General features: G+C 66.1%; 58 protein-coding genes (2 of these 58 only partly in view). 33 read left to right on the top strand and 25 right to left on the bottom strand.

Going from position 1 to position 56,310, the window contains the following annotated elements; all coding sequences use genetic code 11:
- Positions 1–714, top strand: partial view of an AMP-binding protein gene (locus I1A62_RS20870; protein ID WP_219459642.1) — the 3' portion only. The gene continues 1,242 nt to the left of window position 1, outside the view; only the last 714 of its 1,956 coding nucleotides appear in the window; its start codon lies beyond the left edge, outside the window; the stop codon is at positions 712–714.
- 66 nt (positions 715–780) lie between these two features.
- On the opposite strand, the gene I1A62_RS20865 is transcribed toward I1A62_RS20870, so the two are convergent.
- Positions 781–1,542, bottom strand: coding sequence for a FadR/GntR family transcriptional regulator (locus I1A62_RS20865; protein ID WP_192581936.1), 762 nt, complete (start codon positions 1,540–1,542; stop codon positions 781–783).
- Positions 1,543–1,659: 117 nt separating this feature from the next.
- Between I1A62_RS20865 and I1A62_RS20860 the strand changes: the two genes are divergently transcribed.
- The 15 genes from I1A62_RS20860 (at position 1,660) to I1A62_RS20790 (ending at position 17,355) form a co-directional block, all read left to right on the top strand.
- On the top strand, positions 1,660–2,739 hold the full coding sequence (locus tag I1A62_RS20860; RefSeq protein WP_219459641.1) for an acyl-CoA dehydrogenase family protein: 1,080 nt from the start codon (positions 1,660–1,662) through the stop codon (positions 2,737–2,739).
- 72 nt (positions 2,740–2,811) lie between these two features.
- Positions 2,812–3,978 (top strand): acyl-CoA dehydrogenase family protein, encoded by a 1,167-nt coding sequence (locus I1A62_RS20855; protein ID WP_124393355.1) that lies wholly within the window; start codon positions 2,812–2,814, stop codon positions 3,976–3,978.
- Positions 3,978–4,727 (top strand): SDR family NAD(P)-dependent oxidoreductase, encoded by a 750-nt coding sequence (locus I1A62_RS20850; RefSeq protein ID WP_219459640.1) that lies wholly within the window; start codon positions 3,978–3,980, stop codon positions 4,725–4,727. The genes I1A62_RS20855 and I1A62_RS20850 overlap by 1 nt, the downstream gene beginning before the upstream one ends.
- Positions 4,727–5,920 (top strand): thiolase family protein, encoded by a 1,194-nt coding sequence (locus tag I1A62_RS20845; protein ID WP_219459639.1) that lies wholly within the window; start codon positions 4,727–4,729, stop codon positions 5,918–5,920. Before I1A62_RS20850 ends, I1A62_RS20845 begins: the two co-directional genes overlap by 1 nt.
- Positions 5,920–7,158 carry an acetyl-CoA hydrolase/transferase family protein gene (locus I1A62_RS20840; protein ID WP_219459638.1) on the top strand — a complete coding sequence of 413 codons (1,239 nt, stop codon included), beginning with the start codon at positions 5,920–5,922 and terminating at the stop codon, positions 7,156–7,158. Before I1A62_RS20845 ends, I1A62_RS20840 begins: the two co-directional genes overlap by 1 nt.
- Before the next feature lie 19 nt (positions 7,159–7,177).
- The gene (locus I1A62_RS20835; protein ID WP_219459637.1) at positions 7,178–8,101 is read left to right on the top strand and encodes a hydroxymethylglutaryl-CoA lyase; all 924 of its coding nucleotides are present in this window, start codon (positions 7,178–7,180) and stop codon (positions 8,099–8,101) included.
- A 38-nt stretch (positions 8,102–8,139) separates the two neighbouring features.
- Complete coding sequence (locus I1A62_RS20830) at positions 8,140–8,898, top strand: SDR family NAD(P)-dependent oxidoreductase (RefSeq protein WP_219459636.1); 759 nt, start codon at positions 8,140–8,142, stop codon at positions 8,896–8,898.
- A gap of 103 nt (positions 8,899–9,001) precedes the next feature.
- On the top strand, positions 9,002–9,859 hold the full coding sequence (gene menB / locus I1A62_RS20825) for a 1,4-dihydroxy-2-naphthoyl-CoA synthase (protein WP_124393350.1): 858 nt from the start codon (positions 9,002–9,004) through the stop codon (positions 9,857–9,859).
- A 116-nt stretch (positions 9,860–9,975) separates the two neighbouring features.
- Positions 9,976–10,761 carry an enoyl-CoA hydratase-related protein gene (locus tag I1A62_RS20820; protein WP_219459635.1) on the top strand — a complete coding sequence of 262 codons (786 nt, stop codon included), beginning with the start codon at positions 9,976–9,978 and terminating at the stop codon, positions 10,759–10,761.
- A 5-nt stretch (positions 10,762–10,766) separates the two neighbouring features.
- Complete coding sequence (locus tag I1A62_RS20815) at positions 10,767–11,738, top strand: EamA family transporter (protein WP_072937106.1); 972 nt, start codon at positions 10,767–10,769, stop codon at positions 11,736–11,738.
- Positions 11,739–12,929, top strand: coding sequence for a CaiB/BaiF CoA-transferase family protein (locus tag I1A62_RS20810; protein ID WP_219459634.1), 1,191 nt, complete (start codon positions 11,739–11,741; stop codon positions 12,927–12,929).
- 90 nt (positions 12,930–13,019) lie between these two features.
- Positions 13,020–13,829, top strand: a complete 810-nt coding sequence (locus I1A62_RS20805) for an enoyl-CoA hydratase/isomerase family protein (protein ID WP_219459633.1) — start codon at positions 13,020–13,022, stop codon at positions 13,827–13,829.
- Between the two features lie 5 nt (positions 13,830–13,834).
- Positions 13,835–14,686, top strand: a complete 852-nt coding sequence (locus I1A62_RS20800; protein ID WP_219459632.1) for an enoyl-CoA hydratase/isomerase family protein — start codon at positions 13,835–13,837, stop codon at positions 14,684–14,686.
- 36 nt (positions 14,687–14,722) lie between these two features.
- On the top strand, positions 14,723–15,757 hold the full coding sequence (locus I1A62_RS20795; protein ID WP_219459631.1) for a phosphotransferase family protein: 1,035 nt from the start codon (positions 14,723–14,725) through the stop codon (positions 15,755–15,757).
- 68 nt (positions 15,758–15,825) lie between these two features.
- Positions 15,826–17,355 carry a long-chain fatty acid--CoA ligase gene (locus I1A62_RS20790; protein WP_124393344.1) on the top strand — a complete coding sequence of 510 codons (1,530 nt, stop codon included), beginning with the start codon at positions 15,826–15,828 and terminating at the stop codon, positions 17,353–17,355.
- Positions 17,356–17,373: 18 nt separating this feature from the next.
- Here the strand turns inward: I1A62_RS20790 and I1A62_RS20785 are convergent, their stop codons facing one another.
- The 4 genes from I1A62_RS20785 to I1A62_RS20770 all read right to left on the bottom strand — a co-directional run bounded on the left by I1A62_RS20785 (position 17,374) and on the right by I1A62_RS20770 (position 21,242).
- Complete coding sequence (locus I1A62_RS20785) at positions 17,374–18,183, bottom strand: PaaI family thioesterase (protein ID WP_219459630.1); 810 nt, start codon at positions 18,181–18,183, stop codon at positions 17,374–17,376.
- 100 nt (positions 18,184–18,283) lie between these two features.
- Entirely contained in the window at positions 18,284–19,180 is an 897-nt protein-coding gene (locus I1A62_RS20780) for an SDR family oxidoreductase (RefSeq protein WP_124393342.1), read from the bottom strand.
- Between the two features lie 28 nt (positions 19,181–19,208).
- Positions 19,209–20,345 carry an acyl-CoA dehydrogenase family protein gene (locus I1A62_RS20775; RefSeq protein WP_219459629.1) on the bottom strand — a complete coding sequence of 379 codons (1,137 nt, stop codon included), beginning with the start codon at positions 20,343–20,345 and terminating at the stop codon, positions 19,209–19,211.
- 90 nt (positions 20,346–20,435) lie between these two features.
- On the bottom strand, positions 20,436–21,242 hold the full coding sequence (locus I1A62_RS20770) for an enoyl-CoA hydratase-related protein (protein ID WP_124393340.1): 807 nt from the start codon (positions 21,240–21,242) through the stop codon (positions 20,436–20,438).
- Positions 21,243–21,595: 353 nt separating this feature from the next.
- Between I1A62_RS20770 and I1A62_RS20765 the strand changes: the two genes are divergently transcribed.
- The 5 genes from I1A62_RS20765 to I1A62_RS20745 all read left to right on the top strand — a co-directional run bounded on the left by I1A62_RS20765 (position 21,596) and on the right by I1A62_RS20745 (position 26,645).
- Positions 21,596–22,840: a phosphotransferase family protein gene (locus I1A62_RS20765; RefSeq protein WP_219459628.1), complete on the top strand. Its 1,245-nt coding sequence runs from the start codon at positions 21,596–21,598 to the stop codon at positions 22,838–22,840.
- Positions 22,840–23,385 (top strand): hypothetical protein, encoded by a 546-nt coding sequence (locus tag I1A62_RS20760; RefSeq protein WP_219459627.1) that lies wholly within the window; start codon positions 22,840–22,842, stop codon positions 23,383–23,385. The genes I1A62_RS20765 and I1A62_RS20760 overlap by 1 nt, the downstream gene beginning before the upstream one ends.
- 36 nt (positions 23,386–23,421) lie before the next feature.
- Positions 23,422–24,729: an MFS transporter gene (locus I1A62_RS20755; RefSeq protein WP_219459626.1), complete on the top strand. Its 1,308-nt coding sequence runs from the start codon at positions 23,422–23,424 to the stop codon at positions 24,727–24,729.
- Between the two features lie 31 nt (positions 24,730–24,760).
- A complete protein-coding gene (locus tag I1A62_RS20750; RefSeq protein WP_219459625.1) occupies positions 24,761–25,774 on the top strand; it encodes a hypothetical protein in 1,014 nt (337 codons plus the stop codon).
- Positions 25,775–25,850: 76 nt separating this feature from the next.
- Positions 25,851–26,645 carry an IclR family transcriptional regulator gene (locus tag I1A62_RS20745; RefSeq protein ID WP_219459624.1) on the top strand — a complete coding sequence of 265 codons (795 nt, stop codon included), beginning with the start codon at positions 25,851–25,853 and terminating at the stop codon, positions 26,643–26,645.
- A gap of 127 nt (positions 26,646–26,772) precedes the next feature.
- Here I1A62_RS20745 and I1A62_RS20740 read toward each other — a convergent pair whose 3' ends face one another.
- Entirely contained in the window at positions 26,773–27,294 is a 522-nt protein-coding gene (locus tag I1A62_RS20740; RefSeq protein WP_219459623.1) for a thioesterase family protein, read from the bottom strand.
- Positions 27,295–27,339: 45 nt separating this feature from the next.
- On the opposite strand from I1A62_RS20740, the gene I1A62_RS20735 reads away from it, so the two are divergent.
- Entirely contained in the window at positions 27,340–27,888 is a 549-nt protein-coding gene (locus tag I1A62_RS20735; RefSeq protein WP_072937118.1) for a TetR/AcrR family transcriptional regulator, read from the top strand.
- Positions 27,889–27,956: 68 nt separating this feature from the next.
- On the opposite strand, the gene I1A62_RS20730 is transcribed toward I1A62_RS20735, so the two are convergent.
- The 3 genes from I1A62_RS20730 to I1A62_RS20720 form a co-directional block, all read right to left on the bottom strand.
- The gene (locus I1A62_RS20730; RefSeq protein ID WP_219459622.1) at positions 27,957–28,973 is read right to left on the bottom strand and encodes a hypothetical protein; all 1,017 of its coding nucleotides are present in this window, start codon (positions 28,971–28,973) and stop codon (positions 27,957–27,959) included.
- A gap of 28 nt (positions 28,974–29,001) precedes the next feature.
- Complete coding sequence (locus tag I1A62_RS20725; RefSeq protein WP_219459621.1) at positions 29,002–30,300, bottom strand: MFS transporter; 1,299 nt, start codon at positions 30,298–30,300, stop codon at positions 29,002–29,004.
- A 129-nt stretch (positions 30,301–30,429) separates the two neighbouring features.
- Positions 30,430–31,671, bottom strand: a complete 1,242-nt coding sequence (locus I1A62_RS20720) for an acyl-CoA dehydrogenase family protein (protein ID WP_219459620.1) — start codon at positions 31,669–31,671, stop codon at positions 30,430–30,432.
- A gap of 151 nt (positions 31,672–31,822) precedes the next feature.
- On the opposite strand from I1A62_RS20720, the gene I1A62_RS20715 reads away from it, so the two are divergent.
- Together I1A62_RS20715 and I1A62_RS20710 are read left to right on the top strand one after the other, a co-directional pair.
- Entirely contained in the window at positions 31,823–32,275 is a 453-nt protein-coding gene (locus I1A62_RS20715) for a MaoC family dehydratase (protein WP_219459619.1), read from the top strand.
- A gap of 20 nt (positions 32,276–32,295) precedes the next feature.
- Positions 32,296–33,312: an NADPH:quinone oxidoreductase family protein gene (locus I1A62_RS20710; protein ID WP_219459618.1), complete on the top strand. Its 1,017-nt coding sequence runs from the start codon at positions 32,296–32,298 to the stop codon at positions 33,310–33,312.
- A 10-nt stretch (positions 33,313–33,322) separates the two neighbouring features.
- Here I1A62_RS20710 and I1A62_RS20705 read toward each other — a convergent pair whose 3' ends face one another.
- Complete coding sequence (locus I1A62_RS20705) at positions 33,323–34,363, bottom strand: phosphotransferase family protein (protein WP_219459617.1); 1,041 nt, start codon at positions 34,361–34,363, stop codon at positions 33,323–33,325.
- Positions 34,364–34,485: 122 nt separating this feature from the next.
- Between I1A62_RS20705 and I1A62_RS20700 the strand changes: the two genes are divergently transcribed.
- A complete protein-coding gene (locus tag I1A62_RS20700) occupies positions 34,486–35,283 on the top strand; it encodes an SDR family NAD(P)-dependent oxidoreductase (RefSeq protein WP_219459616.1) in 798 nt (265 codons plus the stop codon).
- A 9-nt stretch (positions 35,284–35,292) separates the two neighbouring features.
- Here the strand turns inward: I1A62_RS20700 and I1A62_RS20695 are convergent, their stop codons facing one another.
- The 4 genes from I1A62_RS20695 to I1A62_RS46425 all read right to left on the bottom strand — a co-directional run bounded on the left by I1A62_RS20695 (position 35,293) and on the right by I1A62_RS46425 (position 39,409).
- The gene (locus tag I1A62_RS20695) at positions 35,293–36,003 is read right to left on the bottom strand and encodes an SDR family NAD(P)-dependent oxidoreductase (protein WP_218267810.1); all 711 of its coding nucleotides are present in this window, start codon (positions 36,001–36,003) and stop codon (positions 35,293–35,295) included.
- Positions 36,000–37,340 (bottom strand): CdaR family transcriptional regulator, encoded by a 1,341-nt coding sequence (locus I1A62_RS20690; protein WP_219459615.1) that lies wholly within the window; start codon positions 37,338–37,340, stop codon positions 36,000–36,002. Before I1A62_RS20690 ends, I1A62_RS20695 begins: the two co-directional genes overlap by 4 nt.
- 34 nt (positions 37,341–37,374) lie before the next feature.
- Positions 37,375–38,295, bottom strand: coding sequence for an LLM class flavin-dependent oxidoreductase (locus I1A62_RS20685; protein ID WP_219459614.1), 921 nt, complete (start codon positions 38,293–38,295; stop codon positions 37,375–37,377).
- Positions 38,296–39,286: 991 nt separating this feature from the next.
- A complete protein-coding gene (locus tag I1A62_RS46425) occupies positions 39,287–39,409 on the bottom strand; it encodes a hypothetical protein (RefSeq protein WP_009476095.1) in 123 nt (40 codons plus the stop codon).
- Positions 39,410–39,728: 319 nt separating this feature from the next.
- On the opposite strand from I1A62_RS46425, the gene I1A62_RS20680 reads away from it, so the two are divergent.
- The 4 genes from I1A62_RS20680 to I1A62_RS20670 all read left to right on the top strand — a co-directional run bounded on the left by I1A62_RS20680 (position 39,729) and on the right by I1A62_RS20670 (position 42,927).
- The gene (locus I1A62_RS20680) at positions 39,729–40,106 is read left to right on the top strand and encodes a serine recombinase (RefSeq protein ID WP_219459613.1); all 378 of its coding nucleotides are present in this window, start codon (positions 39,729–39,731) and stop codon (positions 40,104–40,106) included.
- Positions 40,107–40,838: 732 nt separating this feature from the next.
- Complete coding sequence (locus I1A62_RS46420; RefSeq protein WP_257890852.1) at positions 40,839–40,967, top strand: hypothetical protein; 129 nt, start codon at positions 40,839–40,841, stop codon at positions 40,965–40,967.
- An 821-nt stretch (positions 40,968–41,788) separates the two neighbouring features.
- Positions 41,789–42,313 carry a hypothetical protein gene (locus I1A62_RS20675; protein WP_219461301.1) on the top strand — a complete coding sequence of 175 codons (525 nt, stop codon included), beginning with the start codon at positions 41,789–41,791 and terminating at the stop codon, positions 42,311–42,313.
- Positions 42,314–42,378: 65 nt separating this feature from the next.
- Positions 42,379–42,927 carry an RES family NAD+ phosphorylase gene (locus I1A62_RS20670; protein ID WP_257890850.1) on the top strand — a complete coding sequence of 183 codons (549 nt, stop codon included), beginning with the start codon at positions 42,379–42,381 and terminating at the stop codon, positions 42,925–42,927.
- Between the two features lie 153 nt (positions 42,928–43,080).
- On the opposite strand, the gene I1A62_RS20665 is transcribed toward I1A62_RS20670, so the two are convergent.
- The 9 genes from I1A62_RS20665 to I1A62_RS20625 all read right to left on the bottom strand — a co-directional run bounded on the left by I1A62_RS20665 (position 43,081) and on the right by I1A62_RS20625 (position 51,157).
- A complete protein-coding gene (locus tag I1A62_RS20665) occupies positions 43,081–43,863 on the bottom strand; it encodes an SDR family NAD(P)-dependent oxidoreductase (RefSeq protein ID WP_219459611.1) in 783 nt (260 codons plus the stop codon).
- Between the two features lie 44 nt (positions 43,864–43,907).
- Positions 43,908–44,243, bottom strand: coding sequence for a non-heme iron oxygenase ferredoxin subunit (locus I1A62_RS20660; RefSeq protein ID WP_219459610.1), 336 nt, complete (start codon positions 44,241–44,243; stop codon positions 43,908–43,910).
- 44 nt (positions 44,244–44,287) lie between these two features.
- Positions 44,288–44,791 (bottom strand): aromatic-ring-hydroxylating dioxygenase subunit beta, encoded by a 504-nt coding sequence (locus tag I1A62_RS20655; protein ID WP_219459609.1) that lies wholly within the window; start codon positions 44,789–44,791, stop codon positions 44,288–44,290.
- Positions 44,792–44,841: 50 nt separating this feature from the next.
- The gene (locus I1A62_RS20650) at positions 44,842–46,155 is read right to left on the bottom strand and encodes a Rieske 2Fe-2S domain-containing protein (RefSeq protein ID WP_124393318.1); all 1,314 of its coding nucleotides are present in this window, start codon (positions 46,153–46,155) and stop codon (positions 44,842–44,844) included.
- Positions 46,156–46,201: 46 nt separating this feature from the next.
- Complete coding sequence (locus tag I1A62_RS20645; protein WP_124393317.1) at positions 46,202–46,480, bottom strand: hypothetical protein; 279 nt, start codon at positions 46,478–46,480, stop codon at positions 46,202–46,204.
- An 11-nt stretch (positions 46,481–46,491) separates the two neighbouring features.
- Complete coding sequence (locus I1A62_RS20640; protein ID WP_219459608.1) at positions 46,492–47,688, bottom strand: NAD(P)/FAD-dependent oxidoreductase; 1,197 nt, start codon at positions 47,686–47,688, stop codon at positions 46,492–46,494.
- A gap of 94 nt (positions 47,689–47,782) precedes the next feature.
- Positions 47,783–49,030: an MFS transporter gene (locus I1A62_RS20635; protein ID WP_374710800.1), complete on the bottom strand. Its 1,248-nt coding sequence runs from the start codon at positions 49,028–49,030 to the stop codon at positions 47,783–47,785.
- A 92-nt stretch (positions 49,031–49,122) separates the two neighbouring features.
- On the bottom strand, positions 49,123–50,106 hold the full coding sequence (locus I1A62_RS20630; protein ID WP_219459606.1) for an alpha/beta fold hydrolase: 984 nt from the start codon (positions 50,104–50,106) through the stop codon (positions 49,123–49,125).
- On the bottom strand, positions 50,090–51,157 hold the full coding sequence (locus I1A62_RS20625) for an amidohydrolase family protein (RefSeq protein ID WP_219459605.1): 1,068 nt from the start codon (positions 51,155–51,157) through the stop codon (positions 50,090–50,092). The genes I1A62_RS20630 and I1A62_RS20625 overlap by 17 nt, the downstream gene beginning before the upstream one ends.
- A 164-nt stretch (positions 51,158–51,321) precedes the next feature.
- On the opposite strand from I1A62_RS20625, the gene I1A62_RS20620 reads away from it, so the two are divergent.
- The 3 genes from I1A62_RS20620 (at position 51,322) to I1A62_RS20610 (ending at position 54,668) form a co-directional block, all read left to right on the top strand.
- Entirely contained in the window at positions 51,322–52,197 is an 876-nt protein-coding gene (locus I1A62_RS20620) for an IclR family transcriptional regulator (RefSeq protein WP_257890849.1), read from the top strand.
- A 118-nt stretch (positions 52,198–52,315) separates the two neighbouring features.
- Positions 52,316–53,380 carry an extradiol ring-cleavage dioxygenase gene (locus I1A62_RS20615; RefSeq protein ID WP_219459604.1) on the top strand — a complete coding sequence of 355 codons (1,065 nt, stop codon included), beginning with the start codon at positions 52,316–52,318 and terminating at the stop codon, positions 53,378–53,380.
- A 208-nt stretch (positions 53,381–53,588) separates the two neighbouring features.
- Complete coding sequence (locus tag I1A62_RS20610) at positions 53,589–54,668, top strand: helix-turn-helix transcriptional regulator (protein ID WP_219459603.1); 1,080 nt, start codon at positions 53,589–53,591, stop codon at positions 54,666–54,668.
- A 53-nt stretch (positions 54,669–54,721) separates the two neighbouring features.
- On the opposite strand, the gene I1A62_RS46415 is transcribed toward I1A62_RS20610, so the two are convergent.
- Positions 54,722–54,964, bottom strand: coding sequence for a hypothetical protein (locus tag I1A62_RS46415; protein ID WP_257890848.1), 243 nt, complete (start codon positions 54,962–54,964; stop codon positions 54,722–54,724).
- 315 nt (positions 54,965–55,279) lie between these two features.
- Between I1A62_RS46415 and I1A62_RS46410 the strand changes: the two genes are divergently transcribed.
- Positions 55,280–55,813, top strand: coding sequence for a LuxR C-terminal-related transcriptional regulator (locus I1A62_RS46410; RefSeq protein ID WP_308340770.1), 534 nt, complete (start codon positions 55,280–55,282; stop codon positions 55,811–55,813).
- A gap of 122 nt (positions 55,814–55,935) precedes the next feature.
- Here the strand turns inward: I1A62_RS46410 and I1A62_RS20600 are convergent, their stop codons facing one another.
- A protein-coding gene (locus tag I1A62_RS20600) for an AMP-binding protein (protein ID WP_124391692.1) crosses the window boundary here: on the bottom strand, positions 55,936–56,310 show its 3' portion. It continues 1,293 nt past the right edge of the window; the window shows 375 of its 1,668 coding nt (coding positions 1,294–1,668); the start codon falls outside the window, past its right edge; its stop codon occupies positions 55,936–55,938.

The following is a 56,310-nucleotide window of genomic DNA, read 5'->3' as shown; positions in this document are numbered from 1 at the left end:
TTCTCCGGCGGCACCGAGGTCGGCGGCTCGTTCCTCGCCCCGTATCCGGTGGAGCCGATCCGCAGCTGTTCGCTGGGCGGTCCGTCCCTGGGTATGGACGTCGACGTCGTCGACGACGCGGGACGTTCCTTGCGCGGGGAACAGGGCGAACTCGTGTGCAGGCAGCCGTGGCCGTCGATGACGCGCGGGGTGTGGAAGGACGAGGAACGCTACCTGGAGGCGTATTGGTCCACGTTCCCCGGCATGTGGCGGCACGGTGATTACGCCCTCGTCGACGACGACGGTCAGTGGTACATCCGCGGCCGATCCGACGACGTCATGAACGTGGCAGGAAAGCGTCTCGCGCCGGCGGAGGTCGAGGCTGTACTGACGGCGCACCCGGCGGTGTCGGAGGCAGCGGCGGTCGGTGTCCCCGACCCTAAGAAGGGCGAGGCGGTCTGGGTGTTCTGGGTTCCCCGCGCGGACACCGACGCTACCGACATCTCGGCCGAACTCGTCGCCAGCGTTGCCGCGGAACTCGGGAAACCGTTCGCGCCGAGCGCTGTTCACCGGGTGTCGCGCCTGCCGAAGACCCGGTCGGCGAAGATCCTGCGCCGAGCGGTGCGGGCCGCTGCGCTCGACATCGATCCCGGGGACCTGTCGGGTGCCGAGAACCCGGAGGCCGTCGACGAGATCCGCGCAGTGGTGGCGGGGGCAAGCGCCGCAGCGTCGTGAGTACGACGAAGGCCCCACACCGCACGGTGTGGGGCCTTCGTCGTCGAAGCAGGAAAACGGGAAAAGCTATTCGTCGAGGGGAATGTCGGTGCGATCCTCGAAGTCCTTGATCGACTCGGCGTACGAGTGGACGTGCCTGCTCATGCGTCGTACCGCGGCCTCGGCGTCCTTCTCGCGAATTGCCCTGGTCACCGAGCGGTGCGCCTTGACGGTGATCTCGCGGACCTTGTCGTCGATGAATCCCTCGTTCTCGGTCGCGGCGTAGATGGCCCGCGAGAGCGAGATCATGAGACCCGACAGCAGTTCGTTGTGGCTGGCGCTCGCGACGGCGACGTGCCAGTCGATGTTCGCCTGAAGGAAGTCGTCGAGTTTGTCGCCTGCTCCGGCGATGTCCTCGTTGGCGGCGTCCAGGCGGGCGAGATCCTCGTCGGTGCGATGGCGGGCGGCGAGTTGTGCGCAGAACGGTTCGATCGCCTCGCGGGTCTCGAGCAGTGCGGCGAGGCGGATCTGACGGCCACGGATGAGCAGGGCCACCGTGTCGGCCATGGACTGTTCACCCGGTCGCTGAACGAAGGCGCCACCGGCCCGGCCCGCCTTGATGCGGACGAGTCCCTGTACCTCGAGGATGCGGAGGGCCTCGCGCACCGTGGTGCGGCTCATCTTCGTCTGGACGACGAGTTCGCGTTCCGGTGGCAGCGGTGTGCCCTCGACGTAGTCGCCGCTGAGAATGCGCTCGCGCAGTTCGTTGGCAAGGACGTCCGACGCCTTCGGTACCTCCATCGGTGTCAACTGAATGGAGGAACGTCCGTTCCGGGTGGTGTTCGGCACGGCTGGTGGCATGACTCCCCGCCCTCTCTGGTCTAACGGTCAGACCTAATATACCATTGGGTTCTCGCTGCACTTGTCTTGCAGCCTATTCTTCGTCTCATCGAGAGGACCAGTTGAATGCGCTGGGAACTGTCAGAAGAGCAGGAAATGTTCACCGAAGCCCTCGACGGCTGGCTCGGACGGTTCGCCGCTCCGGCGAATGTCCGCAAGTGGGGTGAATCGGGAGATCCTGCCGAATTCGAGCAGAAATTCGTCGAGGAGGGGTGGTTCTCCGCCGGTCTCGACGAGAAGATCGGTGGTCAGGGCGGTGGTCTGCTCGAACTGGCGTTGACCGCCGAGGCGCTGGGCCGGTACGCCGCGCCGTCGAGTGCCTGGACCGCGTCGGTTCTTTCGGCACCCATGCTGCCCGTCGACGTCGCCGCCGACGTGCTGGCCGGGGGTGGGTTCGCCGCGGTTGCCGTCGACGCCACCCGTCCTTTCGGTCTCGCCGACTCGGTGCGGGTCGACGAGGCCGGCGCACTGACCGGTCGTGTCGCGACGGTGCTCGGCGCCGAGCGGGCAAAGCTGCTGGTCGTCCCGGCCACGGACCCCGACGGAACCGCCGCTCTGTATCTCGTGCGCGTCGGCGACCCCGGCGTCGCGGTCGAAGCGCGGCGCCTCCTCGACCCGTCCCGTGCGGCCGCGGACGTCCGGTTCGACAACGCTGCCGGACAGCGCCTCGACGTCGACGCGTCCGCCGCGCTCGAGGACGCGGGGCTTCGCGCGGCCGTGCTCGTGGCGGCCGACTCGCTCGGGGCGATGGACCGGATGCTGCGGCTCGCGGTGGATTACAGCAAGCAGCGCCAGCAGTTCGGCGTCCCGATCGGGTCGTTCCAGGCCGTGAAGCACGCTGCGGCAGGCATTCTCGTCTCCGTCGAGGCGGGACGTTCCATCGTCTACTACGCCGCGGCCTCGGTCGATCTCGGCCTCGACGACCGTGCGATCCATGCCGCGGTCGCCAAGGCGCAGGTGCCGCGAAATGCGGTGCAGGCGGCCGACAGCGCCCTCGTGATGCACGGTGCGATCGGCTACACGTGGGAACACGATCTGCACCTCTACTACAAGCGCGCCAAGCTCGACGAGAAATTGTTCGGCGGACCGGGCGTGTGGAACGAGCGCCTGGCGCGGGATCTGCCCCTCCTGCCTGCCGCCGGATGATCGACCGTTGACTTTTTGGTCTGTCCTTTAGTAATTTAAGTCCAAACGGAACCAACGACGACGGGACGTGCTGTGGACTTTGATCTGACCGAGGATCAGGCGACGATCCGAGATGCGGTGCGAGAGCTCGCGGGCAAGTTCGACGAGCAGTACTGGGTGGAGAAGGACGGCGCGCACGAATTCCCCACCGAGTTCTACGACGCGTTCGCCAAGGGCGGCTGGCTGGGCATCACCACGCCGGAGGCCTACGGCGGGCACGGAATGGGCATCACCGAGGCCTCGATCCTGCTGGAGGAAGTTGCCGCGTCCGGCGCCGGCATGAACGGCGCGAGTTCGATGCACCTGTCGATCTTCGGGATGCACCCGGTGATCGTGCACGGCTCCGAGGAACTCAAGCAGCGCACGCTCCCGCGGATCGTCGACGGCGACCTGCACGTCTGCTTCGGTGTCACCGAGCCCGGTGCCGGCCTCGACACCACCAAGATCACCACGTTCGCGCGACGCGAGGGCGACAAGTACATCGTCAACGGGCGCAAGGTCTGGATCTCGAAGGCGATGGAGTCGGAGAAGATCCTCCTTCTCACTCGCACCACGAAGTTCGAGGACGCGAAGAAGAAGACGGACGGTCTGACACTCTTCCTCACCGACCTCGACCGTTCGAAGATCGACATCCGCCCGATCAAGAAGATGGGGCGCAACGCGGTCACGTCGAACGAACTGTTCATCGACAACCTCGAGATCCCCGTCGAGGACCGCGTCGGCGAGGAAGGCAAGGGCTTCAGGTACATCCTCGACGGCCTCAACCCGGAGCGGATGCTCGTCGCGTCGGAGGCCCTCGGCATCGGCCGGGCCGCCCTGCGCCGGGGCGTCCAGTACGCCAACGAACGTGAAGTGTTCGGCCGCCCCATCGGCATGAATCAGGGACTGCAGTTCCCGCTCGCCGATTCGCTCGCCCGACTCGACGCCGCGGAACTCGTCCTGCGCAAGGCGACGTGGCTCTACGACAACGGGAAGCCCTGCGCCCGCGAGGCCAACATGGCCAAATACCTCTGCGCCGACGCCGGTTTCCAGGCCGCGGACCGTGCCCTGCAGACCCACGGCGGCATGGGCTACTCGGAGGAGTACCACGTGGCCCGGTACTTCCGCGAAGCCCGCCTGACCAAGATCGCCCCGCTCAGCCAGGAGATGGTCCTCAACTACCTCGGCGAGCACGTCCTCGGCCTTCCCAGGAGCTACTGATGTTCGAACTCACCGGAAAATCTGCCCTCGTGACCGGTGCCGGCAGCGGCATCGGTGCCTCGGTCGCCCAGGCCTACGCGCGAGCAGGCGCTGCCGTGCTCGTCACCGACGTCGACGGCGAGGCCGCTGCGGCCGTGGCCGCGGAGATCACCGCGGCCGGCGGTTCGGCGAAGTCCGCGGCCCTCGACGTCCGCGACGGCGAGGGGGCGGCCGCGGCGGCGGAACAGGCCGCGGCTCTGAACGGCGGCACGCTCAACATTCTGGTCAACAACGCCGGCGCCATCGCACCCGCAATGTTCCCGAACCTCGAAGAAGACGACTTCCGCCGCATCGTCGACATTCACCTCGTCGGCAGTTTCGTCTGCAGCAAGGCCGTCCTCCCGTACCTGCCCACCGACGGCAGTGGGCGCATCATCAACGTGACCTCCGCGGCCGGCCTGGTGGGCACCATCGGGCAGGCCAACTACGGTGCCGCGAAGGCGGGCATCATCGGTCTCACGAAGTCGCTGGCGCGTGAACTCGCCAAGAAGCAGGTGACGGTCAACGCGATCGCGCCGCTCGCCGCCACCAAGATGACGGAGAACATCCGGAGCAATGAGAAGCTCGCCGCCAAGACGCTCGCGCGGATCCCGTTGGGCCGCTGGGCGGAACCGGACGAGATTTCGTCCAGCTTCGTGTTCTTCGCGTCCGACGGCGCGGCGTACATCACGGGCCAGGTGCTGCCCGTCGACGGCGGGACGGTGATCTGATGGCCGAGAAGCGCAACCCCTTCCAGCGTTCCGCCCGCGAGGTGATCATCGCGGAAGCAGCCCGCACCCCCATGGGCAAGTCGCACCCCGACCGCGGCTGGTTCCGCGACACCCATCCCAACGACATGCTCGGCGCGGTGTACACGGAACTGATCCGCCGCAGCGGGCTGGCTCCGGCGACGGTCGAGGACCTCGTGATCGGGTGCACCGCACCGTTCGGCGAACAGTCCCGCAACATCGGCCGCAACGCCTGGTTGCAGGCCGGTTACCCGCCGGAGGTCCCGGCCGTCGTCCTGGACCGCCGCTGCGGATCCGCCCAGACGGCTGTCGAGATGGGAGCCGCCCTGGTCGGCTCCGGCACCCACGACGTCGTCATGGCCGGCGGTGTCGAACACATGGGCCACGTGCCGATGAACTCACCGGCCAAGATCTCCGAACTGTACGGCGACCCGTGGCCGGAAGCGCTGCGCGACCGGTACGACTTCGTGAACCAGGGCGAGAGCGCCGAACTCATCGCGGACCGGTGGGAGATATCCCGGCAGGAGATGGACGAGTTCGCCGTCCGCTCCCATCGTCTGGCGACCGAGGCCATCGAGGCGGGCCGTTTCGACGCCGAGATGATCCCCCTCGATCTCGCGGGCGAGACCCGGTCCACCGACCAGACCCTCCGTCCCGGAACGAGCCTCGACAGCCTGGCCGGGCTGAAGACGGTGTTCCGGGAGAACGGCCGGATCACGGCGGGCAGTTCGTCGCCGATCTCGGACGGGGCGGCCGGTGTGCTGCTCGCTTCCCGCGAGGCCGTCGACGCGCACGGACTGCGGGCCCGGGCGCGGATCCTCGATCAGACCACCGTCGGTGTGGATCCGATCATCATGCTGACCGGTCCGATCCCGGCCACCCGGAAGTTGCTCGACCGCAACGGAATGAGCATGAACGACATCGATCTCTTCGAGGTCAACGAGGCATTCAGCTCGGTCGTGCTGGCCTGGGAGCGGGAACTGAAGCCCGACATGGACCGGGTCAACGTCAACGGCGGTGCGATCGCGCTCGGTCACCCCGTCGGCGCGACCGGTGCCCGGCTCATCGCCACCATCGTCGCGGAACTCGAGCGGCGTGACGCCGAAATCGGTCTGGTGACCATGTGCTGCGGCGGCGGCCTGGGAACGGCGACCCTGATCCAGCGGATCGACTGATGATCGACCTGACGCCGCACATCCGGCCCGGCGACGGAATCTGGTGGAGCCAGACGAGCGCGGAACCCACCCCGCTCGTCCACGCCCTGCTCGACCAGGTGTCGTCGATCGGCCCGGTCCGGGCGTTCGTGGGACTGACCTGGAATCGGCGGTTGACGAGCGAGTTGCCCGACGAACTCTCCGTCGTCTCCTACGGTGGCCTCGGCGAACTCCGCCGCCTCGCCCGCCTCGAGGTCGTGCCCTGCCACTACGGGGCACTGCCGCGGCTGTTCGCCGAACGGCGGCTGCCGTGCGACGTCGGGTTCGTACAGGTGTCACCGCCGGACTCGGCCGGGAACTGCTCGCTCGGGGTCGGTGTCGACTACATCGCGGACGCCCTCGACCACACACCGGTTCTCATTGCCGAGATCAACCGGCGCATGCCCGTCACGCTGGGCGCACCGAAGATTCCGTTGTCGCGGTTCGCCGCGGTCATGGAAACCGACCGCCCGTTGCTCGAGGCGCCGGACCGTGAGCCCGCCGCGGTGGAACAGGCGATCGCGCGGAACGTCGCCGATCTCGTGGCGGACGGAGACACGATCCAGATCGGCGTCGGGACGCTGCCGTCCGCCGTCCTCACCGCTCTCGAGGGTCACAAGGACCTCGGGATGCATTCCGGCATGATTTCCGACGCGGCGCTCCGCCTGATCGACCGGGGTGTGCTGACCGGGGCGCGCAAGGAGATCGACCCGGGCCTGCACGTGACGGGTGCCGCGCTCGGAACGGCGGCACTGTACGACCGGCTGCCGGGCCTTCCGGTGGCCTTCCGCCCGGCGAGCTACACCCATGCGCCGCACGTTCTCTCGCAGCTGCGATCGTTCGTGTCGATCAACTCGGCGATCGAGGTGGATCTGACCGGGCAGGTCGGCGCGGAACTGCGCAACACGACGTACGCCGGTGCCGTCGGGGGCCAGGTGGACTTCTCCCGGGCCGCGGCGATGACCGGCGGCCGCTCGATCATCGCGATGCGCGCGGATTCGCGAGGGGAGTCGACGATCAAGACTGCTTTGGAATACGGCGCGGTCACCACCGCCCGCGCCGACGTGGACTTCGTGGTCACCGAACACGGTGCCGCGGCACTGCGCGGATGTTCCCTGGGGGAGCGCGCGCGGCGCATGATCGCCGTGGCGGCACCCCAGCACCGCGAAAGGCTGGAATTCGATCTCGAGGAGTACGACCTTGCGTCCGCAACGGAGTGAGGGGAAAGGAGTCAACGCCATGGCACGTCCGCAGCGGGTCCAGATCCGGGAGGTCGGACCGCGTGACGGCTTCCAGAACGAACCGGAGCACATCCCGACCGACGACAAGGTGCGGTTGATAAACGCTCTGGGACGGGCGGGGTTCACCCGGATCGAGGTCGCCAGCTTCGTGCGGCCGGACGTCATCCCCCAACTGGCGGACGGGGTGGAGGTACTCGATCGCATCGAGGTACCCACCGATACCAAACTGATGGTGCTCGTCCCCAACAGCAAGGGGCTGGACAACGCACTGAAGGTGCGCGACAAGTTCCACGAGGTCGCGATCTTCGTCAGCGCGTCGGAGACCCACAACAAGAAGAACGTCAACCGCACGGTCGACGAGACGATGGCCGACAACGACGTCATGGCCAAGCGGATCGTCGCCGAGGGCCTCGACTGCGCCGCGGTGATCGCGACGTCGTTCGGCTGCCCGTTCGAGGGCAAGGTCGACCTCGGACGCGTCCTCGACCTGGCCGAACGGTTCGCCGAGGCCGGCGCCACCGAGATCGGATTCGGCGACACCACGGGCATGTGCAACCCGGCGTACGCGTCGGAATTCTTCGCCGCGGCGCTCGACCGGCTGCCCGGCGTCGAGGTGACCGCACACTTCCACAACACGCGTGGCCAGGGCCTCGCCAACGCGTACGCTGCACTCGAAGCAGGTTGCGCGAGCTTCGAATCGAGCTTCGGTGAGTTGGGCGGCTGCCCCGTTCCGGCAGGCTCGACGGGCAATATCGCCACCGAGGACCTGGTGAGCATGTTCCACGAGATGGGCGTCGAGACGGGTCTCGACCTTCCGCGCGTCATCGAGGCCGCGCGCGAAGCTCAGAGCGTGCTCGGCCGCAAACTCACCAGTCACTCGATCGTCGCGGGCCCCATCGAATGGGCCGCGAGCCCGCGCTGACCGCTTTCCACCACGAACACCACAACACGGAGAAGAACATGAGTAATCGAGTCGCATTCGTAACCGGCGGTGCACAGGGCATCGGCAAGGGCATCTCCGACGCCCTCGGGGCAGCGGGCTTCCGCGTCGCGGTGGCCGACCTCAACCTGGAGGTCGCCGAGGAGACCGCCGCCGGTATCCGCGACGCCGGCGGCCAGGCGATCGCCGTGCCCGTCGACGTCACCGACACCGCGTCCGTGCAAGCCGCGGTGAAGCAGGTCACCGAGCAGTTCGGCCCGGTCGAGATCGTCGTCAACAACGCCGGCTGGGACGACTTCATGCCGTTCCTGAAGACCGACGAGGCGTTCTGGGACCGGATCCTCGACATCAACTTCAAGGGCCAGCTGCGGGTCATCCAGGCGACCGTCCCGGGCATGGTCGAGCGCGGCTTCGGCCGGGTCATCAACATCGGTTCGGACGCCGGCCGCGTCGGATCGTCGCTCGAGGCCGTCTACTCGGGTGCCAAGGGCGGCATCATCGCCTTCACCAAGACCCTCGCCCGTGAAATCGCGACCAAGGGTGTCACCGCGAACACCGTGTGCCCCGGACCGACCGACACTCCGGCACTGCGTAAGTTCGCGGACAGCTCCGGCCAGGACGCCGACAAGGTGATCGGCGGCATGACCCGCGCCGTGCCGATGAAGCGGCTCGGCCAGGCAACCGACATCGGTGCAGCGGTGGCGTACTTCGCCTCCGACGCAGCAGAATTCGTCACCGGACAGACGCTGTCCGTCAGCGGTGGCCTGACGATGTCCTGATCCACGGCGATTCCGAAGGTGCGGCCCGTTCTCCGAGCCGCACCTTCGTCGTTTGCGGGCTCGGCCGATAACGATCGTTTGCAGGTGTGCCTATGATCGCTTCATGACGAACAACGGTGATTCAACGGATTTCGTGTCCTGGACGGCAGTGGGTGAGTTCGAGGACATCCGATACGAGCACAGCGGCGACGGGATCGCGAAGATCACGATCTGCCGGCCGGAGGTGCGCAACGCGTTCCGTCCGCAGACGCTGATGGAAATCTCCGAGGCCCTGGTCGATGCCCGCGAGGACTCCTCGGTCGGCGTCATCGTGCTGACGGGTGAGGGTCCCGACGCGTTCTGCTCGGGTGGCGATCAGCGGGTGCGCGGGGACACCGGCTATCTCACCGAACCGGGGAAGGCGGGCGGTGTCGGCCGTTTCCATGTCACCGACCTGCAGATCCAGATCCGGCGCCTGCCGAAGCCGGTAGTGGCCATGGTCGCCGGCTACGCGATCGGTGGCGGCCACATCCTGCACCTGGTCTGCGACCTGTCCATCGCCGCAGACAATGCCCGGTTCGGCCAGGTCGGCCCGAAGGTCGGGTCGTTCGACGGTGGTTACGGTGCGGGATTGCTCGCCGAACTCGTCGGGGTGAAGAAGGCCAAGGAGATCTGGTTCCTATGCCGTCAGTACGACGCACAGCAGGCGCGGGAGATGGGGCTGGTCAACACTGTCGTTCCGCTCGCCGACCTGGAGCGGGAAACCGTGCAGTGGTGCCGCGAGATGCTCCAGCTGTCGCCGTTCGCGCTGCGGCTCATGAAGGCGAGTTTCAATGCCGCCGAGGACGGGATGGCCGGCATTCAGCAGCTCGCTCACGACGCGAACCTGCTGTTCTATTCGACAGAGGAGGCGAAGGAAGGGCGCGAGGCGTATAAGGCGAAGCGGCGCCCCGAGTTCGAGAAGTTTCCGCGTCGGCCCTGATCTTCCATTTCGGTCCAACAATTAGTATGGTTGGTGCAATACCTCAGGTGAGTGGCACGGGGTGCCCGCGCGCACTTCGCCGCTCACATGGGACTGGACCGAACAGGATGGTGTGCATGTCGGAAACCGCAACGCCCGCAGTCGCGTGGAGCGACGTCGACGCCGGCGTCATGACGATCACGCTGCAACGCAGGCCGGCGAACGCGCTCGGGCTGCCGATCATCGACGGCCTGAACGCGGCGCTCGACGCAGCCGACGCCGATGGATCGGTGAAGGTGATCGTCGTCCGCTCGGACATTCCGGGCTTCTTCGCGGCCGGCGCCGACATCAAGCACATGTCGTCCGTGGACGCGGCGTCCTTCACCGCGTACGGCGATCGACTCCGTGGGGCGCTCGACCGACTCGCGTCCGCCGACCGCATCTCGATCGCCGCGGTGGACGGCCTCGCACTCGGCGGCGGCCTCGAACTGGCCATGGCCTGCACCCTGCGGGTCGGCGGGGCGGACGCGAAGTTCGGGCTGCCCGAGGTGAAGCTCGGCCTCATCCCCGGAGCCGGTGGAACGCAGCGACTTCCGCGTCTCGTGGGTCGTGGTCGCGCCCTGGACATCATGCTGAGTGCCCGGCAGGTCCTCGCCGCCGAGGCGCATGCGATCGGACTGATCGACCGACTCGTCGACGCCGGTACCGCCACCGATGCAGCGCAGGCGCTCGCGGGCGAGCTGTGCACGATGTCGCTGCCCGCGCAGCGCGCCGTCATCCGCACGGTCGACGCGTCGTTCGACACCCCGCTCGAGGAGGGCTTCCGGTTCGAGGTCGCCCAGGAGCAGGACCTGTTCGAGAACGGAGAGGCGAAGGAGGGCATCACCGCCTTCCTCGAGAAGCGCGCTCCGCGATTCTCCTGAGCGTCGTGACGTCGGGGCGTGCCGGGAGGGGTGCGATCGCGCTGGCCCTTTTCCTCGTCTATGTGATCTGGGGATCGATCTATCTCGCGATCCGCCTGGTGATCGACGAGGTCCCTCCGCTCGGCTCGATGGGTGCGCGGTTCCTCCTTGCCGCTCTGCTGATGGCCGCCTTCCTGGCCTGTCGCGGTGGCCGGCGGCGGCTGCGCCTCACCTGGCGGGAAGCGGCAGGCGCTTCGTTCCTGGGCGTGCTGCTACTCGCCTGCGGAAACGGCCTGACCTCGGTCGGCCAACTGCACGGCGTGCCCTCCGGGGTGACGGCGCTCCTCGTGGCCATGGTGCCGCTGTGGATCTGCATCTACCGCACGCTGTCCGGTGACCGTCCACGGGTTCTCGAATTGGCCGGCGTCGGTGTGGGGCTGGTCGGTCTCGCAGTCCTGGTGCTGCCGCACGGTGGTGAGCACTCGGGACTCCCGCTCGTCGGCGTGGCGGTCATCGTGTTGTCCAGTGTGTCCTGGTCGTTCGGGTCGTGGATCAAGCCCCGAATCTGGCTGCCTCGTGACGTGTATGTCAGTGCGACGTACCAGCTTCTGGCGGCCGGTGCGGCCATGACGCTCGCGTCGGTAGCGACAGGGGAACGGCTGCACGGTGACATCGGACTCCGCGCGTGGGGCGCGTTCGGCTACCTCGTGGTCTTCGGCTCGATCGTCGGCTTCACTGCGTACGCGTGGCTGCTGCATCACGCCCCGCTGTCGCTGGTCGCCACCCATACGTATGTGAATCCGGTGGTGGCCGTGGCGCTCGGGTCGGTGGTCCTGTCCGAGCCCGTCACGCCCGTCCTCGTCATCGGGGGAGCGGTCGTACTGCTTTCGGTCGTACTGGTCGTCAGTGCACACGCCGGGCCGCGGCGTCGGGGGTATTCCTCCGTGAACGATTCCAAGGTATTATTATCAGACCAAAGATCGACAGGAGGTGGGTAGATGGTGCGGGACGACTCGAAACGCTCGTTCACCGGGCCGCTGTTGGGCTTGAAGGTGATCGAAATCGGTTCGATCGGGCCGGGTCCGTTCTGCGCCATGCTCCTTGCCGATCTGGGCGCCGACGTGATTCGAGTGGATCGCGCCACGGGTTCGGGACTGGTGGGGCCGAATGCTGACTTCCGGACGGAATTGCTGCACCGCGGACGTCGCTCGCTCGCCGTCGACCTCAAGCATCCGGACGGCGCCGCGGTGGTGCTCTCTCTCGTAGCGGACGCAGACATCTTGATCGAGGGCTTCCGACCCGGGGTCGCTGAGCGACTCGGCATCGGACCGGACGACTGCGCCGCACGTAATCCCGGGCTGATCTACGGCCGCATGACCGGTTTCGGTCAGAACGGACCGCTCGCTCAGCACGTCGGCCACGACATCAATTACGTCGCGCTCAGTGGTGCCCTGTCGTTGATCGGACGCCACGGCCAACCGCCCACCCCGCCGCTCAGTCTGATCGGCGACTTCGGCGGCGGGGGAATGCTTCTCGCGATGGGCGTCCTGTCGGCGCTGTTCGAGAGGCAGCGCTCGGGACTCGGACAGGTGGTCGACGCCTCGATGGTCGAGGGGTCCGCACTCCTCGCCACACCATTCTTCGGGTTCACGCAGACCGGAACGTGGAACCCCGAACGCGGCACCAACATCGTCGACAGCGGTGCGCCCTACTACGACGCCTACGAGACCGCAGACGGAAAGTGGCTGGCCGTCGGCGCGATGGAACCGCACTTCTACGCCGACCTGGTCGCGTTGCTGGAACTGCCCGACGACCTGCCGGACCAGAACGACCGCTCGCAATGGCCGCAGATGAAGAAGGTCTTCGCCGACGCAGTGCGCGGCCGCACACTCACGGAATGGCTCGAGGCGGGAGAGGGACTCACACCCTGCATATCGCCCGTCCTCGAGGTCGACGAGGCGCCGTCGCACCCGCATCATGTCGCCCGAAAGGCATTCGTCGACGTCGACGGTCTCGTCCAACCCGCGCCGGCGCCGCGCTTCAGTCGCACTGCGGCCGCAGTAGATCGCCGTCCGCCGTTGCCGGGCGAACACACCACCGAGATTCTGACCGACTGGGGGATCGACCCCGGCCGCGCCGCCGACTGGCTGCGCTCGGGTGCGGTGCGCGAGGCCGCCGCGGAGACCTGACCTGAACTGCCGGACGGTCAGCGTCCGGACCACCACGAAAAAGTCTTGCGGCGACCACTTGGGATCGCCGAACTGAGAAGGAGTGACCTCGTGACCGAGCCCACGACATGGGAAACGTTCACGCTCGACCGGCCGGAACCCGGCATCGCCGTCGTGACGTTGAATCGCCCCGAACGAATGAACTCGATGACGAACACCATGTTCGTCGAACTGGAGAGGGTTGCGCTGCAACTGGATCACGAACACGACCTCCGCGTCGTGATCCTCACCGGTGCAGGCAAGGCGTTCTGCGGCGGATTCGACCTCGACGACGCCGAAGGTTTGTCGTCGATGACGCCGATGGGCATGCTGGACCAGCAGGAACTGGCGGCGCGCGCCCTCGCGGCGATCCGCAGCATCCGTGTCCCGGTGATTGCGGCGGTCAACGGCGCCGCCGCGGGTGGTGGACTGTCTCTGTCTCTCGCCGCCGACATCCGGATCGGTTCGCCCGCGGCACGGTTCAACGCGGCGTTCGTGCGGATCGGCCTGTCCGCGGGCGACCTGGGTGCGTCGTGGCACCTGCCCCGCCTCATCGGGCCGGCACGCGCAGCCGAATTCGCCTACACCGGCCGCTTCATCGAGGCCGTGGAGGCGGAGTCCCTCGGACTGCTCAACGCGGTCGTGCCCGCCGAATCGCTGCTCGACGAGGCGCTCACGATGGCCCGCCTGATCAGCGCGAATTCGCCTGCCGGAGTGCAGCTGTCCAAGCGTGCGCTCCACGCGAACATGGAAGTGTCCTCGTATGCGGCGGCGCTCGAACTCGAGAACCGCGGTCAGGCGCTGCTCACTCGCGGCGATGACATGCCCGAGGCGCTGGCCGCGTTCAAAGAGAAGCGCAGCCCGAAGTTCACGGGAAGGTGAGCCAGATGACGCAGACCGAAGTGCGGGAGAATACGGCGGTGCTGAGTAATTACGCGCCGCCCCGGTTGGAGACCCTCACCCTCGAGGTGCTCGACGGCAAGATCGTCGTCCTCACGATCAATCGGCCCGAGCGGATGAACTCGATGGTCGTGAAGATGTTCGAGGAATTCAACACCGTCGCATACGCCCTGCGCGACACGGACGCGCGGGCGCTGATCATCCGCGGTGCGGGCGATCGCGTGTTCTGCGCGGGCTTCGACCTGGACGAGATCAGCGTGATCACCGAAATGGGTGTGCGCGAGTTCCTCAGGTTCCAGGAGACCGCGACCGGCGGGTTGGCGGCCCTGCACCACCTGCCGTTCCCGGTTATCGCCGCGATCCACGGTGCGGCGTCCGGGGGCGGGCTGTCGCTCGCGCTCGCCTGCGACATCCGGCTCGTGGCGCCCACCGCGAAGTTCAACGCGGCGTTCGTCAAGGTCGGGCTGTCGGTCGGAGAACTCGGCACGTCGTGGCAGCTCACCCGGCTCGTCGGGCCAGGCCGGGCGGCGGAGATCGCCTACACGGCGCGTTTCGTCGGCGCCGAGGAAGCCGCCCGGATCGGATTGGCGAACCGGGTGGTGCCGAGTGAGGACCTGTTCGACGAGGCCGTCGCGGTGGCCGAGGCGATCGCATCGAATTCGCCGGGCGGCGTCCGGATGTCGAAGCGGGCGCTGCAGCGGAACCAGGAAGTGACGTCGTATGCGGCGGCCCTGGAGTTGGAGAACCGGGGACAGGCGCTGCTCACCCGGGGCGCCGACATGCCGGAGGCGCTTGCGGCGTTCAAGGAGAAGCGGGCGCCGCGCTTCACCGGCCAGTAAGGATCGACTGATGACGACATGGATGGAGGCGAGCGCATGACCTGGGAATGGACGCCCGACACACTCGGTGCGCTGGAGTCGTTCCTGCGCGATCGCGGGATCACCGAGGGTCCGCTCACGACCGCGGGGATCGGCGACGGACATTCCAACCTGACATTCCTCGTGTCCGACGGGGTCCGTCAGGTGATCGTCCGCCGCCCGCCTCCTCCGCCGATTCCACCGGGCGCCCACGACATGCTGCGGGAGGCCCGTCTCGTCGGCGGTCTCGCCGGGAGCGGCGTGCCGGTGGCGGACGTCCTCGCCGTCGGTCAGACCGGCGACGTGCTCGATGTCCCGTTCTACGTCATGGACTATGTCGCCGGGCCGGTGGTCACCACCGAGACACCGCCGGCGCTGAGCGCGCCGGCAGACCGCCGCCGGATCGGGGAAGCGTTGATCGACACGCTCGCCGCGCTGCACGCGGTGGACTGGCAGGCCGCCGGCCTGGGCGACCTGGGCCGCCCGGAGGGATTCAACGAACGTCACCTGCGCCGGATGGGCAGGCTGGTCGCGGCCGAGGACGGGACACCGCCGCCGGAGTTCGCGGGCATCGACGCGTGGCTCGGCGCCAACGTGCCCGCCGAATCCGGTGCCGCGATCATCCACAACGACTACCGCATCGGCAACGTCATCCTCGCTCCCGACTCACCGGGACGTATTGCCGCAGTGCTGGACTGGGAGCTCGCGACGATCGGCGACCCGCTGTTCGATCTCGGTTACTTCCTCGCGTCGTATCCCGTCGAGGGGGAGGAACGCACACCGACCGAGGACCTCGGTACCGCCGTGCTCGAGGAGGGATACCCGACCCGGGACGAACTGGCTCAGCGGTACGCGGCAGCCACCGGCGCCGACCTGTCGAACCTGAACTGGTACACGGCGCTGGCCCTGTGGAAGCTGGCGGTGCTGTACGAATACGGGCGGCGCCGCGCCGTCGCCGGAGTCGGCGACCAGTATTACCGCGACGAGGCCCTCGTGCGGTCCTTCCTCGACGCCGCACATCGGACGGCGGGATTGAAAACCGTCTCCGCCTGAGCCGCGGGCAACCTCGTCCACCAGCCGGCGGGAATCGCATCCGGTCTTCGATGTCGAATGGAGTATTGATGAACCCGATGGGATTGGCCACGTGGCTGCGTCGGCGCGCTGAGCGCGACGGAGATCGGTCGGCGGTGACATTCGCCGGTGAGACACTGTCGTTCGCGACGTTGCAGCGAGAGGTCGAATCCTTCGCGGATGTGTTGTACGGGTGTGAGATCCGCTCCGGTGACCGTGTCGCCTACGTGGGCTTCAACCACAGCCGTTTTCTCGTGGCGCTCTTCGCGACGGCGCGACTGGGCGCGATCTTCGTGCCACTCAACTTCCGGTTCACGGGAAGTGAACTTGCACAGAATATTCAGGACAGCGACGCTTGCCTGCTGATCGCCGACGACGCGCATACCGCCCCCGTCGACGAGGTGCGCGGCGATCTCGGCGTGCGGCGCTATCTACGAACCGGTGAAAGTACTGATGGTTGGGACGGCGTCGACGACCTTCTGGCATTTCATCACGCCCATGTCGAGGAGGCCGCCGTCGATGTGGACTCGCCGGCCCTGATTCTGTACACGTCGGGAACGACAGGACGGCCGAAGGGTGCCATACTCACCCACCGAAATGTCTGGACCAGCAACGTCAACTGGATGCTGGCGGTGAACTACAACGCCGATCACGTCGCACTCACGTCGGCGCCGCTCTTCCATTCCGGCGGCATGTGCGTCATGACTCTTCCGACCCTCATGGCAGGGGGCCACGTCGTCGTCCACCAACATTTCGACGCCGGGTCGCTACTCGACGACATCGAGCGCTACCGGGTGACCTCGCTGTTCATGGTTCCGGCCATGATGCTGTTCGCGAGCAAGCACGAGCGCTTCGACACCGCGGACTTGTCCAGCGTCCGTATCATCGTCGCCGGCGCGGCGCCCGTCCCGGAACCGATGCTGCGGTTGTACGGGGCACGCGGCATTCCCGTGAGTCAGTGCTGGGGTCTGACCGAGGCCGCGACAGGGGCGACGTTCCTGGGGACGGACCGTGCCCTGGAGAAACTCGGCTCCTGTGGCACCGCCGGCATGCTCAACGAGGTGCGGTTGATCGACTTCGAGGGACACGTTCTCACCACGCCGGGTGTTCACGGCGAACTGTGCGTGCGCGGCGACACAGTGTCCCCGGGGTACTGGAACCTGCCCGAGGCAACGGCCGCGGCGCTGGGTGCCGATGGTTGGTTCCGCACCGGCGACGTGGCCTATCAGGATGAGGACGGCTACTACTACATCGCGGACCGACTGAAGGACATGATCATCAGCGGCGGCGAGAACGTGTACCCCGCAGAAGTCGAGAGCGTGCTGTACGGCCACCCGGCCATCGCCGAGGTTGCAGTGGTCGGTGCCCGCGACGATCGCTGGGGAGAACGTGTGGTGGCGGTCGCGGTGCTCGTACAGGGAGCGCATCTCGACCTGGAGGAACTCCGGGACTTCGCCGGCGCCCAACTGGCCCGGTACAAGCTTCCTCTCGAATTACGCATCATCGACGTTCTCCCGCGTAACACGACCGGAAAGGTGCTCAAGCACGAGTTGCGCGCGATGTCCGGCGCTGGTCACTGACCGTCCATCGTCCCGACTTCATGTCCGATGGCACGTGACTGTCGCTGTGGTGCAGGTCTTTCCGGCTCGATTGCGCGCGGCGACCTGGACGACGGCGAAGCTGCGGCCACGGTAGATCACCCGGGGAGCGAAGGTGAGTGGCTCGGTGCCCGGGCAGGGGCGCACGAACGCCATGGCGATCGAGGTCGTCTGGAACTCCGCCTCCGGTGTTACCGCGGAGTTGCCGACGATCTCGGAGGCGCACAGGAGTATGCCGCCGTGGACGTTGCCGAGCGGATTGCAGTGCGATTCCGCGGCTTCCAGTTCCAGCCCCGCGGCGGCGTTGTCCCGTCGGTGGTGGGCGCCGAGCACTTCGACGATCGAGGATGCGCCCGATCCGACAGGGGGTCGGTCCTCGGGATCGGATGCCGTCGGCATCTCCGCGGCGACGAACCGGAGCCGAGCGCTGGCGATGGCCACGGCCCGCCCGGACTCGTCGACGACCCGGCCGGTTGCAAGGCCGCCATCCGCGTCGGACGTGACGACGCGGCTCTCCGCATGGAGGATCGAACCGTCGAGCGCCGGGTTTCGTGAGAAGTCGAGGTGAAGTTCCGTCGTCACGGCCCAATGCCCGGCCGGGGCGCGGGCAGCGATCGGGTATCCCGTGACGTCGTCCATCAGGACGCCGAGAGCGCCGCGGCATGGAAGGCCGCGTTCGTCGGACAACCACGGTCCGGTCTGCATCCGAGACTTGCCGTGGGTGGCGTCGCCGATCACGGGAGCCACACGGAACAGTGCTTCGGCACCCGCCGAGACGAACGGAAGTGCCTGGAGATTGTCGGTTGTCATGTCTCTTCCGGCGGATAGGGCGCGGACTGCGAGCGCACATGAGAAAGGCCTGCCGGCCGGGACGTGTCGTCACCGACTGGCAGGCCCGGTCTGTGAGGGGTCAGACTCCGCGCTGCGACTTGGCGGCTTCGCTGGCGGCCTTGCTCTTTTCCCGGGCGGTGGCCCAGTCCTCGTTGCTCATCGATGTCAGGCCGGCGAAAGTGCCGGGGCCGGCGAGCATCTGGCCGCCGTCCATGGCGATGGTCTGACCGGTGAGGTAGTCGCAGGCGTCCGACAGCAGGAAGATGGTGAGGTTGGCCAGTTCCTCCATCGTGCCCATCCGGCCCATCGGCACCTGGTCGGCCTGGGTGGCGCCGACTGCACTCTTTTCGGTCGGGTTGAGCATCTCCCACGCGTAGTCGGTCGGGATCGGTCCCGGTGCGAGCGCGTTGAGGCGGATGCCGTAGCGCGCCCATTCGACGGCGAGTGACATCGTCATCGAGTGCACGGCAGCTTTCGCCATCGCGGACGGGACGACGAACGCGGAGCCGCTCCAGACCCAGGTGGTGAGCGTCGACAGGACGACGCCCTTGGTCCCGCCTTCGATCCAGCGGCGGCCCGCGGCGTGCGTGGTGTTGAACGACCCGTTCATCACCGTGGAGGTGACGGCTTCGAAGGCACGTGGGCTGAGTGATTCGGTGGGGGCGATGAAGTTCGCGGCGGCGTTGTTGATCACGCCGGTGAGCGGACCGTGGAGCGTCCAGATCTCGTCCATTGCGGCCGACACGAGATCTGCTTTGCGCACGTCGACGGTCTGCCAGTGGACCGAACCCGGCCGGGACACGGACGCCTCCGCCGCGGCTTCCTCGAGGACGGCGGGACGGCGGCCCCACAGGTGGACTTCGGCGCCGTGGTCGACGAGATGCCGGGCGACGCCGCGGCCGAGGCCGGTGCCGCCGCCGGTGATAAGCACGCGCTTGCCCGCGAGGGCGTCGGACGCGAAGGGAGAGGTGGTCATACGATGGTCCTATGGTCGGGAACGAGGGCTACAGGCCCAGGCTCTTGCTGATGATCTCGCGCTGAATCTCGTTGGTACCGCCGTAGATCGGCGGAGCCAGGGAGCGGCGGACCTGTTCCTCCATGCCGTATTCGCGGGTGTATCCGTAGCCGCCCATCATCTGCATCGCCTCGAGTGCGGTCTTCTTCGCGATTTCGGTACATTTCAGCTTGGCCATCGACCCCTCGCGGTTGAGGTTGTCTTCCTCACCGGCATCGATCCGCTCCGCCACCTCGTACACGAACGACTTCGCGAAGGCGATCTCCGTGGCGAGATCCGCGATGCGGTGACGGATGGCCTGGAAACTGCTGATCTTGTGACCGAACTGTTCACGCTCGGTGACGAACGCGATCAGGTCGTCGAGTGAGCGTTGGGCGCCGCCCAGTGCCATCGTCGCGATGATGAGGCGCTCGACGCTCAGTCCGCGCATCAGATGTCGCCACGCCTGGTTCGGTGTGCCGACGACTGCGCTCGCCGGGACCGCAACGTCGGTGAAGTACAGGTCGTTGCAGGTCCGGGCCTCCATGGTCTTGATTTCGCGGATCTCGAGGCCCGGGGCGTCGGCAGGCACCATGAACAGGGTGAGGCCCTGGTGCTTGTTGCCGGAGGAGTCGGTCCGGGCCAGGAGAAGGATGTGCTCGGCGATGTGTGCCGCGGAGATCCACGTCTTCTGCCCGTTGATGACGTAGTGGTCGTCGACCAGTTCCGCTTTGATCCGGACGCCACCGAGGTCGGAGCCGGCGCCGGGCTCGCTGAGGGCGATCGCCTCGAGCTTGCCGGCCGCCATGTTGCCGACGATGGTGCGTTTCTGCTCCTCGGTGCCGTAGCGAAGATAGGTCTGCGCGGCGGTGAGACCGGTGGAGTAGGCGGTGATAGGTGCGAGGCCGCGGGCGGATTCCTCGAGGAAGATGCATTCCTCGACCATTCCGGCGCCGCCCCCGCCGTACTCCTCCGGCAGCGAGACGGCGAGCCAGCCGAGGCCGGCGAACTTGTCGAGGATGAGGGGGCTGTTCGCCAGTGTGCCGCCCTCGGTCAGCAGGTCGCGTTGCTGGAGGGTCTTGCATTCGGCGGCGCAGAACTCGCGGACGGCGACCGCGAACTCTCGTTGCTCTCTGGTGAAACGCATAGCGGCGGCTGCTCTCTCGCGTGAGGGGGAGGGGTTCGATCGGCGTGGCCGGCGGGAGGCGAGGCGCGTACGCCCCGCCTCCCCGATCCGTCAGGCCCCGCGGAACTTGGAGAAGTCGGGCTTGCGCTTCTCGTTGAACGCGCTGATTCCCTCGATGGCCTCGGCGGACTCACCGAACAGCTTGAGCGTCGAGTAGGCCATGTTGCCCTGTGCGATGAAGTGCTCGGTGTCGGCGTTGAGCGACTGCTTGAGCACCTTCAGCGACGTCGGCGACAGCTGCAGGATCTCGTCCGCCCAGGCCCGGACCTCCGCCCGCAACTGGTCACCCGGCACCACCTTGTTGACCAACCCCCAGTCGAGGGCTTGCTCGGCGCTGTAGCGGCGGCACAGGAACCAGATCTCACGCGCCCGCTTCTCGCCGATGGCCCGCGCCAGGTAGCCGGTGCCGAGGCCGGCGTCGAACGATCCCACGCGCGGCCCGTTCTGCCCGAAGATCGCGTGGTCGGCGGCGATGGACAGATCGCACAGCAGGTGCAGCACGTGACCGCCACCGACCGCGACACCGTTGACCGCGGCGATCACGGGCTTGGGGACGTCCCGGAGGACGCGGTGCAGTGCCTCGACCTCGAACAGGCCGCTGTCGGACGGGCCGTAGTCGCCGGTCTCCATCCGCTGCTTCTGGTCGCCACCCGAGCAGAACGCCTTCTCGCCGGCGCCGGTGAGCGCGATCGCGCCGACCTCGGAGCTGCCCCACGCCTTCTTGAACGACTTCACCAACTCGTCGACCGTCCGCGCACGGAACGCGTTGTACCGGTCGGGCCGGTTGATCGTGATCCAGGCGAGTCCGTTCTCGACCTCGTACGTCACATCCGTGAACTCACTCGTGAAGTCACTCATCGACCTGTTGGTCCTTTCGTGTTGCCCGCGGAACGTGAGCCGCCCCGCGAAGTTCTTTTGGTCTTACCTTATGACGAAGGTAGCGCTGATAACGAGCGTTTTCAAGAGCGATGGAAGAGAACGCTGTGACCTGCAGTGATGCCGGAGCGAAGGTCTGCAATATTCGTCCGAAGCCTGGTTATCGCGTCCCCATCCTCTGCACAGCAGAACCTTCTGTACGTGTGCGCCCGGTCACATTAGTGTTCGGGTCGTCGAGGTGACGACCACCCGACTCGGAAGCCCCAATCTCCCGGAGAGCCGTGCTGTAGCGCTCCGGTCACGGCGTGTCCCGCCATGAGCGTGATGAGGAAATCATGAGTGCAACCATCCAACGGGATCGGCAGATACCCGGACTGATCGCAGACTCCGATCGAGACGAGCCCACCCCGGACGTCATCGAGGGGATTCGCGCGCGGTTCCCCACCGAAACCGAATACGACCGGATGTTGACCCGCAAGATGCAGCGGCGGGCGGGGGAGGGTTATCGCAGCTTCGATCTCGACCTTCTCACCGCGGCGCTCGAGAACATGCTGAGGGACGTACTGCCGTCTTCGCGGTTCGAGGTCCGAAACGCGCGGTGGCTGACCGGTGGAGCGTCGAAGATTCAGATGGGTTTCACGCTGCGCTACGACGACTCCGTAGCCGGTGCGGTGACCGAGGATCTGGTCTTGCGCATGGAACCGCCCGAGTCCCTTAACGCCACCAGCCGGATGCGGGAATTCGAGGTGATCAACGCCCTCGCCGGAACGGTGCCCGTACCGACGGTCCGGTGGGTCGACGAGGACGGCAGGTGGTTCCCGGAGCCGGCGCTCGTCTATACGTGGGTGCACGGATCCGCGAAGCCCAGCCGCGCCCAGAGCCGGATCGCCGGCATCGGGATCAACTTCGGTCCCGAACTCCGAGAAGTCCTGGCGCCGCATTTCGTTGATCTCCTGGCGCGCATTCACACGTTCGACGTGACGGCGGCGAAGCTGGATCACTACGAGAAGCCCGCCGTTGCCGATACCGAGAGCGCACTGTGGCAGTTGAATCGGGCGAGGCGGGTGTGGGAGGAGGACCGTGGTGAAGACTTTCCGCTGCTCGATGTGGCGGCGGGTTGGCTGGAGGACAATCTGCCTGTTCTCGACCGTGTCAGTCTCGTCCACGGCGACTACCGGGGCGGAAACTTCCTGTTCGACGAGGACACCGGATCCGTCACGGCCATTCTCGACTGGGAGCGCAGCTTCCTCGGCGACCGCCACCGCGACCTGGCGTGGGCGACGCTGTACCCGTTCGGCCATCCGTCCGAGGACGGTTCCGAATTCCTCGCGACCGGACTGCTGCCGACCGCCGTTTTCTTCGAGATGTACGAGCAGGCATCCGGCCTGACGGTCGATCCGGACAAACTGACATTCTATCGGATTCTGAACGAATACCAATCCGTCGTCACCGCGCTGGGCTCGGCCTACCGCGTCTCGAAGCTGGGGAAGACCCACCAGGACGTTCTGCTGACGGGACTCGAGGCGACCGGATATCTGATGGCCCATCAACTCGGCCAGGATCTCGAGGAGGTTCTGTAATGGTGAACAAATCCGCCAACACGTTCGACGCTGCCGCCCGCTCCCTCCGCATGACGGTGACACCGGCGCTGGGCGAATCGAACTCGCTGGCAGCAGAGCAGGTCAGGGTCATCGCCGGCGTCCTCGACTTCTACCGCGACCGCGCGCACCATGAGTATCCGCGGAAGCAGTGCGAGTTCCGAACGTATCTCGCTCTCGCAGAACGGCTCAGTGGGCACGAGAAGGTCGATCACACTGCCCGGTCACTGCTCGCGGACGCACTCGACAATGCGCGCCGCACCGATCGGCTCGCCGTTCCCGAGTACGGACAACTCGACCAGGCCACGGACGAGTTGACGCGTGCGATTGCCGGGATCGTCCGAGCGGCGCGAACCACCGACCCGGCCACGGGCGCCGAAGTCAGCCGCATCGTGCTCGAACACTCACGGCCACTCGTCGAGATGCAGCGGTCGTGGTTCCTCCCTCAGGGTGTCGACCCGGACCCACATACCGTCCCGCCGCTCCGCTCTCTGCTCGGCGACGCCGCGACGCCCCATGCGCACTAGCCACTGCACCGTCTGCCTCATGGATCAGGAGAAAACATGTCATCCGAGGTGATCATCACCGCCCCCGACAGCACGGTCTCGACAGCCGTACGTCGGCGCGCGATCTCCGCCGCAAGTTTCGGAACCTTCGTCGAGTACTACGATTTCGTCATCTATGGCTACGTGGCGACCTACATCGCGCAAGCCTTCTTTCCCACCGGGAACTCCTTCGTCAGTCTGTTGCTGACCTTCGGCGCCTTTGCCGTCAGCTTCATGGCACGCCCCCTCGGTGCGGTGATCTTCGCGCCGTTGGGTGACCGGTACGGCAGGCGAACGGTCCTCTCCGTCGTCATCACCCTGATGACGCTCGCCACGGCGGGCATCGGTGTGCTGCCCACGTACTACCAGATCGGTATCGCCGCACCGGTTCTCCTGACGGTGTTGCGTCTCGTGCAAGGAGTCTCCGCGGGAGGCGAGTACGGTGGGGCGACGTCGCTCATCGCGGAGTTCGCGCCACCGGCCCGGCGGGGCTTCTTCGTCGGATTCATCTCGCTGACCGTCGGCGGGGCGATGCTGTTCGGGTCGGGAACGGCAATGGCGCTGACCCGCACTCTGTCGCCCGAGTCGATGTCGTCGTGGGGTTGGCGGTTGCCGCTGCTGTTGTCGCTGCCACTGGGGTTGATCGGCCTGTACATCCGCTACAGGCTCGAGGAGACCCCGGCGTTCACCGCCCTCTCCCGGGAGGGGCGGGTGCAGAAGTCGCCACTGCTCACGACGCTGCGACGGGACTACCGTTCGGTTCTCATCGGTATCGGCATCGCGGCGACCAACTCGTGCATGATGGCGTTGTACTTCATCTACATGCCGTCCGCGCTGAAGCAGTTCACGGACTTCTCCGCCGCCGACGCGCAATTGATCACGTTCGTCGGTCTGGTCGCGTATTGCGCGGCGGTGCTGCCCTTTGCCCGGCTGTCCGACCGAGTGGGGCGGATCCCGCAGCTGCTCGTCTCGTCGGCCACGCTGATCGTGCTGATCTATCCGTCCCTCATGATGCTGTCGAGCGGGGTGCTGCCACTGGCGGTTGCCGCGATGGTGGTCGTCACGCCCGTCGTCGCGGCGAACATCGCGGCCGTGACGCCACTGCTGTCCGAGATGTTCGAGACCGACACCCGCTACACGGGATTGTCTCTCGGATGGCAGATGTCGACGACCCTGTTCGCCGGCCCCACCCCCATCATCCTGGCGGCACTCGCCGGACTCGGCGGCTCGACCGTCCCGGCCTTCTATGCGATGGCCGTCGTGGCACTCACCGTGATCGCCGGCATTTTCGCGGCGCGCACGGTTGCACGATCCCGAGCCCACTAGACCAACCACTCAGAACTGAGGAATGAAAACAATGGCATTCGACGCCGAGCATTTCGAGTACCAGAATCCCCCCGAGGCCGACCATCTGTGGGTCGAGACGATCCTGTTTCCGATCGTCATACCGGCGGCGAATCTCTACACCCTGATTTACACGAATGTGCGCCCCAGTCTCGGGGTGATGTGGAACCAGATCATGGTCTGCGGTTCGCTCACCGACACGCGCGCGGAACTGTTGCACTACAACGAGAATCCGCATCTCCCTGCGCCGGCATCATTCACGCGGATCGAATCGCCGATCGGGCTGTCGATCGATGCCGTGGACGCACCGCGCAAGTTCCGCATCGACTACGTCGCCGACGACGGCACCGAGATCCACGTCGACTGGGTGAATCTCATGGACCCGTTCGACATTCATGATCCGCAGCACAGCCCGCAGGCCGGCGCGGCTCCCGATATCCATGCCGACCTCGAGTCGGGAGCGCACAAGTCCGTCGGGCACGGGGATGCCACCGGGCATGCGACCGGGACGATGATCGTTCGCGGCCGCGAGTACGTCGTGGACTCCATCGAGCGGATGGACCGGAGTTGGGGGCCGCGTGATCCGATGAAGGCAGGGAAGCCGAATCACATCGTCTCCGCGACCTTCGGTGAGGACCTCGCCTTCCACATGATCTGTCCTTGGAATCCCGAGGCGGCAAACCCGGACGCGTTCCAACTCTCGCACGGATACGTGATGGACAACGGTGAAGTCTACGGGCTCACCGACGAATTGGAGATGACCAGCACTCACCTGGGAATGGTGTGTACCGGCATCGACATGACGGTCACCGATGTGCGCGGGAAGAAGTTCCGGCTCCAGGCCACGCCCAACGTCGGGGCTCCCTGGATCGCGGCGCCGACCGCCTTGGTGCACAACGCCCTGATGCGGTGGACGTGCGAGGGCCGGGACGGGTACGGGGTCGTCATGAGTACTCGGCACCTGTCCGAGTTGAACAGAAACTTCGGTCGGTTCCAGGCCGACACTCGCGGACTTGTCTCCGTCTGACCGGCGTGATGTAAGCGGGGGAGCGCGTTGCCGGACATCCTTTTCGGATACTGCCGGGTCGGACTATCATCCCGGTATGAAGACGAGGCCGATCAGTAAGCCGACTTACATGATCGAGTCCGTGCACAACGCGCTTCTGCTGCTGAACGCAGTTCGCGACCACGGCAGCCTCCGGTTGAAGGACGCCGCCGAGGAGATCGGGGTGGCGGAGTCGACCGCTCACCGGTTGCTGGCCATGCTGATCTACCACGGCTTCGTCGTGCAGGACGAGTCGCGGAGGTATCTCCCGGGGCCGTCGATCGGCGTCGGGCCCACCGGGTCGTCCTGGACCCGGACGTTCCGCGATGCGTGCCTCGACTCGATGCACGCATTGGCTTCGCTGACGGGGGAGACGGTGAATCTCGTCGTTCGGACCGGCGTCGAGTCCCGGGTGATCGGAGCCGTCGAGTCGGAGAAACTGCTCAGGGTCGGTAATCGGCAGGGGCATGTTCCGCCCGCACGAACGTCGGCCGGCGGCCGGGTGCTGCTCGCGCAACTCGACGACAGTGCGCTCGCGGATCTGTATCGGTCGGAGTATGCACTCTCGGCCGACCGACTGACTCCTGCGGAATTCGCCTTGTTGCAGAAGGAGTTACGGGCTGTGTCCGAGAGGGGGTACGCGACAGCGGTGGATGCGGTGGAGGTCGGCTTGTCCTCCGTGGCGGTGTGTCTGCGCAACGGCGAGGGTGTCGCTCTGGGCGCCCTGGTCGTGGCGATGCCGACAACCAGGTTTCATGCCAGCCTGGAGTCGGGACTTGTCAGCCAGATGCGCAGAACAGCAGCGGGAATCGAGTCTCGCATTCGTGACCTGAGGTCGTCCGACGCGGCGTGAGTCGGGCCGCGGTGACGGCATCCGGCACTACCTATCCGGACACGCGCACCTTCTCGGCCGCCGTAGCGAGTGCGGGAACCGAGAAGGTGAGCGTCAATGGCTGGTGGGAGCCGTCAGTCCGACGCCGTCACCGCGCGGCCCGGGCGCGGACGCCCATCGCGCCGCACACGGGGGCGGGCCAGTCGACGTCGGTGCCTGCCCGCTCCCGGTCGACGGCGTCCGCGACGTCGGCCGCGAACGGGACCACCCGGCGGCTGGTGAGGTCGACGTGGGTCGCGGTGACCTCGAGGGTGCTCGCGAGGCGTTCGGTGGTGTCGTCGACGAGAAACGCCATCGCGTGGACGACCTTGTCCGAGCGTTCGACGATCCGCGCGTGCACCGACACGCGGTCGCCGACGTGGACCTCCGCGTAGTAGCGGATGTGATGCTCCGCGGTGAAGAATCCCTGGCCGCGGGTGGTGCGGTAGTCGTCGGTGATGCCCATCCGATCGAACACTTCCGCGATCGCCTGCGCCTCGAGGTCGAAATAGTGGCGGATGTTCATGTGGCCGTTCTCGTCCTCGTAGGCGGATGGAACGAGCAAGGGCCCGCACTCGCGGGGCAGTGCAACCACCTGGAGATATGAGGGGATTTCGGCTGGTGACGTCATCGGTCCATAATAACGATCGTTAACAACGAGTGCTAGAATGCAGCTGTGGACCGGAACAGGAAGATCCTCGACACCGCCGCAGAGCTGTTCTACGAAAAAGGCTTTCACGGCACGAGTGTCGATGAACTGGGCTCCCGTGCCGGGCTGAGCGGTCCTGCCATCTATCGTCATTTCTCAGGCAAGGACGAGATTCTGGCCACCCTGTTCGACGAGGCGATGGACGAGTTGATCGGCGCCACCGAACCGGTACACGAGGACGCGGATCTCGATCTCCAGCGGATGATCCGCCACCACGCCCTCTATGCTGCCCGGCACCGCCATCTCGTGAACGTCAGCCAGCGTGAAGACCGGTCGCTGGTCGATCCGTGGCGGAAGGCGATCAACCGCCGGCGCAAGCAGTACGTCCAGGGGTGGGAGGCCGCGGTGGCGCGGTCGATCCCCGCCGCGTCACCGGCGGAGGTTTCCGTGGCCACCCAATCCTGCCTGGGCATGATCTTCTCGATCGCGTACTGGCCCGCCAAGGTGACTCGCACCGCCGGGCTGGCCGATCACATGGTGAGGATGGCGAGCGAGGGCCTGGACGCTTTCCGGTAACAGCACACCGGTAGTAGCACTCTGCCCCTGCACCTATCGGTAGATGCAGGGGCAGAGTCAGCTTCGGGCTAGGTCGCGATGCTGGAGCGGTACGTGTAGGACGACGACCGCGACAGGGCGAACTCGAAGATTCCGTAGCCGGTCTGCCCGTTCCACTCGAACGTGCAGCACCGGTCGGTCAGGGCCGAGTCGAGGGTCGTCGGCCCGACGGATCCGTCGAGCGGATAGACGTCGAACTCCTGGAAGTCGCGGCCACGGACCTTGCCGTGGTGTCCGCCGTAGCCACCGCCCGCCATGTAGCCACCGCCGGCGGAGGCGTCCGCACCGATGCGGTAGGTCGCGCCGCCGGCCGTCACGACCTCGATCGTTCCCCCGGTGAGGTCGTTGCCCGCGGCGAACGCCAGGTCGTGCCGGACGTCGGTGATGTCGTCGAGTCGGCCGTCGTCGTGCATGACGGCGCCTTCCAGCAGAATTCGGCCACCTCGACGGTCCTCGACGAGCAAGAACCCGAACGTGCGGTCCGGGAACTGTGCCTGGTACCAGATGTGCAGGCCCTGTCCGCCGGACATGGTGCGTACCCCGCGGGAGCGGTCCCGCAGGCCGTACCACCCGCCGACGTCGGTGGTGGACCCGTCGAGGGTGAGAGTGCCTTCGTAGCGGCCGGGCTGGAAGAGATGGTCGAACGACGTGACGTTTCCGTCGGTGTTCTCCACATCCACCGATCCGAGCCAATACGGTGCCCGGGCGCGCCAGACCAGGTCCAGTTCGAGTCCGGTTTTGTTCTCACCCAGCTGGATTCGCCAGGTCGTGTTGTCCTCGAGCGTCTCCCACTTCAGCGGCCCGACGGAGGCGGCGTCGGTGGCGTCGTGCTCGGTGGAGAAGCGCAGGTTGCGCTGCTCGGTCTCCGTGGTGAGGACGACGAAACCGTCCACGACGTTCCGCGGTGGATAGACCCCGGCGCCGAGGATCACCGACGGCGCGGCGGCGCCGTCCGGATGAAGGTTGAACATGAACCGGTCGAAGAACCTCTCCGGCATGTCAGCAGTGGCCCGGGTTACCAGGGCGTCGTGGAATCCGTCGGTCATGCGTACTCCTTCTGGTCGACGGTGGGTATCAACTGGAGACCGGCGACTTCGGCGCCGATGTCTCGTCGACAGCGTCGACCTCCTTGTGATCGAGGGTAAAGCGGTAGGACCCCATCAGCAGCAGGCAGACGATCCCGACACCGACCAGCACGATGATCGGCAGCGCTCCGGCACGGTAGGAACCGGTGGCGCTGTAGACCTGTCCGAGCAGGAAGATGCCGAATGCCGACCCCTGCGCGTAGAGGAAGTAGATGAATCCCAGCACCCGGCCGTAGGAGTGCTTGGGGAAGTATCGGCTCACCATGTAGGCGGCGAGATCACCCTCGGATCCCAGGCCGAGACCGATCAGGACGGCGCCGACGAACAGCAGGCCGGTCTGCGACGACGTGATCATCAGGAAGACGCCGACCGCGCACAACGCGAAGATGATCGAGCCGATGGCGGGGGCGTAGAACCGGTCCAACAGGTAGCCGACCAGCAGGCGGGCGGAAACCGACGCCAGGCTGAGGACGGACAGGATCGAGACGGCGGTGCCCTGGCTGATGCCCTTGTCGGTGGTCATGGGCACGATCTGCGACATCAACCCGAAGGTTGCCGACGACACCAGGAAGATGGCGATGGAGAGCAGCCAGAACTGCCGGTACTTCCGGGCCACGGTGAGGAGGGACTCCCCGGCCGTCCGGCCTTGTAGGCGCGCGGCCATGCGCTCGGCCTCGTGTTCGGCCGGCATCCGGGTGACGAAGGCGTAGACGGCGGCCGGGATGACCGTGCACAGGGCGCCGATGACCAGGAACGCCAAGCGCCATCCGCCGATGCCGAGCATCCAGTTGGCTAGATACGGCATCAGTACACCGCAGGAGCCGAGGCCGGCCATGAGAATGCCCAGCGCCATGCCGCGCCGGTCCTGGAACCACGCACTCACCACGGTCGAGTGCGCGACCGGGTTCACGGCGCCCGCTCCGGCGCCGATCACCACACAGAGCAGGTAGAAGACGAGTTGATTGTTCGGCAGTGCGGACATCAGCATCAGGCCGATTCCGAACGCCAGTGACATCGGGACCGAGGGGATCTTGGGTCCGTACCGGTCGATGAGGAAGCCCAGGATGACGATGCTGATGCCCACCAGCACCGTTTCGATGGACAGGCCGTTGCTGATGACGCTGCGTTCCCAGCCGAACTCCTGGGTCATGGGCTTGCCCAGGATGTTGAACAGAACGTTGACCGCTGTCGTGCCGAACAGCAGTGTCATGAAACCGGTAACGACATACCACCAGCGGTTCAGATGCCGCGTGGGCGCCTGCAACCCAGTCGTGCCGACTGCGCTCATGGAAGCTCCTGTCGATTGATATCGGTAGTCGGGGGCGGCGATGCCGCGCAGGGGATCCACGGTGAGTGGCCTCCGTCACAGATAACACCATATGGACAGGCCAAAGTAAAGGACAGTCCAAAAGGGTGACTAGCGATGGGACGAGAAGTCGAAGATCCTGCTCGCGATCCGGCGCAGCTGCAGCTCGTCCGTGCCCTCGGTGATGCGGTAGCGGCGGTGGTGGCGGTAGATGTGCTCGAACTGCTTGTGGCGGGAGTATCCGACGCCGCCGTGGATCTGGATCGCGCGATCGGCGGCGCGGCAGGCGAGCTGGTTGCTGCGCAGGTTCACCATCGCCACCTTGTCGGTGACAGCCGTCTTCCCGAGCTCGTCCATCATTGCCGCGGTCTTGTAGATCGTGTTGCGGATCAGTTCCGCATCGGTCTGGAGTTCCACCAGTTGCCACTGGATTCCCTGGTGCTCGTGCAGCGGCTTCCCGAAGACGACCCGCTCCTGCGCGTACTTCACGCTCTGGTCGATGCAGTACTGCGCCGCACCGAGCGACGACGCCGCCTGCCGGATGCGATTCTCGTGGACGAACAGCTGCGCGCAGTCGAGGCCGCGGCCGACCTCGCCGACCACTGCGTCCGCCGGGACCCGCACGTCGTCGAGATGGACCTCCGAATGGTCGCTGGGCATGTTGAACGTCCAGTGGTTGAACGGCACGGAGAACCCGGGCGCGTCCGTCGGTACCAGGAACGAGGTGATCCCGTCCGCCTTGCCGGCCTGCCCCGACGTGCGCGCGAACACGAGGTCGACCTCGGAGCAGTCGACGAGACTGTTGAAGCGCTTCGCCCCGTTGATGATCCAGTCGTCACCGTCACGGCGGGCCGTCGTCTCCAGGTAGGTCGCGTCGCTGCCGTGCCCAGGCTCGGTGAGACCGAACGCGATCTCGATGTCGCCGCGGATCAGCGGTTCGAGGTACCGCTCCCGCTGCTCAGCGGTGCCGTATTCGTGCAACACGAGCGCGAGGGGGAGGTTCGCGACCACCGATGCCTCGTCGGCGTGCGGGAAGTGCAGACCCGAGCCCCGGGTGAGGAGGTGCTCGCGCACGACGGCCATCGCGAGGTTGCTCCCGTCGTTGCCGCCGAGCGCCCGGGGCAACGGGAACCGGAAGAACCCGCCGGCGTCGGATCGGCGCCGCGCCTCGAGCAGCAACTCACGCCACTCCTGCTTGGGGAACCCGTCCCGTTCCCAGTCGGTGCGGGCATACTCCCGGCGGTGGTCGAAGAACTGCGGGTGCTTGGCCTCGAGCGGGGTGATCTCGCGATCGATGAACGCGTCGAGGTCGGTGACGAACTGCTGCACATCGTCGGGAATGGTCCAGTCCATGGGGCGTCCTCCGCTTCGGTTTCCTGATGCATCGGACGGTAGGGAGCGGCGGCACCCACGGCCACGAGGCCACCGCGCCGCACTGTTGATTTCTCCAGTGCCGGATCGACGGTTCCGGTGGTGCGCGTGGTCGCCGTGGTTGCATGCGGCCATGCTGAAGCTGAACGGGATCGACGAGTTGGTTGCGCGGGTCGGCACCGACCTCGGCACGACGGACTGGTACGCCGTGACCCAGGACCGGATCACGGCCTTCGCGCACGGCACCGAGGACTTCGAGCGGATCCACCTCGACCCCGAGCGGGGCCGGGAGGCCGGATTCGGCGGCACGATCGCCCACGGAATGTACACACTCTCGCTCGGGCCGAAGTTTCTCTACGAGGTCTTCGAGATGACCGGGCACTCGCTGGGACTCAACTACGGGTTCGACACGGTGCGGTTCCTGAACCCGGTCCGGGTCGGTTCGCGGATTCGAATGACGGCGCGACTGCAGGATGCGCGGCCGATCGACGGCGGATATCGGTTCACGATCCGGCAGACCTTCCAGATCGAGGGTCACGACAAACCCGCCTGCGTCGCAGACGCGGTCGTGGCCTACTTCCACTGAACACGAGGAGAGTGACGTTCATGCGCGCAGTTGTCGTCGAGGAACTGACCGGCCCGGAGGCCGTGACGTTGGCAGAGGTGCCCGAACCGCACGGCGCCCACCCTCGGGCGGACGGTCAGCGACTACTCGTCGACGTGCACGCCGCCGGACTGTCGTTCATCGACCCCCTGCAGACCTGGGGGAAATACCAGAACGGCGTGCCCACACCGTATGTGTGTGGCAGCGAGTTCGCGGGTGTCGTGGCCGAGGCACCGGTCGGCACCGACTTCCGGCCGGGCGACCGGGTCGGCGGAATCGTGTGGCACGGCGCGCTCGCCGAGCGAGCTCTGGCGCTACCCGACTACACGGTGAAGATCCCGCCGTCGATGTCGTTCGTCGAAGGCGCGGCGCTCTACATGAACTACTCGACGTCCTGGTACGCGCTGCATCGGGCGCAGGTTCGGCCGGGGGAGTACGTGCTCGTCCACGGCGCGGCGGGTGGGGTGGGCACCGCTGCGCTCGACCTCGCGGACACGTTCGGGGTGAAAGCGATCGCGGTCGTGTCCAGCGACCGGAAGGAAGAGGTCGCGCGCCGGCACGGCGCGCACGCGGTAGTGCGGTCGGACGGGCCGTGGCTCGACGAGGTGCGCGACCTCACCGACGGGCGCGGCGTGCACGTGGTGATCGACCCGGTGGGCGGCGACCGGTTCACCGACTCGCTCCGTGCACTGCGCCAGGGCGGGCGACTCGTCGTCGTCGGATTCACCGGCGGCTCGATTCCCACCGTCAAGGTCAACCGCCTGCTCCACCGCAATCTCACCGTCACGGGAATCACCATGGACAACATGGAAACCGAGTATCCCGGCACGCTGCGGATGGTCCGGGACGCCGTCGAGACGCTGGCCGCCGAAGGACGGATCCGGCCGTACGTCGGGGCCACGTTCCCGCTCGACCAGACGGCGACCGCACTGCGCGCGCTGGACGATCGGGCCGCGCTCGGCAAGGTCGTCGTCGAGGTGGTACCTCGCGGTGTTACGGAGGTGGTGCCGTCGGCCTGACGGCACGAACTCAGGGAACCGCCGGGGCGCCGAGGACGGCCAGCCCTCGTTCGACGACCTCGGCGAGGCTCTCCGCGGCGACGACCAGGGCGGGGTCCGGGTCGGGGCGCCGCCGGTTGCGTTTGACGAACACCGAGATCGTCGACGCCGTCTTGTAGTGGCAGTAGGCCAGGAACCAGTCCAGGTCGGCAATCGGGCCGTCACGCTCGGCGCTATAGGCAGCCAGGAGTTCGCCGCGCGACGGCATCCCGGTTCCCGCCGCAACGTCGGCCGCCGACCGCGAGCGCCGGAACCGGTGGACCGGGTCGGTGTGCATCAGCAACCACGCCAGATCGGTGCGGGGATCGCCGACCGACCAGATCTCCCAGTCGATGATCGCGGTGAGATCCTCGCCCGCGAACAGCATGTTCGCGAGTCGGTAGTCGCCGTGCAGCAGCGTGGGAGCGACCGGTGCCGGGATCCGGTCCGCCAGCGCGGCGTGCAGTTCGGCGTGACGAGGCGCGATGTCGTCGTCGACGGTGTCGAGCAGGCGCTGCCAACGCGCGAGTTCCTCCGCGATCGGGACCACCGGTTCGTTCCCGACTCCCAGCGCGACGGGGTCGAGGTTCTGCATCCGCGCGAGCATCCCTGCGGCTCCGTGGGCGCGGACGGCAACCGTGTCAGCGGAAGGCGGGGAGCCGGCTTCGTCGAGGAGAGGTTCGTAGGACTGTCCGTCGACAAGGGTCATGCCGAAGAACGGTGGCCGTTCGGGTGTTCCGCTCTCCTCGAAGAGGATCGCCGGCACCCGGACGCCGGGTGCCGCGCCGAGGAGACGGATGATCCGCGCCTGCCGGAAGACGTCGCGGTTGCGGACCGGTTCCAGTCCGGGGGGTGCCATCTTGAGGACGATGCCCGCGTCGGGCAGGCCGGGGCGGCTGAGAACCGCTCGGTAGGTCAGGCTCGACACGCCGCCCGGCAGTGCCGAGGGCGCCGATATCGCGGCTCCCGGCCATCGGCGATCCGCGGCGGCCGTCGCCCGTGTGGTCAGCGTGTTCACGTCGAATTCCGTCACGTCTCCACGATCGGGCCGGTCGGCCGGTACCGCAAACACGCGCGTCGCTGTCACTGAAGAAATCCACAGTGCTCCCTCGGCGGTTGCTTCGGATGATCTCCGGTGCGTGGTAGAGCTTGCCTATGACATCGATCAGCGGATACCGGTACTCGAACGATGCTGGGCTGGAGCGGTTCTCGTTGCACGGTAAGGTCGTGGTGGTGACCGGGGCGTCGTCCGGTCTCGGCGTGGCCTACGCGCTCGCGCTGGCTCGCGCGGGTGCCGACGTCGTCCTCGGGGCGCGGCGTGGCGACAAACTCGCAGACACCGCGGAGCAGGTGCGGAAGTACAACCCCCGCGTGGTGGCGGTGGAGACCGACGTGACGCAGGTGGACCAGTGTGATCGCCTGGTCGAAGCCGCCGTCGAGGCATTCGGGCGGGTGGACGTCCTCGTCAACAACGCGGGCACCGGCGGCGAATACCATCACGTGACGCAGGATCCGCCCGACCATTTCCGGTCCGTCGTCGACGTCAACCTGCACGGCTCCTACTGGATGATCCAGGCGTGCGCGCGGGTGATGGGCCGGGGAAGTTCGATCGTGAACGTCTCCAGCGTCATGGCTCTCACGACGGCGAAGATGCCCGCCGCCGCGTACAGCGCGAGCAAGGCGGCCGTTCTCGGATTGACCAGGGACCTCGCCGCCCAACTCGGACCGAGCGGGACCCGTGTCAATGCCATTCTGCCGGGGGTGTTTCCGTCCGAGGCGACAGCGCACTACAGCGAGAACTACAAGCGAAAGATCATCGACGCGCGGATACCGCTCGGCCGGATCGGCGATCCCGAGGACGTCGCGGCGGTGGTGGTGTTCCTCGCGAGCGACGCATCCGGATATCTGACCGGGGTAAGTCTTCCCGTCGACGGCGGCGTGCTGGTGAACTGAGCGCTGCGATCAGCGCTGTACCACCGAGGAGGTGACCGTGCGGGTGTTGAGGCCATCGCCGCCGTCGACGGTGAGGAACTGGCCGGTGACACTGCGGGCGGTGGGGGAGGCGAAGAACGCGACGGCGTCCGCGATGTCGGCCGGGTCGACGAATCCGTTGGGCATCGACGCGAGCCACGCGTCCTGGATGTCCTGTGGCATCGACAGAATGCCGGAACTCGCGGTCATCCCGGGCAGGACCGCGTTGGCGGTGATACCGAGGGAGACGTTCTCGGCCGCTACCGTCTTGACCAGACCGAGCAGGCCGGCCTTCGTGGTGCTGTAGGAGACCTGCGCCGGCATGCCCTGCGTGCCTGCGGTGCTGGAGATGACGACGACACGCCCGTACCGTCGTTCGCGCATCCCCGGCAGGCACTGCTGAAGCACCCGGAACGTCCCGGTGAGATTGACGTCGAGATCCTTCCGCCACTTGTCGATCGACATGCTGTGTGCGGCGCCGAACATCGTCGTCAACCCGGCGTTGGCCACATAGACGTCGATGTCGTCGAGGGCCGGCAACTCGTCGGAGGCGATGTCGGCCCGGTAGGTGCACCCGGGTGCACGGTCGAGGGTGACGACGTCCATCCCGTCGGCCTCGAGTCGGGCCACGATGGCCTTGCCGATACTGCCGTCGCGTGCGGCGCCCGTCACGAGTGCCTTGCGGCGGCGCGGGTCGGTCATGCGGATCTCCGTTCGTCGGGGAGCGCGTCTGCGCGCACGGTGTTGTCGTCCCGCGCTTCGGCGCAACGGCTTTCGAGGTGGAAGGCCGGGTGATCGCGCAACCGGAGGACGAGAAGTGCGGTCTGGATGCTCAATTGATGGGACGCGTCTCCGGTGACGTCGAGTCCCGTGAGGGTGTGAACCCGCGACAACCGGAGGCGGACGGTGTTCTCGTGCACACCCAACCGGGCGGCGGTGCGGCGCATTCCGCGATTCTGCTCGAACCAGACGGCCAGCGTGCGAATCAGTTCGGTCGCCGCTGCCGCGTCGTCGTCGAGGAGTGGGCCGAGCATGTCGTCGATGAAGTGCCGGATCGCGGAGACCTCGCCGTTCGCGAGGAAGAGCCGGGCCGGTCCCAGGTCGTCGACGGCGAGAACGCGGTGCCGGGTTCCGTGGGTGAAGCGGTCGATGCAGCGCACGACCTCCCGTGCCTCCCGGTACGCCCGGGCGAAGGAATCGGGTTCGTACACCGACGACACCCCGGCGATCAGTCCGCTCGCCGGGCTCAGTTCGGCGGTCGCGGCCTCGAGGGTCGACGTGATGCGCCCGACGACCGCGGGGGACGCCGCCCCCGCGGGTGCCTCGATCAGCAGGAGGATCCCCTCGGAACCCCGGGTCGACAGCACCTCCAGGCCGAGTGCGCGCTCGGTGTACTCGGCGAGGGAACGGTCGAGATCGTCGGGGGCGCCCTCGGAATCGCGCACGTACACCAGGGCTCGGCGTGCGTAGACGTTCACGCCGAGGTACTCGGCGCCCGCCGCGAGGTCTTTCCAGGCGCCGGAACCCCGGACGAGTTGCCGGGCGAGGTTCGACCTCGCGTTCCACGCGACTCGGGTGATGCGGCGCTGGGTGAGGAACTGGGCTCCGATGCGGCGGGCGCAGCGCAACGTCACGTACTCGTCCGTGGGATGGAACGGCGTCGGTTGTTCGTCCACGACGAGCCATCCGAGGTGCTCTCCGCGCTCGACGACGGCGCTGAGGATCTTCCGGCGAGACAACCCGGTGCCGAGTTCGGCGGGCAGCAGCACCGGGTCCGCACTGGGCGGGGTCGTCGTGGTGTGCCCGCGCACGATGTCGCGCAAGGGCGGGAAGGTGGTCTGCCTGCCGGCCTCCGGGCGGGTGGACGCGACGACGTGTCCCTGGCGGTCGAACAGGGTCACCGCCTTGCCGGTGGCCTCCGCGCAGACCCGGACGATCGCGGACAGGCAGTCGACCGCGACCGCGGCGTCGTCGAGAAGTTCGTCGAACACGCTGAGCGGCAACTGCTTACGGCCGGTATTGGCGTCGGAGGTGGACATCGTGGTCCTCGCTTCCGTGTCTACCGGGCCATGGTCAGCTGTGATGGGTGAGCAGAAGTGTGCGGACTGACGCCGCATGCTCGATGGCCGCCTCCATCGATGCGGTTGCCGGTACCAGCGTGATGTTGTCCGCACCTGCCTCGACGAACGAGTTCAGCCACTCGGCCACCTGCTCGGGTGTTCCGGCGGGGGCAAGATGGCGGAACTTGTCGCGCGGCAACTGATACAACGCCTGCATCTTCTCGCCGACGAGCCGGTCCGCGACCGCGGCATCCTTGTCGAGCCCGCACCAGACGTTGACGCCGAACGAGTCGGGTGCCCGGTCTTCCTTCGCTGCCGCATCGAGAATGGCGGTACGGGTCTCGGCGAACCGGCGTGGAGTGCAGAAGATGCCGAGCCAGCCGTCGCCGTAGCGGGCGGTGCGGCGGATGGCGGATTCGCCGCGGCCACCGATCAGAATCGGCACCGCCGGCTGCGGCGCAGGCAGGATGCGTGCCCGGTCGAGGGTGAAGAACTCACCATGATGGGTCACTTCCTCGCCGGTGAGGACGGCGCGCAGCACCTCGAGCGTCTCGTCGAGGCGACGGCCGCGGGTGCTGGGGTCGACCCCGCTGTTCGAGATCTCGGAGCGGTCCTCACCACCGACGCCGGCGCCGAGGACCAACCGGCCCGGTGCGATCTGCGACAGCGTCGCGATCTGACGGGCGGCGAGCATCGGGTGCCGCAGTCCGAGCAGGTACACCCCGATGACCACCGACAACGTGTCGTGGGTCGACAGCACCGACGTCGCCGACACCATGCCGTCGAACCCGGTTCCGCCGTGGAAGCTGATGTGATCGCCGACCGTGATGTGGTCGAGACCCGCCTCCGCGGCGGAATCGAGGAGCAGTCGCCGATCAGCAGGTTTCGGGACGAGGAGTGCGTCCGTGACCGACAATCCCACTCTGATCGACACCCTGATCTCCTTTCATGCGAATGGACTGACCATAAACTTATCGGCGGGGCGATGGCAAGGGGCGGGGCAGGCCCCACCACGTCTTCTGGCCGTTGATCACCCAGCCGTCAGCGGTTCGCTCGGCGCAGCAGTTCATCGCGGCGACATCTTGTGGTGTCGGCAATCGAACGAATGAGACTGGCGGGTTCGGTTCGGTGTGCCCATATCATCGGTCCACGAGCATCGACCGGGCGCCGGCTTTGGCGGCCCAGAATTCTCGGCTGCCGCCGTCGCGGAGCGGGTCATTGTTCGGTCGATCAGGCTGCCGGCGTGGTCGGGAGTGAGTACCTCGCAGGCCGGTACCAGTTCGTTGCCGGGTACTTCCCACAGCGACAGGCAGGTGGCCGGGGGCCGACGTACGGGCGTTGCGGGCTGTCAGGTGCGCGCTGTCCATCGGGTGCGAGGCCGAACGCTATCGGGGGACTGCTGCGATCGACGATGTGTCGGAACGCCGGCAACTGTGCGTGGGGCCCGTCGTCTCCTCGGCGACAGTGAAGTCGGGCCCGGCCGAGGGGTCGCGATTCCAGGACGATTCATTTCTGTTCCATCAATTCTCGACGGGTCTGGCACTCCGGATATCGTTGTGTGAGTGGCCTTGTCTCACTCACCCTGAACTACTTCGGAAAACACGTCGTCCCGGCCACGGAGAGGCCGGGACGACGTGCCAGAGGCCGGAAGTTGGCCCCCGATCAGGTGGTCACACGCAGGGAGAACCGAAAACCCGCGGCGTGCTTCCATTGGACTCGTCACGTCTTGCGAGACTTTTCGCTGCTGTAAGAAATGGAAGTGAGTGCAGTCGGTAATATTTCCACGTTCCGAGCCGTTCTCTTCCGAAGCTGTTGCTTCTGATGTGGGCGCGGGTCAGGGATGTTGGCCGTGTTCCCGCGGCAACATCATCAATCCTCAGGCAGCGAAGAAGATGGCGGGATGCGGTGTTGACGCCAGTGTCGCGTCAGCTCTTCCGCTTTCGGATGAGTTGAGTGGACTCGAGGGCCTTCTCTCGCTTCTCCGCCCGGCGCTCCTTGAGGGCACGTGCGGACTGTTTCGAACTCTTGACGGCGGACTTGTCGGCCATTGTCGGTCCTTTCCGAATCGGCAACCGCGAACTGACGTCGACCATACCCAACAAAAGAAATAAGTCCAGTTCAGCGGACGAAATGCGAGGCGGCATCGGTGATGCCGGGTCGTGACGAGGGGTCGGGTGGTGCCTCGGCGGGCGGTTCCCCGATCCGAGATGCGCTACGCCCCCTTTTGTCCGGTCCGGTCGTCGTGAAGCACCAGTCGGGAGCTTCCGAGGTGCAAGGCGCGCAGTAAATTTCACGGGACTTGATTATTTCTTACCGATGGTTATGGTGCAGGGCAGCGTTAGTGGAATCTATTTGGAGGACTGAAATGTGAGTGCAGCTACCGATCGTCAGTGGGCGGTTCGCGACGCTGTTCTGCGTTGGCTTCTTGCGAAGACAACGGAGGGTTATCGCAGCCCGATTCTGGACGCGGATGCCATCGGAGCGGAGGTCGGGTGGGTGGCCTCGGCGCTCACCCACGACGAAGTGGTCGACGCCTCGATGTTTCTCTTCAAGGAGAACTTTGTGACAGGCGTCCCGGTAATGGGTATCGGGATTCCACGACCGATGCTGACTGTCGCCGGACGCCGGGTGGCCAAGGCAGGCAAATCGTTGAGGTCCAAGATCGACGCTCACGAAGCGAAGTTGCGCCAGCGTCTACCGGCCCCGCTCGCAGAGACATCCGCGACGACGGCGGCAGTGAGGTGAACGAGAGAATGGCTCGACCGGTCACTCGACGATGAGTTCGTGAGCCTGGGGTTGAATTCGGAACCGTTGGGGTCTGCACCGTCATCGGGCACGCTGCGCCGACACCGACGAGGTCATCCAGTCCGGTGGCGTCCCCTGAGGTAGGTGTCCGCGTACCCGCACTCTGTGCCGCGAAGGTCCGTCCACATCGGCGACGGCCGGCAGGGAACTATCAGCGAAAAATACTGAACGATAGGAGAATTCGATGATTTTCTAATGGGTGGCAAGGTGTTTCGGACGTCGTAGCGTGGGCGCTGGACGGATTGGTCGATCGCGGGCAGAGTGACTCACAGTTTCGCCGGCCCGTCGCCGTTCGCGTGGCTCGTCGATGGGCACGTTATTTGCTGGTGAGGGTGTAGCGGTCGGCGATGGTGTTGCGGTCTTCTCTCGTGGGGTGACTGCATGCCCGTCCGTGATCTGGCCGACTGCACTCGGAGCCAACCAATTGATTTCTAGACGAAGGCAGGAATCGTCCATCATGAGTGTGACATCCGACCGCAGGACATCGTCGACCCTCACGGGTGCCGGGTCGATCAGCACCGCGGAGATCAAGGCCCGACTCGCCGTGATGTTCGCTGACGACAACGCCGACACCCCTTCGCCCTCTTTGCCGCCTGCACGCGAACTGGGCTCTACCGCATCACGATCCGCACCGCCCGCCACACCCGGCCCATCCCGAGGAGGACCTGTCCCGTGAATCTCAATGTCGCTCTACTGCTCCTTGTCCTCGCCGGCGGAATCGGTGGCACCGCCCTCATCCAGGCCGCGTTGCGTCGTTCCGCCGACCGCGGTCGACGTGCGGTGTTTCACGTCGACGGCTGATCAAACCCGGTCAAGCTCGCCGGGGGTCGAGAAGGGCAGAGGTGGGCGATCCTGCGATGGGGGTGGGTCTGGTACGGGCGCTGCCGCGGATCCCGCGCCGGCCCACGAACCTATCGACCTGCGTGACAACGCCGGTCTCGGTGGCGGCTGCGACCGCGGCTCGAACGGGCACAGTCGGGATGAGGCCATGTGATTAGCGCGGAGGGCGCAAATGACGAATCCGATGCCGGGCAACTCGGACAGATCCGGCGCGACGGCCTTCACGGCTGAATCGAGTGCCTTCATGCTGGCGACCAACTCGGTATCGAGGGTGCAGATTCGTCTCGCTAGAGGACTGATCGAGGCGGCGTAGTCGGGTTTGGGATCAAGTTTGTGGTGTATGAGTCACGTTCGACTCGTGATGTTTGAAACCGCGAGTGCGCGGTGACGGTTGCTTCTAACCTGCAAGGTGAACCATCGACCCTCCAGCACGCGCCGTCAGGGGAAGTTGGCGCGTTTGCCGTCTCTGATCGTAGACGCCACCGCTGCAATCGCGACGCCGGAACGAGCCCCGCAGAGTGTGGTGCGCGGAGCGCCCCACCGGATGCGGCATCCGCAACAAGAACCTCGGTCACACGGAGGGACCGGCCGGGACCGGCTCCTCGACGACGTCGAGGGGAGCGCTCTGTCGAGGTCGATTATCGGCGGCGACGAGATCGACGTCCGCACTTGACCGTGGATCGGGGAGGTGTGATCGGGCCTACCCCTCTGGTTGACGTGGTTGACGGCATAACGCGGTATTATGGTTGACAAGGTTGACGCAAGGGGTGGGTGTAGGTGTGATGACGTCGCTGGTGGAGCAGGAGAAGCGATTGATGGAGGCGCTGTCGCAGCGTGTGCACCGCACGTTCGCTGCAGCCGCTGCGGCCGGTGTGCCCACCGACGCGTTCGCGGACGTGCAGGCGATCGCTGATGCGATGTCGGCTGCGCTTCCCACCCATCATGTCTATGACCAGGTCGTGGGCCCGTTTTACGATACGGCCGGGCTGACTCGCTGGTGGAATGTCAGTCGGCAGGCGGTGAGCAAGAGGGTCGCTACCAACGCCGTGATCGCCTGCCAACTCGAAGAGGGGCAGTGGGTCTATCCGGTGTGGCAGTTCACCAGCAGCGGCACCGTGGATCCGACGCTGGTGCAGGTGTGGCGTGTCCTGCGTGCGGGGGCGGACCCGTGGACGTGTGCGCTGTGGCTGCGGGCACCGCAGGATGCGTTCGGCGGTAAGACCGCGGCGGGCTGGTTGGCCGAGGGCGGCCGGGTCGACCCGGTCCTGGTGGCGGCCCGCGCGGACGTGCAGCGGTGGGAGGTGTGAACCGTGAGGACGTTGCTCTTCTGGCGCCCGGACCACGCGCGCTCACCGGGTTTCCTGGTTGGCGGTTGACTGGGAGGCGGCAGGTCAAGCGTGGTCACCGGGTCTCGAATGGGCCGTGGGGGTTCTCCTCTTCGGGTGGCGGACGATTCGATCTGTCCGCGCCGCGGGGTACGTGTTACGTCGCATTCGATGAGGCGACGGCGATCCGGGAGACGGTGGGGGAGGCGTTGGCATCGCTCGGGGTGATCGCCCACGACTTCGCGGCCGAGCGGGCACTGTCAACTCTCCGGGTACCGGGCACCCATGACCTCGCCGACACCTGCGCTGACGCGGCTGCCGCGTTCGGGCTCACCCGGGAGTTGTGTTCGATGACACCGTACGACGTTCCCCGGTCGTGGGCGGCGGCGTTCGATGTCGAGTTCGACGGCATCCGGTATCGGACGCGGTTCACCACGGGCCCGGCGGCGAATGCGGCCGCAGTGTTCGGTCCGGCCGGTGAGGTGTCCTGGCCTGTGGACCCGCGCCCGGAGTCTTTCATGGCGGCGGCGAAGCGTTGTGATATTGCGGTACAGCCGCTTCCGCGGTCGGTCCGGGTCCTCGATCCGCCAACCTGACGATCCAGGGCCGGCTCGGTTCGACTGACAGAGGGAGTGTCACCGCACTCCACGCCGTCACGTTCTCGGTGAATGGTGGATTGATCGAAACGCCGATGGCATTCGAGAGCACGACCTCGAGCCGGGATTCGCCGCCTCGACGTCGTGCTCCGTCTAGAGCATCGAACTGCCACCGTTCACGCTGATCACCTGACCGGTGACGTAGGACGCCTCCTCCGAGGCGACGAAGGCGACGGTGGCAGCGACTTCCTCGACGGTCCCGGGGCGGTTCATCGGAATGAGGTTGCGCATCTGGGCGCCGAAGACCGCCATGTCTTCTTTCACTTCAGGAGCTGCGGACGCCAATTTGGCTGCGGCCTCCGGTGTCTCGATCCACGCGGGGGCGACCGTGTTCACCGTGATCCCGGAATGCGCGAACTCTCGGGCCAGTCCGGTCCCGAACGCATGGACCCCACCCTTGGCGGCGTTGTAGATCGCGTGCCGGTACAGACCGTTGCGTACGGATTCGGCACCGATGTGCACGATCCGTCCGTAACCGGCGTCCACCATGTGAGGCAGCGCTTCGAGTGTGGTGTAGACGGTCGTCCACAGGTTGCGGTCGATAGTGGCCCGCAAGGTTTCCTCGGTGTGGTCGAAGGTGGGAAGGATGACGCCACCGCCCGCGCAATTCACCAGCACGTCTACAGCGCCGCGTTCGGTGACAGTCCGTCGGACGAGTTCGGCGGCGTCCTCACGTTGTGAGAGATCTCCGACGATGGTGGTCACCGACGCCGCGTTGCCGGGGCGAAGGTGCTCGGCCACCGCCTCCACCGCGTCGGCACTGATGTCTCCGAGGACGAGGTCCGCCCCCTCGTCTGCGAGTCGCACGGCGATGGCGCGGCCGATGCCGCTGCCGCCCCCGGTGACAACCGCAGTCCGGCCCTTGAATCTGTTCATGTGGGGTACTGCCTTCCGCTGGAATAAGTTGGACACGAGAGTGTTCAGTCTTCGTTCGGTGCTACGTACACCCGACCGTCGGTGACCACGGTCCGGTACTTCGTCAACGCCAGCACCGCGGGAAAACACAGGGGTGCTCCGGTACGGACATCGAAGCGGGCCATGTGAAGCGTGCAGAGTACCTCGTGCCCCTCGAGTTCGCCTTCCTCGCCGAGCGACCACTTCTCGTGGCTGCACGAGTCGGATGTCGCGAAGAACTCGCCGTCGACGCGATAGACGGCGATCCCACCCTCGGCGTCCAAGCGTAGGGTTTCGCCGTCGGCCAGATCCTCCTCGTTGCACGCGAAGATCAGTGCTTTGGTTGATATTTCCGGTGCCATGATCGGCCCTCTCGTGATGCGCGGATACGGTGCGCGGTGACGGTTCAGATGATGAAACTGATCTTGCCTTGGGGATCGAGCATGTCGTGAGCGAGAACGGCCCGCTTCCTGCGGATCAGGAAGGAGGAACCTCGAGGTGCCAGGTCGTAGTCGTAGCGGCCGACGTACGTGTCGAACTTGCCGGCTTTCGCGCGGTTGATGATGAAATTGGCTGTGACGGAAATCGACTCGTTGCTCTGCGTCAGGATTCGCACGTTCCCGATGATCCGACTGGTCTGTGAATGGGGAAATTCGGCATGCGCCTCCGGCTTCTTGAGGCGAATCACCCTCTGCTCGAGCATGGTGCGGCCGTCGTGGATGAGTGACCACGTGAGACCGGGGTCCGCGTCCGGCCGGTCCGTGGCGGGCACCTCGTACGTGCAGTCGAGTGTGAACAGGTCGAGCCACTCCTCGAGCCGCCATTGGTCGATCAGGCCCGCTTCGTGGAAGAGGAATTCCTCGACCGCGCTACGCGTCGTGATGGTGGATGTCTCTGACACGGAAGTCATAGGGGTGTCCTTCTGAGGTGACTGGCGGATGTGCGGCTTATCGAACGAGGTCAGGCGTCGGCAGCCTGCTTGTCGAAGGGAACGAACGACGTGCCTTCGGTGGGGAGTTGCTGTCCGGTGATGCGCCGGTTCCATTCCCGCCACCAGGACCGCATCTGCAGTTCGTCGTTGGCCGCCGGCACGGGCTTGCCCATTCCCTTGGACACGTCGGACCAGCCGACCTCGCCGCGTGCACCGAACCCCTTCTGCGCCTGTTCGAGGGCCTCGACGTCGTCGGGGGTTGCGAGACCCGCCGGTCCCCAGAAGGTGAGTGCATTGTTGATGCGGTATCTGACGAACTCCTCGTCGACACCCTTGGGGATGATCTGCCAGCCGGTGACGAGTGTCTCCGATGCACTCACCGGGTAGAACGTGCGCAGCGTCAAACCGAAGCTGAGATCGATCAGGATGAGGCTGGGGAAGAACACCGAATTTCGCGCCAAGCCGAACATCGCGTTGGCATAGTTCTCACCGAAGGACTGTTCAGCCTGCGACCGCAGGTCGGCGAGGGTCCGCTTGACGCTGTCGGTGGCCAGGGGTAGTCCGTTGGCCGGATACATCAATGTTGCGTGCCCGTTGGGGAATTCGGTACCCATACCGGCGGGCGCCACACCGTTGACGGTCTCCTTGCCCAGCATCGGTGGTGTGGCACCGAGCTCCATCATCATTTCGAAGTAGGTGTGGTGAACGGACTTGGCGTGATACCCGTCGATACTGTTCTCGACGAGGAGCTTCCAGTTGGCTTTGAGCGAGTACTTGTGGGTTCCCTCCAGGATCGCGACGCCTTCGGGGGACTGATCGGCTGCCAGATCGATGAAATAGCGGGCGTCGCCGAGGTACGTCAGCAGATCAGGCGCGTCGGGATCGAAGTTCACGAAGTAGAGCCCCCGGTAGGAGTCCACCTGCGCCGGAGACTGCAAACCTTTGTACACGGCAGCCGGCTCGCTCTTGTAGTCCTCGTTGCCGGGCACATTGACCAACTCGCCCGAGTTCCGGTACGCCCAGCCGTGGTAGAAGCAGGTGAAGATCTTCGCATTGCCGGAGCTGTGCCGGCAGACGGAGGATCCGCGGTGCAGGCAGGTGTTGAGCAGAACCCGGACGTCACCGTGGCGGTCGCGGTTGAAGATCACCGGTCGGCCGCCGACGTCCCGGGTCTGGAAGTCGTTCTTGCCGGGTATTTCGGACTCGTGTCCTACGTACAGCCACGTCTTGTCGAAGATCTCTTTGCGCTCGCGCTGCAACACGTCCTCGGAAGTGAAGGCTTCACGGTTGACCCGGAAAAGGTTGTTCTCACGGTCGTCGATGATGAAGTGCTCTGCGGTCATGGGGCTGATCCGTTCTGGTGAGTGAGGGCCGCGCCGGCGGCGTGAGTCAGTGGTGGTCGGCGACGCTGGGATCGGTGGTGGTGAGGTCCCGGAAGAGCCAACTGTCGGGATCAGAGCCGGTGGCCGGGACGACCAGCACGGCGGTGGGGCCGATTGCCATCCAGTTCCGTCCGTCGTCGTCCGGTTCGGCGGGCAGGATTTCCACGGTGGTGAAGACTTCGTTGCTGAGGTCGTGGGTCCCGATGATCACGTTGACCTTGCAACCCTCGGTTTCGATGTGGAGGATCTTGTCCGGACCACCCTTGAAATGCTGGATCTGACGCATGGGTGCCTTCCTTATCGGGCCGGTGTCTGTTCGCCGACGAGGTCCGCGAGACTCCCGCCGCGACGGTGGTTCTTGCGGAACGCAGCGACTGCTCTGGGGTCGTTGACGCTGACCTGGGCGATCGGGTTGTGGTCGGCGTCGGTGTAGACGGCACGGAAGCGGCCCTCCGCGATCGCCCCCTCGCGATGGGCGAGTTCACCGAGCGAGGGCCTCCCGACTATCTGGATCCGGGAGCCGTACTGGTCCGACCACACGTACGGAAGCTGCGGTGCAGGGGGTTCGGCACCGGTCACGATCGCGGCGACCGCGTCGGCCTGTTCGCCGGCGTTGGTCCAGTGTTCGATGCGCGCCCGGACTCCCAGCAGCGGATGTCGACGCAGGGCGAGGTCTCCGATGGCGAAGATCGACGGGAATCCCTCCACCTCGAAGGCGTCGCTGCAGTGCACCCCGCCGTCGATGGGAAGCCCACTGTCCTCGAGCCACTGAGTGTTGGGTACTGCGCCGACGCCGACGACGACGAGATCCGCCGGTACTTCGCTTCCGTCGGCAAGGACGGCGCCCTCGACGTGCTCACTGCCCCGGAAACACTCCACCCGCGCTCCGGTGATGAGCTGGGCACCGCCGAATGTGTGAATCGACGCGATCTCGCGTCCGACCTCGTCGCCGAGAACCTGACTCATCGGGATCTCGAGTGCCTCGATCAGGGTGACGTCGAGGCCGCGCCCCCGCGCCGCGGACGCGAATTCGGCGCCGATGAAGCCTGCGCCAACCACGGCCACCCGCGGTCTGCCGGTGAGCGCTTCTCGCAGAGCCGTAGCGTCGTCGAGCGTTCGCAGCGTGTGAACCCCCGCCGGCACGGCGGGAACGGGGAGAGTGCGTGCGTGAGCACCGGTGGCGATCACCAACTGCTCGTACGCGAACTGCTCACCGGTGTGGGTGACTACCACCCTCCGTACCGGGTCCAGAGCGGTGGCTCGCACGCCCAGCCGGACGTCGAGGGCGAACTCCGCTGCGAGCTCGGGTGTGAGGAGCCGCGGAACATCCGTGGCGTGTCCCTCGGCCAGGAGGTCCTTGGACAGAGGGGGTTTGTCGTACGGCCAGTGCTCCTCGCTCTCCAGGAGCACGATGCGCCCGGCGAACCCGCGCTGCCGCAATGCGATTGCTGTTCTGGTGCCTGCAACCGAGGCGCCGACGATCAGGAAGGACATAGTCGAAACGTAGCCACGTATCACGCCCGGGTGGTGTGCAGTTCCGGCCGCTGGAACCGGAACTTGGTGACGAGTCGGCGAGCATGGAGCCCGGCTAGCGTCGACTGACGCGCGTCCGCGACAGGATCCGCAGAATGACGGCACCTGCGACGTTTGCGGCGACGGCTGCCGACGCCACGCCCAGCAACGTTGCAGGCGTGCCGATCGCATGGGAACTGTGCAGCCAAGCGATCGCCGTCGGTAGTCCGAACCCCAGGTAACCCAGGCAGTAGACCCGGCCGGTCATCGTCCCCAGCCGGCCGGGCGGGGCCAATCGCTCGCAGTCACGCAAGCACCCGACCAACGTCAATCCGTATCCGATGCCCAGCACGGATGCCGCGACCACGACCAGCCAGATCGACGCGGTTGCGGCGGCAACGGCGGCGGCGAGCGTGCCGGCCACGAAGAGTGTCAGTCCGATCCTGCGGGCCGGGCCCGATCGTCCCGCCGTGCGCCCGACGAGTCGCTGCGCGACGAAGCCCAGTCCCAAACTCAGTAGACACAGCAGTCCGGAGAACGCCGTGTCGAAGCCTTTCAGCTGAGGCGCCACGATGGGCGGGAGCACCGCGTAGGCGATGCCGAGGGCGCCGAAGATCCACGGTGCCGCGGGTATCACCAGGAGGTGGAATGCGCGGGGAGGTGGTATTCGATTCCTCTCCAACGGTTCTGGCCGAGCCTGCACCGTGCTGTTCGTCGGCGATCGCGTGATCAGCACGGCTCCTGTTGCGCAGAGCACCCCGTGCAGCAGAAAAGGCGCGGTGGCCGGTGTGGGAGCCCACTGGGCGAGGGCGCCCGCGGCACCTGCACCCATCGCGAAGCCGCTCGTCAGGCTCATGGCCGACGCTCGTGGAGCGCGGCCGGGTGTCGTGGTCAGCGAGTCGAGCGCCAGCCCGCCGACCACCATTCCGATCCCCAGAGCCATGCCGGTCGACATTCGCCCGGCGAACATCAGTGCGGGGTCGTGTGACCCGGCCGCGACCAGGATCGAACCCAGCGCGCTGACGGATACGGCGAGAACGAGGGGAGTCCGGGTGCCCCAGCGGGCGGCCAGCCGATGCGCGAGGAGGAGCGAGGGGATCAGGCCGATGACATACGCGAACAGCAGTGTGTTCACGGCGAGTTCGCTGAACCCGCGTTCCGCCCGGTACATGGTCAGTAGCGGAGTGAACTGATTGCCGCCCCACGCGACCACGAACATTGCCGCACAGAGTGAAAACCAGTTCCGGTCGCGATGCCCGGCTCGCAGCGATCTTGCCGGAGCAGGTGGTGATATTTCAGCCGGTACGGACTGCGGTCGGGGCATCGGACTCTTCCTGGATTCGCGGAGGCGGAAACAACCGATGGCCGACGCCGGATCGTGGATTCCGGCGTCGGCCATCGGTTGTCATCGGAGAATCAAGCAGAGACCAGGGAGCGATCGATCAGTGGCAGTTCGGGTCGGCGATCGGAGACGCCGGCGGCGTCGGCGAGATCTCCGGAAACCTTCCCGTCGCGGAAGAATTCGAGGAAGACCGGGTTGAACAGGTCCGGTCGGTCGGTCTGGCCCTGGTGGCCACACTCGTCGGGATAGAAGAACTGAACGTTGGGCAGGTGGTCTTCCTGGACGTACCCCCACTCGACCGGTGTCAGGATGTCCTGGCGGCCGTAGAGGTAGAGCCCCGGAGTGCTCAACCGGTCGAGGCGCCCCTTGGTGACCAGACGGGCGGCGCGATTCTCGTCCGTCCAGTCCGTGATCCGCCGGTACTGCAGGAGAGTGGGCCAGAACTTCGCGTGCGCGTCCATCCGGTCTCTCGCGGAGAGGTAACGCATGTCGATCAGATCTTCACTGATGGCCTCACCGCGATGGATGATCGCCGCCATCATCGTGCGCATTCCCTCGCGTGTGCCGTCGTAGGCGGTGAGGCGGAACTCGCCCGCCGGCGGGGTCAAGTGCTCCGGGACCACGTCGCCGACATCTCCCGCGATCAGAATGAAGCTCGTGACCTTGTCCGGGTGTGCAACCGTGTAGTTGACCGTGTTCATGCAGCCCATGGAGTTACCTGCGAGGTGGAATTCGTCGAGGCACAGAGCGGTGGCGAACTGGTCGATGAAGTCGACGAAGGACTCCATGCCGTCCGGCCAATACTCCTCACGAGTATCGGACAGGCCGAATCCGGGCATGTCGGGGCAATAGACGCGGAAACCGTTCTCGCCGAGGTATGGGGCCATGAATCGCCATCCCGCGAGGCCGGATGAGCCGGGCAGTCCGCCGTGGAGCAGGATGACGGCGGGGCCCGACGTGCCGGCGGTCATATAGTGGGCGCGGGCGCCGTTGGCCAGTCGGACCCAACGGCTGGCCAAGCCGGGAACGTCGACGAGATTTTCAGCAGTGAGTGCCATGATGATCTTCCTTTATCGGTGAGAAGTGGTCGGTGACGAGTGCGCCGGATGCCAGTCCGAGAAATTCGAGCGCATTCTCGCGGAGGATTCTCGGCACGGTGCCGGGCGGCAAATGCTCTGCCGCAGAGTTCAAGTCCGCCAGTCCATCTCCAGGTTGGCCCGGGATGAAGGGGTGGTCGCTGCCGAGCAGGATCTGGTTCGGGCCGAAGCGGTGTACCAACGCAGGCAGGAGCCCCGGGTCGAAGACCAATGTGTCTGCGTAGAGGCGTGATACGAGGCGATCCAGATCGTCTGGGACGTGTGTGGCGGCCAAGTGGGCGCCGAGGCGAAGTCTCGGGTATGCCCAGGGGAAGGTGCCGCACCCGTGGACCATGGCTATGCGTAGTCGTCGATGACGGTCCAGCACCCCGCCGAAGACAAGCGCGGTAGCCGCCAACGCGGTATCCGAGGGCATCCCCAGTCCGAAGTCGTAAGTGAACCCCGAACGGCGTACCGCGCCACCGCCGCCGTCAACGGGATGGACCATTACGGCGAGTCCGAGACCGTCGACCGCATCGAAGAAGTACTCGAGTGCCGGGTCGTCCAATTCCATCCCGTTGATCCGGGTGCCGATCTCGATCGCACGCAGTCCCAGAACTGCGGACAGGTAGTGAAGTTCGGATAGGCAGTCCCGAGGAGACAAGAGGGGAACTGTTCCGATTCCGATCAGCCTGCCATCGCTGTCTTCCACTGCGCGGGCGATGGACTCGTTGATCCACCGGCAGTACGCGGCGAAGGGTGCCGGCGCGGCGCCGTACTCCAGGGTGACCGGAACAGGGGAAATCGCCTGAACCCCGACGCCCGCGCGATCCATGTCCTCCAGGCGCGCCGGCACATCCCAGAGGGCGCGCCGGACGGCGCGGAAGTCTTCGGATCCGCGGACGAGCCGTCCCTCCGCGGGAGAATCGAGCACCATTCGGGGTGCTTCTGGAAAACCTGCGATGACGTCGGCAGGAGGTGCGTCCTGGGGGAAGTAGTGCGCATGCACATCGATGGTGCCGGGTGGAACCACAAGGGTCTCCTTTCGCGCGCATCCGTGGCTTGTTCCGTCCGGCCTGCCCGCGTCGTCGGGCAAGCCGGACGGAGGGAACGTTAGGGGCTCGGTGCGGCTGCGGCCGCTGTTGTTCCGGGGGCTGGAACCGATCGGCGGGCACGTACCCTGAATATCACCGCGCTGTGACCGCCGTTACAGTAGTTTTCCGCGGGGTCGGCGGAGCGAAGATTGCGGAGGCCCGGATGATGCAGATGGAACAAGACAAGCAGGACGACTGCGGTGCGGGGAGTTCCCCGCCCTCGATACTGGCGAAGGCATTCTCGATCATCGATGCGTTCAACGAGCGCGATCGGGTTCTGACGCTGACGCAGATCAGCAGGAAGACAGGCCTGCCCAAGTCGACGGTGCACAGATTGCTGCAGCGGTTGGGCGAGCTGGCGGTGATAGAGGAACACGGTGCCGGGTACCGGCTCGGTATCCGGCTGTTGCGGCTGGTTTCTTCCATGCCGGTGGACGGAATGCGCGAGGTTGCGCTGCCGCACTTGGCGCAGTTGCAGGCCTGGTCGAAGGAATCCGTGCACTTCGGCGTCCTCAGGGGCAACGAAGTCGTCGTGCTGCAGGCGCTGTTCGCGGTGAACCACGCGCGACCGATAGGGGAGGTCGGCACCCGGATCCCTGCGCACCTGTCCGCGATGGGCCGGGCGATGATGGCGCATCTGCGGGAAGAGGAACTCACCGAACTGCTGGCCGGACCTCTGGTGGGACTGACGCCGAAGTCGATCACGGATCCGGTCCGAATTCGCCACGAGTTGAAGCACGTTCGAGTGTCGGGAGTTGCCGTGCAGAAGGATGGCGTGGTTCTGGGCTTGGGCAACATCGCCGCTCCCGTGCTGATCAAGGGCCGGCCGATGGGTGCCGTCGCCGTTCAGTTCGACTCGGCGAGGGAGGTCTCGGAGTCGGTGATCAACGCCGTCAAACTGACTGCTCACCGCATCTGCCGTGACACCACCCAGATGCTCGCCCAGGGTAGGGCCGATCTCTTTCCGTTCGACGACTGACGCCGCGTTCCGGGCACTGGAACTTGCTGTGCGTGTGGCGCGCGCACGTCACACGATGGGGAGCGATACCCCCGGCGCGTGTGACGGCGCCGAGGCGCCACCTCAGAAAGGACGGCCAATGGGAGACTTCCTCGCTCTCGGCATGACCCACTACCCGCTGTTGGCGGGAACCGACGAGCACATGGCAGGTCTGCTGCGATGGACTCTTACCGACCCGGACATCCCCGTCGAGGAGAAGGACCCGGCCCACTGGCCGGACCGTATGCGTCGCGAGTGGTCCGACGACGGTGGAACCGCTGCCGCAGCGGCGCATCGTGCGGAGTTGGTGGCGAATCTGGCTCGGGTGCGTGACGCGCTCGACGAGTTCGCGCCCGACGTCCTCGTGGTGTGGGGCGACGACCAGTACGAGAATTTTCGCGAGGAGGTGGTGCCGCCGTTCTGCGTGCTCGCCTACGGAGACCTCGAGGTGCCCGCCTTCGAGGTGATGAACGAGCGAGGCAGTCCGAACTTCTGGGGGAAGCCGGACGATTTCGAGATCGTGATGCACGGTGACGCGTCGGAGGCCAGGAAACTCGCCGACGGCCTGATCGAGCGCGGATTCGACATGGCCTACTCGTACAAGAAGCGCACCGCCGCACATTTTCCGCACGCGATCCTCAACACGCAATTGTTCCTCGACTACGCCAACGCCGGCGCCGAAATGTCGTATCCCTTCATCCCGATGACGGTCAATTGCTATGGGCAGCACGCTATCGCGCGTAAAGGTGGACTGGCTAGATTCGCCGACATCGAATCGGAGGTTCTCGACCCCTCGGGTCCGACGCCGGCACGGTGCTTCCAAGTCGGCCGGGCGGTCGCGCAACATTTCCGCGACCGCGATCTCAGGGTGGCGTTCGTCGCCTCCTCGAGTTGGTCGCACGCCTTCCTGGCCGACAAGCTGTGGCACATGCGTCCCGATACCGAAGCCGACCTGCGTATATACAAGGCGCTGCGCGAGGACGACTTCGCGCTGATGCGCAACTACACCAGCACAGAAGTCGTCGACGCCGGCCAGCACGAAATTCTCAACTGGTTCTGCATGCTCGGTGCGGTCGAGGAGCTCGGCCTGCGCCGTGACTGGTCGGACCTCGTGGTGACCGACGTCTTCAACTCCAACAAGGCATTTGCCGTGTACTCGGGGTAGATCAGCGTACACGCGATCAGCTGATCGGTCATACCATTGGACGATAGCCGGGTGATCGGGCTACACTTCAGAGTGATGCCAGTCACAACAAACATATCGAGTGGTGCGCCGATGCGGCCGGAGGTGTGACGAGAAGGTGAGCCGGACGAAGACGTCAAAGGATCCTGATCGAGCGGATCTCGTGCACCAAGCAGCGGACTGTATCGGTATGGCCAGGAAGCTATTGGTCGACCACCAGCACAACCCCGACGTCGACTCTCCCACGTTGTCGGTGTCTCTTACAGCGGCACGAGGTCGCCTCGTCGAAGCGCTGACCGAGGGGCGGCTCGCCGAGACCGATATCGGAGACGCTTGCCGGGTTCTCGTCGACATCGAACGTGTTCAGGAGCAGCTGGCGAGAACCGAGGCGATTCGCCGGATCGCGGAGCTGGGCGAGGTGCACGACGCTGCGGTGACGCTTCGGGGACTTTCCCCGCGACAGATCATCGAGGCCGCACCGGAGGTGGTGTGTACACAATTACCCTTCGCGCGCTCGATGGTCTCAGCTGTGTCCGGCTCTCTGTGGCAGCCTCGCCGTCTCTATCTGCGGCCCGAGCTCGACGGCTCGCCTCTCGATTTCTCCGACTACGTCGACTCTGCGGTGTTGTCCCTGGCCGAAGCGCCTCTGGAAACCGAGCTGGTCCGACGCCGGGTTCCCGCGCTGGTCGCCGCCCCGGCCGACGACGACCGCACACACAAGGAGATCGTCAGCCGATCCCGGTCGTCGGCATACGTCGCGGCGCCGGTCATGTCCGCAGGCAAGGTCATCGGACTGCTCCACGCCGACCGGCCAGGGTCGGAGCATGTTCTCGATCCCGACGACCGGGATCGGCTGGACACCTTTGCGACCATTCTGGCTATCGTGTATGAGCAAGCGGTGCTGAAGCATCGAATTCAACTGCAGCGGGCCCGGGTGGAGGAGTCGTTCGACGCAACCCAGACGATGCTGGACCGGATCTCGAAGGCGGATGCGATTCTCTCGCATCAGGCCGCCGCGCCGGTCGAGAATTCCACCGATGATCCCGGGGAGCACCGGGTGCTCGAGATCAACAGCGTGCTGACCGTCCGGGAGCGCGAGATCCTGTCCCACCTGGCAACCGGGGCCACCAACAATCAGATTGCACAGGCACTGGTCATCTCCGAGGGCACCGTGAAGTCGCATGTGAAATCCGTGCTCAAGAAACTGCACGCACCGACTCGTGCCGCGGCGACGGCCCTCTACTCGAGTCAGGCCCGACGAGCGCGATGACAGGGAAGACGGAGGGGCGAGCGACCGTCAGGTCGACGACCGACCGCGAGTTGTCACACGCGGTCATCGTTCTCCTCGATCGGCTGCGCGACGAGTACGGCGTCGGCCCCCGCTCCCACGAGATCCGCATTGTCTCGCTCGGTACTCAGATGGCGCTCCTCGACGAGGCCACCGAATCGGCACTTGCGACATTCCCAGAGCTCGGCCCCGAGCAGCAGCGAGCGCTCGGTCGCCTCATCGTCGACCTCCAGGACGCGCGCAGCCGGATTCGCACAGTGCGCGAGGGCCCGGGTCACGTGGTGCAACCCGCCGAGTTCGCCAGCGCGATCCGGCGGCTGCGGGGCTCGGAGTCCGTTGCCGGTCTTCGCAAACGAATCTGCTTAGAGGCTGCGAACGCAGCGCGACTCGACCGAATACTCCTGTCCGAGGTGCACAACGGCTCGTGGACGGCGCTCGAGCTCCACAGCTCGACGAGGTCGGACGAGGTCCTGAGTTCCTTGCAGGCGTTACCCCTCGGCTTCGAATCAGCCGAGAGCCAGGCGTGTAAGACCAGATCCGCGGTACTCGCCGGGCCGAACGCCGACGTTCGGCCGAGTGCCGAGGTCGCGCAGATGCTCGCCGCCGACTCCTATGTGGTTGCCCCCATTACCGTGTCGACCGGTGTCATCGGTCTCGTGCACGGCAGTCGACCTTCCGGGGACCCGGTGAACGTTGTGGTCCGGGACATGCTCGGGGCGTATGCCCGCGGTTTCGGGACGTTGTTCGAACGGGCGATGCTGGCCGACCGCCTCAGCGAACAGAAGAATGTGATCGTCCAACGCCTGCAACAGGAAGCCCGCGAAGCCGAGCTTCTCGAACACGCGGATGTCAGTTTTCTCGACGAGACCTCGGCCGAGCAGGTCTCGGCGTTGCCCGGTACGCCCCACGACGATCTGAATCCCGCTGCGCTGGAATCGCTGACGACGCGTGAGCGGGAGGTGTTCACGTTGCTGGTCCGGGGCGCATCGAACGCCGAGATCGCGAACGAGCTCGTGATCAGCATCTTCACGGTGAAGACGCACGTCAAGAAGATACTTCGCAAGCTGGGCGCGATGAACCGGTCCGAGGCGATCTACCGCTACCTGGCGATGACCGGCCAACGGTGAACAGGTGCCGAAAGTCTGGCGCGCGCAGGCGGACCGTCTCGGCGGGTGACAGACTCACCGCGTACACGAATACCGCCCCCTTCGCCTCGGCGAAGGGGGCGGCCCTGTGTCCAGGTCGGGATCTAGGCGCCGGCAACCGCTTCGGCCGCTTGCTTTCGGAGAAGAAACTTCTGGATCTTCCCAGTCGCGGTGGTGGGGAGTTGATCGACGACTACTAGCTTCTCGGGAATCTTCTGCACCATGGCCTTGCGCTCGATGCGCAGGAAGTCGGCAATTTCGTCGAGAGTTGGTGCGGGACCGTTGGCAACGACGAAGGCGCATACCTTCTCGCCTAGACGCGCGTCGGGCATCGACACCGCTGCTGCCGCGGTGATGCGCGGGTGCGCCAGGAGGTGCTCCTCCACCTCCCGCGCCGAGATGTTCATGCCGCCGCGGATGATGAGGTCCTTGATTCGTCCCGTGACTCGCAGATAGCCGTCTTCGTCGACGCGGCCGAG

The organism is Rhodococcus sp. USK10 (assembly GCF_019378875.1).
Lineage (GTDB): Bacteria > Actinomycetota > Actinomycetes > Mycobacteriales > Mycobacteriaceae > Rhodococcus_F > Rhodococcus_F pseudokoreensis.
The sequence above is the reverse complement of the archived record's forward strand: the minus strand, read 5'-3'. Positions and strand labels throughout refer to the sequence as shown.

Coding starts and splice junctions, on each gene's coding strand:
- I1A62_RS20860 (WP_219459641.1), top strand. CDS start 1,660: ATGCGCTGGGAACTGTCAGAAGAGCAGGAAATGTTCACCGAAGCCCTC.
- I1A62_RS20850 (WP_219459640.1), top strand. CDS start 3,978: ATGTTCGAACTCACCGGAAAATCTGCCCTCGTGACCGGTGCCGGCAGC.
- I1A62_RS20845 (WP_219459639.1), top strand. CDS start 4,727: ATGGCCGAGAAGCGCAACCCCTTCCAGCGTTCCGCCCGCGAGGTGATC.
- I1A62_RS20840 (WP_219459638.1), top strand. CDS start 5,920: ATGATCGACCTGACGCCGCACATCCGGCCCGGCGACGGAATCTGGTGG.
- I1A62_RS20835 (WP_219459637.1), top strand. CDS start 7,178: ATGGCACGTCCGCAGCGGGTCCAGATCCGGGAGGTCGGACCGCGTGAC.
- I1A62_RS20830 (WP_219459636.1), top strand. CDS start 8,140: ATGAGTAATCGAGTCGCATTCGTAACCGGCGGTGCACAGGGCATCGGC.
- menB (WP_124393350.1), top strand. CDS start 9,002: ATGACGAACAACGGTGATTCAACGGATTTCGTGTCCTGGACGGCAGTG.
- I1A62_RS20820 (WP_219459635.1), top strand. CDS start 9,976: ATGTCGGAAACCGCAACGCCCGCAGTCGCGTGGAGCGACGTCGACGCC.
- I1A62_RS20810 (WP_219459634.1), top strand. CDS start 11,739: ATGGTGCGGGACGACTCGAAACGCTCGTTCACCGGGCCGCTGTTGGGC.
- I1A62_RS20800 (WP_219459632.1), top strand. CDS start 13,835: ATGACGCAGACCGAAGTGCGGGAGAATACGGCGGTGCTGAGTAATTAC.
- I1A62_RS20795 (WP_219459631.1), top strand. CDS start 14,723: ATGACCTGGGAATGGACGCCCGACACACTCGGTGCGCTGGAGTCGTTC.
- I1A62_RS20790 (WP_124393344.1), top strand. CDS start 15,826: ATGAACCCGATGGGATTGGCCACGTGGCTGCGTCGGCGCGCTGAGCGC.
- I1A62_RS20785 (WP_219459630.1), bottom strand. CDS start 18,183: ATGACAACCGACAATCTCCAGGCACTTCCGTTCGTCTCGGCGGGTGCC.
- I1A62_RS20780 (WP_124393342.1), bottom strand. CDS start 19,180: ATGACCACCTCTCCCTTCGCGTCCGACGCCCTCGCGGGCAAGCGCGTG.
- I1A62_RS20775 (WP_219459629.1), bottom strand. CDS start 20,345: ATGCGTTTCACCAGAGAGCAACGAGAGTTCGCGGTCGCCGTCCGCGAG.
- I1A62_RS20770 (WP_124393340.1), bottom strand. CDS start 21,242: ATGAGTGACTTCACGAGTGAGTTCACGGATGTGACGTACGAGGTCGAG.
- I1A62_RS20765 (WP_219459628.1), top strand. CDS start 21,596: ATGAGTGCAACCATCCAACGGGATCGGCAGATACCCGGACTGATCGCA.
- I1A62_RS20760 (WP_219459627.1), top strand. CDS start 22,840: ATGGTGAACAAATCCGCCAACACGTTCGACGCTGCCGCCCGCTCCCTC.
- I1A62_RS20755 (WP_219459626.1), top strand. CDS start 23,422: ATGTCATCCGAGGTGATCATCACCGCCCCCGACAGCACGGTCTCGACA.
- I1A62_RS20750 (WP_219459625.1), top strand. CDS start 24,761: ATGGCATTCGACGCCGAGCATTTCGAGTACCAGAATCCCCCCGAGGCC.
- I1A62_RS20745 (WP_219459624.1), top strand. CDS start 25,851: ATGAAGACGAGGCCGATCAGTAAGCCGACTTACATGATCGAGTCCGTG.
- I1A62_RS20740 (WP_219459623.1), bottom strand. CDS start 27,294: ATGACGTCACCAGCCGAAATCCCCTCATATCTCCAGGTGGTTGCACTG.
- I1A62_RS20730 (WP_219459622.1), bottom strand. CDS start 28,973: ATGACCGACGGATTCCACGACGCCCTGGTAACCCGGGCCACTGCTGAC.
- I1A62_RS20725 (WP_219459621.1), bottom strand. CDS start 30,300: ATGAGCGCAGTCGGCACGACTGGGTTGCAGGCGCCCACGCGGCATCTG.
- I1A62_RS20720 (WP_219459620.1), bottom strand. CDS start 31,671: ATGGACTGGACCATTCCCGACGATGTGCAGCAGTTCGTCACCGACCTC.
- I1A62_RS20715 (WP_219459619.1), top strand. CDS start 31,823: ATGCTGAAGCTGAACGGGATCGACGAGTTGGTTGCGCGGGTCGGCACC.
- I1A62_RS20710 (WP_219459618.1), top strand. CDS start 32,296: ATGCGCGCAGTTGTCGTCGAGGAACTGACCGGCCCGGAGGCCGTGACG.
- I1A62_RS20700 (WP_219459616.1), top strand. CDS start 34,486: ATGACATCGATCAGCGGATACCGGTACTCGAACGATGCTGGGCTGGAG.
- I1A62_RS20695 (WP_218267810.1), bottom strand. CDS start 36,003: ATGACCGACCCGCGCCGCCGCAAGGCACTCGTGACGGGCGCCGCACGC.
- I1A62_RS20690 (WP_219459615.1), bottom strand. CDS start 37,340: ATGTCCACCTCCGACGCCAATACCGGCCGTAAGCAGTTGCCGCTCAGC.
- I1A62_RS46425 (WP_009476095.1), bottom strand. CDS start 39,409: ATGGCCGACAAGTCCGCCGTCAAGAGTTCGAAACAGTCCGCACGTGCC.
- I1A62_RS20675 (WP_219461301.1), top strand. CDS start 41,789: ATGACGTCGCTGGTGGAGCAGGAGAAGCGATTGATGGAGGCGCTGTCG.
- I1A62_RS20665 (WP_219459611.1), bottom strand. CDS start 43,863: ATGAACAGATTCAAGGGCCGGACTGCGGTTGTCACCGGGGGCGGCAGC.
- I1A62_RS20660 (WP_219459610.1), bottom strand. CDS start 44,243: ATGGCACCGGAAATATCAACCAAAGCACTGATCTTCGCGTGCAACGAG.
- I1A62_RS20655 (WP_219459609.1), bottom strand. CDS start 44,791: ATGACTTCCGTGTCAGAGACATCCACCATCACGACGCGTAGCGCGGTC.
- I1A62_RS20650 (WP_124393318.1), bottom strand. CDS start 46,155: ATGACCGCAGAGCACTTCATCATCGACGACCGTGAGAACAACCTTTTC.
- I1A62_RS20645 (WP_124393317.1), bottom strand. CDS start 46,480: ATGCGTCAGATCCAGCATTTCAAGGGTGGTCCGGACAAGATCCTCCAC.
- I1A62_RS20640 (WP_219459608.1), bottom strand. CDS start 47,688: ATGTCCTTCCTGATCGTCGGCGCCTCGGTTGCAGGCACCAGAACAGCA.
- I1A62_RS20635 (WP_374710800.1), bottom strand. CDS start 49,030: ATGCCCCGACCGCAGTCCGTACCGGCTGAAATATCACCACCTGCTCCG.
- I1A62_RS20630 (WP_219459606.1), bottom strand. CDS start 50,106: ATGGCACTCACTGCTGAAAATCTCGTCGACGTTCCCGGCTTGGCCAGC.
- I1A62_RS20615 (WP_219459604.1), top strand. CDS start 52,316: ATGGGAGACTTCCTCGCTCTCGGCATGACCCACTACCCGCTGTTGGCG.
- I1A62_RS20610 (WP_219459603.1), top strand. CDS start 53,589: ATGGCCAGGAAGCTATTGGTCGACCACCAGCACAACCCCGACGTCGAC.
- I1A62_RS46410 (WP_308340770.1), top strand. CDS start 55,280: ATGCTCGCCGCCGACTCCTATGTGGTTGCCCCCATTACCGTGTCGACC.